The organism is Pseudomonas sp. FBCC-B545 (assembly GCF_059134095.1).
In genome coordinates this window covers 4954061-5011731 of record NZ_CP101441.1, presented here as the reverse complement: position 1 = coordinate 5011731, position 57671 = coordinate 4954061, and the positions used below count along the sequence as shown (strand labels likewise).

Genomic DNA, 57671 nt, shown 5'->3' with positions numbered 1-57671 from the left:
ACCCTCGAACCCATGGGGCGCTGGAGTACGCAGTTGGCGGCCAGCTGGACGGCGAGTGCGCTGCAACCGAGGATTCCACCAACGCTCCTGGCGATGCGCACCACGGTGCATTTGCTCGAAAATGTCGCTGCCGAAATCGAGCAGCAACGATCTTCGCGACCTTCGCTGGAACGCTCGGCCATTACTTATCTGAATACCAAACTGCACAGCCTCAAGCTTGCGCACCTGCAGGCTGCGTGCCTGTCGGTGCGGTATTACAGCCGTCCCTCGAGTGCCACCGAACGACCTCAGCTAGTGTCATCGAGCAGCATGGTCGAGCATTTCCTGGCGCGCTTATGTGGTGAAGCAGGCCCACTTACCGACTCGCCGGACACCCAGCTCTATTCAACCGCACCTGACAACGCGGCCACCAAAATCTCCGGCTTGGAGGTCAAGACCTTCAATCACCTGATCGAAACGGCCATGGGTGGTTTTACCCAGTATTTGCGTCGGACCCACAGCCTGTACCCCAACATGGAGCCGGTGCTGAGAAAAGCCATGGAGATGGGCCTGATCGCGCAAATGCAGCTCAGGCTCTGGAACAACGCTTTGTTACCGACCGACTACGAAGTGCTCTCGAGTGTGCTGGGGATCTACGCCCGGGACCTGCGCCTGAGTGTCAACGGGTTCCGTCCTGATGCGTTTTACATGAAGGTGAAGATCATTGGGCAAACGACCTCGCAGGCTCTCAATAACTGTTTCGTGTTGACCGAGCGCGGCGGGCTGGACCCGCGATATTCGGGGCGCATTCTGTTATGGACGCCTGCGTTGGGGCTGGAAGGTTTCCGTTCATTAAGCCAGTTTAAAGCCGCGGTGGATCAACGCCTGGCAGATCCGGCCGAACGTCAGGTTTTTCTGGAGAATCTGGCCCGAGCGGACTGGCAGTCCTATCCGACCTATGCACTCAGTTCCCTTGAGCTGATCGAAGACAACCTCGTTGAACATGTGCAACGAACCTATGCCGGGCAAAAAGACCTTGAACTGGCGCAAATTCTCTCGATGCAGCTGTCGGCCCAGCAGCTGCGTAAGCTGTGGCAGGTTCGAGTCACGCGAAACCTGGCGCCCACCAATGTGCGACGAGCCACGGACATGGTCCGGTCCATGATCGTGCAGCATGGCCTGCAGTGGTTGGGCCAAGCCAGTGCCGTCGATCAACAGCTCTATGCCGAACTGTTAGAGCAGTATCGAAATAATGTCAGCGACAACCGCGATTTCCTGCACGGGATTGACTCGCTGGCTCAGTTCACGCGCAACCGGCTCAGCGCATTGCTGGCGGCGTTGGATGACCGCAACAGCGTAACCCCGGATGAAATCGAAGTGGGCCTGCCGGCTCAGGGCAATACGCCTGCCCGTAACCAGTCGCTGCTGGAGTATGCACTGAGTCATCAATCATATTGGAACGATGAGGTGCCATTCTTTGCCGGTACCGGCGCAACGACGCTGCCCGCCACCCTGGACTCGCAGACACTGGGCAATCGCATCAAGGCGCTGAAGATCAACGAGGCCTATAGGACTTACATCGAGTTACGCCTGGGCGCCGCCAGTCCGGACTTCGTGCAACGCTCTACGCGGTTCGCCAAGCAATTGCCTTGGCAACTGATGCAATACGCTCACAGCCTGACATTGCAAGGCCAGCTGTCACCAACGACCTTCGGGCTTATCCAGCAGATCATGGATATGCCGGATGCGACTGCCCGAGCGAACGTAGTGGATGCCAGTGCCAGCATCTGTGCGCTGCAAGTGCTGATCGATGCCGGGAAAAACATCCTCAAGGTGCCTGGGGTGTACTTGATCAGTCGTGCCGGTGCTGACAAGACGCCTCTAGTTCTCTATGCGCCTTATAGCCCTGGCCACACCCTCAAGGAATATCCGGATGAGGCCGGGCTCGTTGCTGAACTGACATCGCCAGGCGCCTTGAAGAGTTGGGTGTTGCAGGTGGTCCCGGCAGTCGACCAGGCCACGCTGACAGACGCCCTCCAAGGCACAGGGGTAAAACTGGCCTACAACGCCATCAACGTGCCGCTGTTCAAACAGCTGTACTTCGATAATACCGAGCTGCTGACGCGCTTGCTGGGTTGCCAGAAAAAAGCCAATGCGCAGGCCTCCTGGGAGACGGTCAAGGCCGTGTTTTCAGCGGGTGTACAGGCTGCCAGCGCGTTCATTCCGGGTAAGTTGGCTTACCCCCTGATCGTCTGGCAGAGCTTCAAGCTGTTCAAAGACAGTGCCGATGACCTGCAAAGCCAAAACTGGCATGAGGCACTTGGGCATTTCATCGCAGGCGTTGCCCTGATGGCCAGCCTGCGCCGCTCCAGGCCCGCCGTGCCAGAAAGCGACAGCTCCCCGGCGTCTCCTGACTCTGCAACGGCTGTGGTGTCCTGGCCCGCACTGGATATAACCGCGGCGCAACGCACCCGGCTACAACGTTTCGAAGTCCTTGAGCCAACCTTGGCCAGCCTGGTTAAAGACACCGCCCTCAACCTTTACCGGTCCGCTTCCAATCACTACTACGCAGCCGTGGCAGGCAAAGTCTTCCGGGTTATCAAGCTCGGCCTGGGTTGGCACATTACCGGCGATGCAGAAATTGGCCCCTTGGTGCATAGCAACACGCGACAACAGTGGATGCTCAGTAGCAGTGACCCATTGCTGACCGGCCGCAGAGCGGTTGCACGATTGACCAATCGCTTCTACTCGGAGCCCTTTGCACGGCCCAATATGAATATATTGGCCATTGGCATGCGCGATATCCGCGCGCTTTACGCGCAAGAATCATTGATGATCACCGAGGCACTGGCAATGGCGACGTTCTATGCCAGGAACGCCCAGGAGAACGTACGCCTGCTCCTGCAAACACCCCATGCCGAGACTGAACTGGCCAAACAGATCAAACTGTTTTTTGGCTTGCAGGTTCTCGAGGTCCAGCAACTTGAAAAAATCCAGGAGGTCGTCGACAAGGTGTGCAACGCGTTACTGGAGCCCTCATTGACCTCGCCGAACTCAACACGATTTGTCATCGGCCGCTCACGAATGCCGGCGCTCACGGGCACTTATAAAGTGATGGCCTTCACGATCGTCCCTGACCCTCTTCAATTGCTGTACCTGACCGAGTCTTTTTTTAACCCAGGCTTGAAATACAGTCGTCTGTTGATCAAACCGTTTTATGTCAACGTTCATGCGCGTGCGACGACGCTCATTCACGAAATCTCTCATCACGAATGTGAGACCTTGGACTTGGCCTACGTGCATTCCACCCATCCCTTCCATGACTTGATTGACCCTCAGACCCATGACGGCATCAGCACTAAACGGGTGCTCGAAAACCGCCAGCTTTCGCGACTGTCGCTCAATACCCCGACCCCTGAATTGTTCCAGGTTGTGGACATCGCCACCGGTCTCAAAGCAGATCCAGCCCAGGGCACGTCAACGGCGCCTGTTCTCAACCGGCTGCTCGCCGCCACGGGCACGCAAACCCTCAGCGATGCCCGGCGAGCTTTCCGCAGTGATCCGTTGAAACGCATCATTGTAGTGCTCAACAACGCCGACTCCGTCGCCTACTTGATTACACTCTTGGGACGTCGAAAAGCCATGCCTATGAGTCCAACCAGCGATGCTCGTTGATGCGCAATCCTCATTGACATCACGTCGAGTGAAGTCGGGGGCTGCAGGTTATCCGACAGTCCGTTGAGCAGTAGATGGGTAGCCAAGTGCTGTTCCTTTCACCGTAAGGTGGAAGGCAGAAGGAAGCACTTGGTGGGTGCCGGCGGTTACCTATTTTGCGTCGTTTCGCGCGGCGCCTGATTGAGGCGTTTGTTGAACTCCAGCCAGGCTGCGAGGGCCGACATCAGCACCACGCCGACCAGGGCGGTGAGCAACTGCATGGCCATGGCGTCACCCGCCAGGGCATTGAGCATATCTGCCAGCGGCGCCAGCACCACACCCAGGCAAAATACCTCGAGTGAATAGCGGCCCATCTGGCAGACGCGCTCGGCCAGCGGGTTTTGCGTCCAGCCCCGTTCGGGCAGCAGCTTGGCGGTGACATAGGCCAGGGCAAGGAAATGCACAAGGCGCACCGGCGACAGGTCGGTCTTGCTGATGGGGTACAGCAGGTTGCTGAGCGCGGCCGGCATCACTGCGTCATGGACTTCAGGCCAGAGCCACGACAGCGTGATCACGCCAGCCACCAGCACGTACAGCGCCGCTGCGACAAACAGCGGCTGACGCTGCAAGGGGCGCTTCTCTGGCTCTCGGGTGCGCTGGCTGTAGATCGCCGCGGCGCCTCCCAGCACAAACAGCAATTGCCAGGTGACGGGATTGAAATACCACACGCCATCGGCGATCGCCCGCAGGTTCCAGCCCATCCACGGTGCCAGCAGGTACACCACCAGCGAAACGCCCACCACCGCCCAGGTAGCGCGCACCATCAGTGGCAGCACCACGGACAAACCGGCAAGCAAGACGATGTACAGCGGCAACGGGTCCATCAGGTTGGGCTTGAAGCGCAGCAGCAGCTCATCGGTCAGCGCCTGCTGCGGGTGGGTGACGAAGTGCGTCAGGCCCATCTCCGCCACCAGGTCACGGGTTTCCACATGGCTGTTGGCGAAGAACACAATGCCCATCAACAGTGCCAGCAGGAAGATATGCACCACGTACAGCACCCAGGTGCGCCGCAGGATCTTCAGGCAGGCCATCCAGTAGCCCTCGCGCTGCAGGACTTTTCCGTAGGCCAGTACCGAGGCGAAGCCGGCGAGAAATACGAAGACTTCCGCCGCGTCGCTGAAGCCGAAGTTACGCAAGGTGATCAAGCCGAGCGGGTTGTGGGGCACGTGATCCCAGAAAATGAAGATCAACGCCAGGCCCCGAAAAAAATCGATGCGCGGGTCGCGTCCGTTCAGCATGGCAGCGGGCTCTTGAACAAGTTGTTGAATGACGATAGGTGAGTGCGCGGGTTGTCGTACGCCGCACATCGGGCGGGCGCAGGTTGGCGGTATTTGTAAGCAAATGCAAAGGGTGGATATTACTGGATGTCTCTAGACATCAATGATGACCAGCGTGCCTTCGCTACCGGGCAGCACGGCATGAGCAGTACCCGCTTCGACAAGGTACATCTGGCCGGCACCCACTCGGATCTCCTTGTCGGCGATGCTCAAGCGCAACAGGCCGCTGACTACCAGCAGTCCTTCGTTGTAATCATGGGTTTCTTCTTCATACGCCTGCCCATCCATGCGTAACACCTTGATCCGCGCTGAGCCGACATGGCCCAGGCCGGTGGATTTCCAGCTTTCAGGCAATTGCTCGGCGATGGCGACGAAGTCCAATAACGGCATGTGAGTCTCCTTGTTTTCAACGATGCCGTCGGTGGTCCGGTTCAGCGGGCAAATGGGTATTTTCAGAAAGCGTCCATCAACAAGAACCTGCACGGCTCGGCCTGATAGGCGTTGATCTGCGGCACCAACCGTTTGAAGTGCTCGGTCTGGCAGTGCGCATCCAGCGCCGCCTGATCGGGCCATTGTTCGATAAAAATAAAGTGTCCCGGGTCTTTCTGGTCAACGAACAGATCGTAGGCGATGCACAGCGGTTCCTGGCGGGTTTTTTCCACCAGTTCTGCGTACCACGGGCGCACAGTCTCCAGGTGTTCAGGCCGGATGAAATCCTCGGCGATGACTTTCAACATGGCGGGCGTCCTCAGGCAGCGGCGACTTCATGGGGTTCAAAACTATCCGCTCGTGCCATTTGCCACATGCGTGAATAGAACTCACCGTTCACTTCGCCGGTGAGCAATTCACCGGGTTTCAAGAACACATGCAACTGCGAGAACAGCTTGATCTCGGTCGCCGACATGCGCCGCACCAGGTGCTTGGCCGACAACTGCGAGGGATGATCCAGGCCGGCAGCGGCGAGCATTTCCGCCAAGGCGTGCAGGGTGTTGCGGTGGAAGTTGAACACGCGCTGGGCTTTGTCTGGCACCACCAGGGCGCGTTGGCGCAGTGGGTCCTGGGTGGCGACGCCGGTCGGACATTTGTTGGTGTGGCAGCTTTGCGACTGGATGCAGCCGATGGCGAACATGAAGCCGCGCGCCGAGTTGGCCCAGTCGGCGCCGATGGCCAGGACGCTGGCGATATCGAAGGCGCTGACGATCTTGCCGCTGGCGCCAAGCTTGATCTTGTCGCGCAGGTTCAGCCCCACCAGGGTGTTGTGCACAAACAGCAGGCCCTCACGCAGCGGCACGCCGATATGGTCGGTGAACTCCACCGGCGCGGCGCCGGTGCCGCCTTCCTTGCCATCGACCACGATAAAGTCCGGGAGGATGCCGGTTTCGAGCATGGCCTTGGCGATGCCCATGAATTCCCATGGGTGGCCCAGGCAGAACTTGAAGCCTACCGGCTTGCCGCCGGACAGTTCACGCAACTGGGCGATGAACTGCATCAGCTCGATTGGCGTGGAAAACGCACTGTGCCGCGATGGCGAGATGCAGTCTTCGCCCATCATGATGCCGCGGGTATCAGCGATTTCCTGGGTGACCTTGTGCTTGGGCAGAATCCCGCCATGGCCGGGCTTCGCGCCCTGGCTCATCTTGATTTCAATCATGCGCACTTGCGGGTTCTGCGCCTGCACGGCGAAGCGTTCCGGGTCAAAACGACCGTCGCTGGTGCGGCAGCCGAAGTACCCGCTGCCCAGTTCCCAGGTCAGGTCGCCGCCGTTTTCGCGATGGTAGGGGCTGATGCTGCCTTCACCGGTGTCATGGGCAAAATTGCCGAGCTTGGCGCCCTGGTTGAGGGCGCGAATCGCGTTGGCACTCAACGAGCCAAAGCTCATCGCCGAGATATTGAACACCGACGCCGAGTACGGCTGCGTGCACTGTGGGCCGCCGACCATCACGCGAAAGGCACTGGGGTCACTCAACGGCGCCGGGCGCATGGAGTGGCCGATAAATTCGAAGCCCGACTGGTACACGTCAATCAAGGTGCCGAAGGGCTTGTCCGCCGTTTCGTTCTTGGCACGCGAGTACACCAGTGAACGCTGTGCCCGGGAGAAGGGCAGGGCGTCGCTGTCGGACTCCAGCAGGTACTGGCGGATTTCCGGGCGGATACCTTCCACCAGGTAACGGATATTGCCCAGGATCGGGTAGTTGCGGCGCACCGCGTGGGGGCTTTGCAGCAGGTCGAAAATACCGATCAGGCTGAGGATGCCGGTGACCAGGGTGATGGGCCACAGCCATTCATGTTCGATAAAAGGGAGGCTGGCGAGGGTGAAAATGACGCACACGGCAAAGAAGGCGTAACGGCTTAACAAAGACAGACTCATACGGTTTTCCTTGGTTTCAACTCTGAAGGTCGATTACCCATTCTGCGCCTGTCGATAAAGCACGGACAAGGTTGATCTTCCCGTCGCGTATTTGTGCGTGCGAATCTTTGTACAGTAAAAAATATCTATCAACGTCATAGAGGAACCGATGACTGCAGCGTTACCACTCTTTAGGCACCTGGTTCGGCATCTGGGTGTGACCAGATCGCGCTGGTAGGCCAAGGACGCATTTTTCAAGACGGAGTTTATAACGACTAGAACAAGTGATTTTTGTATGACTACATTGAGCAATGTTGGTGCTAGTGGAAGTATCTTTAACGCTTTGGATTACTTAGCCGATGATCATGAGGAAATGGCTGCTGCGCATATCGCCCAAGAGCGCAAACTGATGGAAGGTATCGAGAAGCCCGAACAGGATGTGCGGCGAAAACCGAATTTCGCCACGGGCCGCCCTTCGGGTGATAACCGTTCCGCGGAACAGATCATCGCCGACAATCCGATCCTCAAGAACCTTGGTCATCAGAAAGATATCAATCGTGAATGGGCCTACCGACGTTTGGGGGACTGGACGATTAACAACAAAGACCCGGAGGCACGAGCCGATGCCGCATTCAACGCCGCGCGGGTGCTCAACTACATTGATACATCCTTATCGGCTAACGGTGAACATCGTGGCAAAGCTCACGATAATGGCGAACTCGAAGGTATCACCAGCAGCGGCGATGCCAGGCGTGGTACGCCGGCAGGCATGTGGAAGGACTTTACGGAGCAGGGTTATACCGCACTGCGCGATGACCACCGCCTGGATTCGACCAAAGACAACTATGTCAAGAAGGACGGTACGGTCAAAAGTGACCTGCAGTGGTTCGCGGGTGAAGTTGGAAAGAAAACCTGGTTCATCCCGGGTCTCAGCAATGTTTTCAATGGGATCAGCAACTCGGAACCGGGGATAGGCGGGGCTATCGAGGGGGCCAAGGCCGGTTTTGACAAAACCCGAGCTGATGGTTTCGATAAGGCCCTTGCCAGCGCTGTGAGTGGTGACTTCAAGGGCATCGCCCAAGGCTATGCCGATACGGTGCGCAACAACGAGTCCACGCCGCAGGTGGTCAAGTCAGCATTGGATGCTGTGCGCAGTTAAGGCCGTCGGGTCAAGCGGCTGGGGGCTCCCATGAAATCGGCTTGGACCCCGGCGTTTGACGGGCAGAAACGGGCCTGCGGGTTTCGTGGGTCACAGGTTCCAGGGAGCCCTTAGAGCTTTGCGGTCTACCAATATTGCAATAGGTTCTCGTTTGGGTGTGTTTTCTTGTGTTACTGTATAACACTCAAATTACACCCAGACGCCCCGGAGGCCTTATGAAAGCTGGTATCCACCCTGACTATCGCACCGTGCTGTTCCACGACACTGCCGCCGATGTGTTCTTCCTGATCGGCTCCACCGCCGACAGCGACCGCACCCACAAACACAGCGATGGCAACACCTATCCCTACATCCCGTTGGACGTGTCCAGCGCGTCGCACCCGATTTACACCGGCCAGCAGCGCAAGACCCAGGCCGAAGGCCGGATTGCCGGGTTCAACAAGCGCTTTGCATCCTTTGGTTCGAGTCCAAAAAAGGCTGACGCTTGAGCACGATTCGGCGGCGTGCCCTACGCCGCCGTCTGCCGAATCGGCAGTACTACCCGAAAGGTCGTGCCCTTGCCCAGTTCACTGCTGACGCAAATATCGCCGCGGTGTTTCTTGACGATGCCATAGGACAGTGACAGCCCCAACCCCGTACCTTCGCCCACCGGCTTGGTGGTGAAAAACGGGTCGAAGATCTTCTGCACGGTTTCAGGCGCAATCCCACAGCCGTTGTCTGCCACTTCCAGCCAGACGTTCTCGCCTTCCACGCCGTTGCTGATGGTAATGGTGCCACGCTCCGGGCCCATGGCTTGGGCTGCGTTGATCACCAGGTTCATCACTACCTGGTTGAGCTGCGAGACCAGGCATTCGATGTCTGGCAAGGGCGCATAGTGCTTGATCACGTCGGCCTTGTACTTGAGTTCGCTGGCGACAATATTCAATGTTGAATCGATGCCGTGCTGCAAGTTGGCGAACTGCCAGGTCTGGTCGTTATCCACTCGTGAGAAATTCTTCAGGTCCTTGACGATCTGTACCACGCGGCCAATGCCCTCCTTGGATTCGCGTATCAGGATCGGAATGTCCTCCCTGAGAAAGTCCAACTCCAGCGTCGTGCGCAGTGCCAGGAGTTGATCGCGCTGGTCCTGCGCCGTAATGAACGCTTCGCTGTGCTGGTAGGCCTCGAGCATCTGCTGCAGTCGATTGAAGTAACTGTCGAGGGTACTGAGGTTGGAGGAAATGAAGCCTACCGGGTTGTTGATCTCATGGGCGACTCCGGCTGCGAGTTGCCCCAATGAGGCGAGTTTCTCCGATTGCACCAGTTGGCTTTCCAACAGCTTGCGCTCGTCGATTTCCAGTTGCAGCGCCTGGGTGCGCTGTGCCACCAGTTGCTCCAGCTGCTCGGTTTGCAGGGAGGCACGGCGGGCCATGTCCCATTTGTTGGCCAGGGTGTTGGCCATTTGCTGGACTTCAATGTTGTCGAAGGGTTTTTTCAGGATCAGCAAGCGCTCGTGGGCATGCAGGCGAAACAGCAGGTCTTCCCAGGAGTAATCGGAGTACGCGGTACACACCACCACTTGCAGGTCGGGGGCGACTTTCCACAATTCTTCAATCGTGCGGGCACCGTCCCAGCCCTGGGGCATGCGCATGTCGACAAAGGCCAAGGCATAGGGGCGTTTTTCGGCCATGGCGGTGGTCAGCAAGCCCAGGCCTTCTTCGCCGCCATAGGCCGAATGCAGCTCGAACGCCTGGGCCTGAGGTTTGGCGGTTTCACCAAACAGGGCTGACTCCATAGCGTCCAACGCTTGGTTGGATTCCACCGCCGGCATCAGGATCTTGCGAAAATCGTCATGGATGGACGGCGTGTCATCAATCAGCAGGACGCGCCGGTTGGGCGGTTTGTTCATGGGGTTGTTCCGGCGTGAGTGAGAGGGATGGTCAAGGTAAACACAGCACCACGGCCCGGCCCGTCGCTGTGGGCGCTGAGCTGGCCATTCATTTCCACGGCTGCCAGGGCGCAGCTGTGCAGGCCGAAGCCATGGCCTTCCTTGCGCGTGGTAAAGCCGTGGGTGAAGATCCGGATCATGTTTTCGGGCGGTATCCCTTCGCCGTCATCCTTCACGCTGATCTTCAAGGTGTCGTCAGCCCCCGGCAGCACCGTCAGGGTCATCTGGCGTGGCCGGTCGCTGAGGCCGGTCATGGCGTACTTGGCGTTGCTGATCAGGTTGACCATGATCAGCAGCAGCCGGTGCTTGTCGCCGAGAATCTGCGGCACCTGCGCGTACTCCTTGACCACGGTGACGTGATGACGGCTCAGGGCGCCGGCGTTCATGCGCAAGGCGTCGTCCATCAGGGCACCGATGTCGACGGGTTCGAGCAATGATGAAGCCCCCGCATAGGACTGTTGGGTCGAGACGATGTCCTTGATGTGGTCGACGCTCTTGCTCAATTGCGTCAGCTCGTCGGCCATGCCTTGCTGTTCAAGTGCAATCGCGTCCACCAGTTGGTTCAAATAGCCCGGCAGCAATTTGCCTTTGGCATCCTCTGTAAGAAAGGTAGCCAGGTCGTCGGGGTGCTCGTTGAGCAATTGCATGGCCTTGCCCAGGCCCTGGGCCTTGCTGTTGCGCAATGTGCGCGTGACCAGGTCGGCGGAGATATTCACGCTGTTGAGCACGTTGCCGACATTGTGCAGCACGTTGGTGGCGATCTCGGCCATGCCGGCCTGGCGGGCGCTGTCCATCAGTTCGCTCTGGGCATCCTTGAGCTGTTGGGTGCGGCGTTCCACCCGTTGCTCCAGGGTTTCGTTGGCCGCCTGCAAGGCGCGATTGACCCGGTTGATCTCGGCGAAACTGCGCAGCAGGCGCATCGCCAGGTAGAGCAGCAACACCACCAGCAAGGTCGAGAATACCAACAGGTAGCGATGGTATTGATGATCAACCAGATCGGCCATTTGCTGGTCCTGGTTGAGGTGGGTGGTCAGCTCGTCCAGGCGTTCGGCTACCGGAACTGCGGCAATCCGCTCAAGCAGGCTGTTGACCAGCGGTTGCTCGCGCAGGATCAGCGAGATGTGATTGCTGAGGATCTCCACCGGCGCCTGGAAGTCGCTGGGCAGGCTCTCCTTGTTGATCGCCAGCTTGCCCAGACCTACCAGGATATCGGCAGCGCGCTCGTCGCTGGTAACCTGGGCAAACTCCAGGCTGCTGAGCAGCAGGTCGTAGGTGTCGGTGGCCACGCCTTGCAGGCGCAGCCGGCCTTCATCGTCAATTTCATTGAATTGGGCCTGGATATCGTCTTCGGCCGTCGGCAGAAAGGCCAGGGAGTTGCGCAATACCGCGTTGTGGGATTTGAACTGGTCCACCAATCGCGCTTTTTCCTGGATGGCGGCCTGATAGGCTTCCTGACTGCTGCGCCAACGCGGCAGGTCGACCGGATTGTGATAGGTGTCGCGGCTCTGCAGGTCAGCCCATAGACGCGTCATTTCCGCCAGCGGCGTGACCAGAGGATCGTAGTTGTGGGTAATCGCAATTCGCGCCTTGAGCACTTCGCTGTCCCACTGGGCATTGAGCTGCTGGAGCTGGCGGATCAGGTCCCGTGACTGGGTATAACTGGCCGTCTGGTCGCGGGAGGACTTGAGGTACAGAAACACCAGCGTCGAAACCAGCAGCAGGGTTATCAAGCCCAAGAGCATCTGGCTGATGCGGCGTCGTGACACGCGTGACGAGCGGCTCATAGTGGCTTGCCCGCCCATTCGCCGGTCAAGGTCTTGAGGAACTGGATGATCAGGTCCTTGTCTTCCTGGCTCGGCGTGCGTCCCAGCTGGTATTTGAACATCACGTCGACGGCCTCCTCCAGGGTCTTGGCCGAGGCGTCGTGGAAGTACGGCGCGGTGACCGCCACATTGCGCAGGCTGGGTACCTTGAACACATGCCGGTCTTCTTCATCCTGGGTCACCAGATAGCGGCCCAGGTCCGATTCCAGCGGGTTGCCGCGGGCCTTGAAATAGTCGCCCATCACGCCGAATTTCTGGAACATGTTGCCGCCGATATTCACCCCCTGGTGGCAGGCGATGCACCCGTAGTCCTTGAAGCGCTGGTAGCCGTACTTTTCCTGGATCGTCAAAATCTCGGTATTACCCAGCAGGTACTGGTCAAACCGCGAGTTGGGGGTCAGCAGCGTACGCTCATAGGTGGCCAGGGCGTCTTGCACATTGGCGGCGGTGACGCCGTCGGCGTACGCCTGCTTGAACGCGTTCTGGTAGACGGGCAGGGCGGACAGGTTCTGCACCACGGTTTTCCAGTCACTGCCCATTTCCACCGGACTGATTACTACGTGTTCGACCTGCGCTTGCAGGGTATTGACCCGTCCATCCCAGAACTGCTTGAAATTAAGGCTGGCGTTGAACACGGTGGGCGTGTTGAGGGACACCGGCTTGCCGTCAAAGCCCAGGGAGAAGGCTTTGTCATCGGCACCACTGGTTTCCAGGTGGTGACAGCTGGCGCAGGACAGCGTGTTGTTGACCGACAGCCGTGGCTCATTGAACAGTTGGCGGCCCAGTTCGACTTTGGCCGGGTCAAGTACCGCAATGGCCGGCAGGGGCTTGAGCGCTTCGTCCAGCGGTGCGGCCATCAACGGCACCGCCAGGCCCGCCCCCAGCACCCACATCAGGCCGAGGCGGTAAATCGGGACATTGCTCAAGCAGGCACTCCTTGCAAGCATTGGGTTATTGATCGGGCATCAGTGTTGCGCCACCCGCTTGCAGCAACTGGGCGAAGTCGTCGGCCGGCAATGCCTTGCTGAAGAGAAAACCCTGGCCTTCCTCGCACTGCTGGGCTTGCAGGAATTTCAACTGTTCAACGGTTTCCACGCCTTCGGCGATGATGTTCAGCTCCAGGCTCTTGCCCATGCCGATGATAGCGCTGATCAGCTGTGCGTCCTGGCTATTTACACTCAGGCCGCGCACGAAGGACTGGTCGATTTTCAGCACGTCGATGGGAAAGCGCCGCAGGTAGCTGAGGCTGGAGTAGCCGGTGCCGAAATCATCCAGGGCCAGGCGTACGCCCATGGCCTTGATCCGGTGCAACCTATCCACAGTGGCGTCGACGTTTTGCATCAGTACGCTTTCGGTGATCTCCAGTTCCAGCAGGGTAGGTGGCAGGCCGGTGTGCTGGAGGATGGCGGCCAGGTTGTCAACAAAGTCGCGCTGGCGGAAGTCGATGGCCGAGATATTCACCGAGATCGGCAAGGGCGGCAGGCCCATGGCCCGCCATGCCTGGGCTTGTTCGCAAGCCTGGCGCAACACCCATTGGGTCAGGCGCACGATCAGCCCACTGTCTTCGGCAACCGGAATGAAGTCCGCCGGGCTGATCCAGCCTGCACGCGGCTGGAACCAGCGGGCCAGCGCTTCGGCACCGACGATGCGCCCGGTTTTCAGCGCCAGCTTGGGTTGGTAGTGCAGGGTGAATTCATCCCGCTCCAGGGCCTGGCGCAGCGCGCTTTCCAGGTGTTGCTGGTGCTGGGCGCGCCGGTTCATGTCTTCGGTGTAGAAACTGAAGTCGTTCGGGCCACGCTCCTTGCTGGTGTGCATGGCAGTTTCCGCATGCTTGATCAACGCCACCGCATGGGCGCTGTCATTGGGGCAGATACTGATCCCCAGGCTGGCGGTGATACTCAGGTCATGCCCCGCCACGTGGCGAGTCACGCTGACCGCCTTGAGCACCTTCTGCGCAATATGCTGGGTTTGCTGGGGATGCTGGATGTCGTTGAGCAGGATCACGAACTCATCGGAGCCATAGCGAAACACCGAGTCGGAGGCCCGCACCGTCGTCGCCAGGCTTTGGCTGACCTGCTGCAGCAGTTCGTCGCCCACCGGGTAACCCAGGGCGTTGTTGATGCGCTTGAAGCGGTCGAGCCCGAGGAACATCACCGCCAATTGTGTATCGTGCCGCCGGCCCAAGGCGATCGCCTGGGTCAGCCGGTCACCCAGCAATGTGCTGTTGGGCAAGGCTGTGAGCGCGTCGTATTGCAACAAATGCGAGACCTTGAGCAACTCCTGCACACGTTCCTCGATGGTGCGTTCCAGGCCGATCACCTTGAGGGCTACATCCTGGGCCAGCTGCCATTTCCAGGTCAGGGCGCTGGCCATCTGGCGGATTTCCAGGGGGTCGAAGGGCTTTTTCAGGATCAGCAACTGGTCGTCGTATTTCAACCGCGCTTCGATGGCTTCGAAGGAATAGTCCGAATAGGCGGTGCACAAGGCGATTTGCAGGTTGGGGTCGGCCTTCCACAGCTGTTCGATGGTTTGCAGGCCATCCCAGCCAGGGGGCATGCGCATATCGATAAATACCATGGCGTAGGGGGCATTGGCGGCCAGGGCTGTGTTCACCAGCGCCAGTGCTTCCTCGCCCTGGTAGGCGGAATCAAGCTCGAAGCCCAGGCGCACCGGCGCAGTTGTGCCAAAGAGGGTGGACTCCAGGCTGTCGAGGGTTTGCTCACCCTGTTGATCGGCACACAGGATCTTGCGAAAGTCCTGGTGGATCGAGGCGGTGTCATCCACGATCAGAATGCGGCGGTTGGCCCGCGCAGCCTTGGCGTTCATGATGTGCTCGGTAGTGGCAAACGGCTTGATAGCATAACGCTTCCTTCCCTGGTCCTCGCTCGAGCGGGGCGCGAACTGACTATGACAGCATAGTCGAGCTCCCTTGATATCGACGGCCAGTTGGCGTCAAATCAACAGCGATTGCTGTATGAGGCCCGTCAGCGACGGAGCACGGCACGATACAACGGCTCAATGTAGCCCAACTTGGTTTTATTAAAGGCAGAGTTACCATGGATGAACCACTCGCTACCAAGCCGGCTGTGCTGCTTGTGGACGATGAAGAGTCGATTCTCAACAGCCTGCGCCGCCTGCTGCGTAGCCAGCCCTACGACGTGGTGTTGGCGACCAGTGGTGCCCAGGCCCTCGAGATCATGGCCGCTCGGCCCATTGACCTGGTGATGAGCGATGCACGCATGCCCGGCATGGATGGGGCAACGCTGTTGGCCGAGGTGCATCGTCTGTATCCCGCCACCGGTCGTATCCTGCTGACCGGCTACGCTGACGTGACCACCATCATCAAGGCAATCAACGACGGGCAGATCCACCGCTACATCAGCAAACCCTGGAATGATGAGGAGCTGCCGCTGGTGTTGCAGCAAGTCCTCGAGCATCAACGCTTGCAACGCCTGGCCCACGGGCAGAACGAGCAGCTCAAGGTACTCAACGCTACGCTGGAAAAACGCGTGGTGGCGCGTACCGCTGAATTGCAGCAGACCGCCGACATGCTCGACCTGGCCTACGACGAGCTCAAGCGCAGCTACGTGACCGGCACCGAAGTGTTCTCGTTGCTGGCCAACCTGCGCTTACCCAAGGACAAGCAGACCAACCGCGCCCTGATCGAGCTGATCCGCGTGTACTGCGCCAGCCAGGCCATGGACGAAGCCAGTACCCGCGACCTGACCATGGCCGCCGCGTTGTACAACATCGGCAAGTTGAGCTGGACCGACAGCATGATGATCGCGCCATCGGACAGACTGCACAGTACCGACCGCGGGCTGTACCGCGAGTACCCGACGCAGAGCGAGTCGCTGTTGATGACCCTGGAACCGATGAAGGATGCCGCGCGTATCATTCGTCATCACCAGGAGCGCTGGGACGGCAGCGGCTTTCCCGATCACCTCAAGGGCGAGGCGATCCCCGCTGGTTCGCGCCTGCTGAAACTGGCGGTGGACTTCATCGAGCTGCAAAAAGGCCTGATCCTCGAGCGGCATTTGAACAGTGACGAAGCGCTGCTGTATATCCGCAAGTACGCCGGGCGCCTTTACGACCCGCAAATGGTCGAGTCTTTCGTGCTGGCCTGCGCCACGTTTCTCAGCGACGTGACCCTGGGCGACCCCAACGTCAAGGTCATGAGTACTCGCGAACTCGCCGAGGGCATGGTCCTGGCGCGCAACCTCAATGCCGACAATGGCATGTTGTTGCTTAATGCCGGCAAGGTACTGAACCTGCCACTGGTGGACAAGCTGATCGCATTCGAAGCCATGGAGGGCGCCAAGTACAGTGTGTTTATCCGGGTGCCCGATGAAGTGCCGCCGCTGCCCCTGCCGTAGCGGTTTCGTGGCTACACGCCCCAGGCCACGTGCTTGCTGCCGTGATAGTCGAAGACGCCCCTGATGATATAGACATCCTTGCCACCTTCCTTGCCGTTTTGCTCTATCGCCACCCGCCACAGACCACGCCCCGAGCCGGGCTGTACCTGGGGTAGATCAACATAGGTGTAGTTGTTGATCCGCTTGCGGCTCAGGCGTCCGGCCTGGATGTCCTGGATGATCTGTTCGAGCTTGGCAATGGCGCTGTCGGGCAGGAGTTTTTTCTGGGTTTGCGCCAGGTCATCCAGCTTCACGATATTGATGTCCGGGTCGCGGACGGGGATGGCTTCTGCGACCGTCGGCTGGGCCGGCTTCGGCCGTTGGGTCCTGTGGGTTTGAACGCGGGGTACTTCAAATTCCAGGGGCGTGGAGAATTTGGGCAACTCCCGTTCGAATTGCGTGACGGTGCGGCTGTCGACCATGGTGATGCCAGCGTCTGCGTCGTGTTTGCCCCGGGACATGGCGATATAGGGCACGCCGGATTGCTTGAAGTCTTCTGAATAGGAAGTGACCTGAAGCCGGGCAAGTTTGGTCTTGAAGGTATCCTTCATGAACTCTTCCAGGGTTTTGTTTACATCGGGCCGTAACAAGAACTGGTGCGCAGCCTGTTCGCGGGCAATGTTGCTGTTGGCGGCCAACTCGATGATCAGCGCGCGCCGTGCAGGTTCGTTGATGAACTCATTCATCGCCGTCTGTTGCCAGGTGTAGAGCTCATATTTGTGCGCAAACCGCTCCATCGCATTCTGATGTTTTTGCGTGATGGCGTAGCCGACGAATTGCGCCTCGGTATCAGGGTCGATGATGGAGATCGAGGTGCGGATCTCCTTGGCGAAATTATCGTTCTTGCCGATCAGCCGTTTGACCTGCTTGAACAGTTCATCCTTGTCTGCGGCGGACAGCGGTGGTGTCAGGCTGCGGGTCGACTTATGAATGTGTTCGAATGCGGCCAGGTCGAAGCGCAGGGTCAGTACGGACGTGCGTAGTTTTTGTTGATTGGCTGTGCTCAAGCTGTAGGGTCTGGACAGCCAGCGGCGAAACTCAGCCTCATCCACATTAGCACCCAGCTGCTGGCGTGCGCGGGTGATGAAATTAAGTTTTTGCGCGGCGCTGGTTTGCCTGATGACCTCTTCGAACACCCGCATCTCTGCTTCCGTGGCGTAGACTTGCATGGCCAGGATCAGGTCCGCGTCCACTTGCTGTTCAGGGGTGAGCGGGCGCAGGGCGCCGAGGATGGACCCGCCGCCCTGGGCGTTGCGTTCGAATCGCGGTTTCCAGCCCTTGGCATCGCCTGGCACGACCATGAAATTGGCCCTGGTGCCTGCCGGGTCGCTGACATAGCGTGCGCCGTCCTCGACATAGGATTGATACAGGTGATAGCGGCCCGTTTGATCGCGCATCGCGATCCGCTGGTTATTGTGCTTGTCAAAAAAATACGGTGCGCTGCCGGTCTGGCGTGACAGCGTGTAGCGGTTGGCTTGGGCAAACCCTGCGACATTGAAAAATGGCTCGATCTGCTCCGGTAACCGATACGGCACCACATCGACCCAGGCAGGTTCCAGCGGGCGCACGGAGGCAGCGGCCAGCGTGAGGCGGGTTTTGTAGCCCGCGCCGATTGTTTTCGCCAGCCCCGGTATTCGCCGCCCCAGTTGCCTGGCCAGGCCCAGCCCGCGTTGGATACCGCGGCGCAGCAGCGCCAGGGTGGCTTTGCCGGGGACCAGGCCGAGCAGGGTATCTGCCACCTCCACGCCCAGCATAAAGGCGTTCACTGCCGTCTCACGGGAGACCTCGGCGTTACTGCGTGAGCGGAAGTCGGCGTGAGCCAGTTGAAACCCCAGTTGCGCCGAATACAGGTACGCGTGGAGATTCCCGTGGATGGGCATCAAGGCATAGCGATGCACACCACGGGTATCGTTGAAGATCCGCTTGATTTCCTCGGCATCCTGGGTCGCCATGCGTGGCCTGAAGTAGGCCTGCCACTCGGCCCTGACCTTGAGCGTGTCGAGTTCCGCCAGGCCCTTGGCCAGTTCACGCAAGGGCATGCCATCCGGGGCGTCCGGCGTATATAGCAGGCTGACACCGTCAGGCCTGGTGCCCTTGCGATGGATCACCAGCACGCGATTGACCACCTGCCCGCCCTGGCCCCTGGCCTGCGCACCGCCCATGACCAGCAGGTTGACCTCTATCTCGTGATCGCTGATCCGGGGGCGGGTGGTCGACTCGGGGTGTTCGGCAACGGCCTTTATCCAGTCGCGCCCACTGCCGGGGGTCTGAAAGGTAAACAGTGCGTCGGCATCAGGGTTGAGCCGGCTCTCCAAGGCATCCTTGTTCAGTTGCGCCGCGCAGGCCGCCTGCCAGGCTGCCGCAAAGATGTTTCCCGCGCCATCCGGTGCGAACGCGTTACGCAGGTAGGTGGCGTAGCCCTGGCCAATGTCGGCCTCTTGGGCGAGCGCGCGCAAATCTTCATCGCCAAGCTTGCCTCGATGCACGCCGGCGGTGTCGACAATATCGGCGCTGGCGCTGATTCTCGTGAGCAAGCTTGCCACGGAGAACGACTCGACATTACGGCGGGCATAACTGGCCAGTGTGCGCAGGTCGACGAGGGTCGAGGTGCGCCAGGTGCCCCACCTCACCTGCTTGCCTTGCAGGGAGTGCGGGATGTTGATCCTGGGGTCTTCGCTGACGTAGACAATACCGCTGGCCGCATCACGATATCCGCGCACCTCGGCCGACCTCGACCCAAGTTCTGCGGATGCACGCAGATGCACCAGGCTTCTGTAGGGGTCGATCTCCACGTCGGCATAAATGGGTTTTTGTCTTTTCAACACCTTGTCGGTCTGCGCTTCGGAGAACGCTTGCAGGTTCGAGATCGCTTCCAGCAGCGGGAACAGCACCAGGTTGCTATCAAGCAGCGCCTTGTTTAATTGCCGGTACCGCGCCTGATCCTGCACGCTGGCGGTCTTCAACCAGGCGGGTTCGGCGTCTATCAGGCGCAGGTTGCGTGCGGCGAAGGCAGTGGCCACATCCAATTGCGGGGCCAGGTCGGCGGCCGCGTCGAGTTCGCCTGCCTGGGGCAACACCTCACTGCGCACCGCATGACGGGCAGCATGATATTGGCGTATGCGCAGTGAGTGGACACTGTCAGCAATCACGTCGGCACTGATTCGCATCGGTTGGCTGGCCAATACCGGCAGGCCGCCCAGGCCGTTGCGGGCGGCTGTGGGCAGGCTGGCTACCAGCAGCGTTGCGGCCGGCCCGCCGTCCTGGATGCGTGCTGCGACGGTGTCATTCAAGTGCTGCAGGTCGTCGAATTCCTCGTATTCCTCGCCCGGGCTGTACAGCACCACGCTGCCCGTTGGGCGTGCGCCCTGGGTGAGGCTGAGGATAAATGCCCCGGCAAACTCACCGCCATCTGCGAGCGTCAGCCTGAACGCCGCGGGCCTGCTGCCGACGGGTAGCGCCAGTTCCCGCGCCGCGTCACTGGGGTACTTGAGCACCGTTTCTGCCAGTGCCTGGGCGTTGGCCGACAACGTAGCGTCGAGGACGCGCAGGGCCAGTTGATGGGCCAGCACCTGCCGACGCAGGGCGACCAGTTGCGCTTGCGGGCTGGCCTGGGGTGGCTGGTCGCTGCGCCAGAAGGTGTTCAGGCTCAGGCTGATGGCGACTTCCAATCGGCCGGGCAGGGTGGCGGTCTGGGCGGTGGGAGTGAGGCGTTTGTCGGCGTCCAGGGTGTCGGGTTCGCGGTAGAAAGCGCCACTTTGGGTCGCCAGATACGCCTCTGCGTCCGGTGCGCGCAGCCTGTTGAGCAGCGTGCCCAACGTTTCGCACGACAGCAGCTGCATTTGCCCGTCCTGGCCTTCGCGATAGCGGCTGTAAAAGATCTGGTTGGGATCGATGGGCCGATGCAGCTCGGGGAATATCTCGGCCAATGTCTGCTGGTACACACCGCCCACACTCGGTTGTTGCTGTAACAGTTGCTGGGTCTGGGTATTGAGCGTGTCGAGGGCGCGGATGAGGTGGGCCAACTGTGCGTCTGTGGACAGCGAAGGCGGCGGAACCACGGGCAGCGTCACCGGCTCTGCGGTCGCGGCAGGCGTGCCATCGGCCTGAGGTTCGTCAGCCGAGGGTTCCTGGGTAGGCGGCAATGAAATATGCATGGGCAAACTCTTCAAAAGGGGCTCGGTGCGCCATCGGAGCGGCGCACCCGGGGCTATAGGAGTGTGCGAGTCTAGGGTGGCCGGTGATGGGGCCGGCGGTGCATGTATGTCGGCCACATCCGGGCAGAAGGTTGTGTGGGCAGCAAGCCCATGGGATCCTTGGCGACTTTCAGAACCTGGGGTGTTCCATGTCCAAGACTATCCGCATTGCTGCTGCCATCCTGATCGGCAGCGACGGCCAAACCCTGCTGGTGCGTAAACGCGGCACCCAAGCCTTCATGCAACCTGGCGGCAAGATCGATGCGGGCGAGCAGCCGGTGCAAGCCCTGGCCCGTGAGCTGCGCGAAGAACTGGACCTGCATATCGACCCAAGTAAAGCCACGTACATCGGCACATTCTCCGGGCCGGCCGCCAACGAGCCAGGGTTTATCGTCGAAGCCCAGATGTTCCAGTTACGGATCGACGTGGCAGTAAACCCAGCCGCGGAGATCGAAGAAGTGCGCTGGATCGACCCCGCCGGCGACGGCGGCTTGCAGTTGGCGCCGTTGACCCGTGACCATATCCTGCCGTTTTACCGCGCTTCACTGACAACGCCGGCCTGAAGCGAGCAATTGGGTCGATGTGAGGGCAGGCGGCATGTAGCGAGTATCCAGCTGATGCACCTCTATCCACATGTGGGAGCTGGCTTGCGATGCGCATGGGTATCTACACAACTCTGACGTAGCGACCGTCAGTAACCACGATGCGAAGCGAGCCGCTCTTGATCTTGACCTGCTCTTGATCTTGACCTGCTTTTGATCTTGATCTTAGGCGCCCCGTTAAACCACGCTGGCCGGAATTCGACAGGGATTTGGGGGGTAAACCGGCAGGGATGCCGGTTTAGCCGCCCCGCGCCATGGATGGCGCGTGGCGGCGGCCCCCCAAATCCCTGTCGGATTACGGGCACACCGAGCCTGGGCGAGGTGCCGAGTGGTGGGGCAAGAGCCTTTTTGGTTACTTTTGGGGCTCTTTTCCAAAAGTGACCCGCTGTAAAAGCGGAACCCTAAGTGGCCGTTACCGCAGCAATGGATATGTACCCGGTCTGATCCAACATCCTGGTCGGCTGTCAGGCCGCCATCGGGGGCAAGTCGAATCGTCGCACCGCCCCTCCCACATTTGGATCGCGGGGCGCCGTGAGCCCGTCATAGGGGTAAGGACATGCTCAACGCACCGCGCTGACCCCATCCAACGTAGAAAACGACGTGTCCTTGGCCGTCAGCAGGAAGTCGCGCATATACGGCGCGTCCAGCATGTCCGCTCGGATCCCGGCATACAGCGTCGCAAACAAGCCTTTCTCGCCCAGGCGCTTGGCCTTCACGTAGCCGCGTGAACTGTATTCATGCAGGGCCCAATGGGGCATGCCGCACACGCCGCGGCCGCTGGCCACCAGTTGCATCATCATCACCGTGAGTTCCGAGGTGCGCACCTGGGCCGGCTCGACGTCGGCGGGTTCCAGGAAGCGCGTGAAGATATCCAGGCGGTCGCGCTCCACCGGGTAGGTGATCAGGGTTTCGGTGAGCAGGTCTTCGGGCACGATGTAGGGTTTGTTCGCCAGCGGATGCTGGTTGGCCACCGCCAGCATGGCCTCATAGGTGAACAACGGCACGTAGGTGATACCGGCCAATTCCAGCGGGTCGGAGGTCACTACCAGGTCCAGGTCGCCGCGGGCCAGGGCCGGCAGTGGCGCGAAGGCAAAGCCGGAGGCCAGGTCCAACTCGACTTCCGGCCAGGCATCGCGGAACTGGTCGATGGTCGGCATCAGCCATTGGAAGCAGCTGTGGCATTCGATGGCCATATGCAGACGCCCGGCGGTGCCGCCGGCCAAACGCGCAATATCACGCTCGGCGCCACGCAGCAACGGCAGGGTAGCGTCGGCCAGTTGCAGCAGGCGCAAGCCGGCGCTGGTGAAGCGCAGCGGCTTGGTCTTGCGCACGAACAGCGGCATGCCCAGGCGCTCTTCCAGTTCCTTGAACTGATGAGACAGGGCGGACTGGGTCAAGTGCAGGCGTTCGGCGGCTTCCACCAGGCTGTCGGCCTCGCGCAAGGCGTGCAGGGTCTTGAGATGACGGATTTCCAGCACGATGGCCTCCATGAGCAGAATTTGCGTTCAATGTTAACCCATTGAGTTCTGCTCATGTTTGTTCACCGTTTACTATGCGGCTATTGGGCCACGCTGAAATGCTTGTTGGCGATCGGCTTACCGATGTTGCCGCGCCAGATCTTCAGGTCGGCAAAGGTTACACCGCGTCCTTCGGCGGCCATTTGCCAATGCAGACCCAGGTAACGTTGATCCGGTATTTTCAAATGCGCCTTGGCAAAACTGTCGAGCGCCGAGTCGGCCAGCGTGTAGTGAAAGTGCGCATACCATACCGGAGTGTCCGGGGCCTGGCGGTCGTGGATCGCGTACTCCTGCAGGTAATCGGTGGTGCCGTCGGGGCGTTTTTGCTTCAGCTCGCGTCGGGTCCCGACTTTACGAATTTCCACTCGGTTGTGCTCAATCAGGTAGTCCAGGTAGCCCTCGCTCGGCATCTTACTGGCCAACGTGCGTTCGATGCGTAAATCCCGACCGGCGTTCCTGAGTGCGGTGGCTCGGCTGCGCAGCGGTTCGATCAACGTATGGTTGGCGTCCAGGGCATGTACCTTGTTGGCGCGTGCTTCCAGGGCCTTGGCTTCACTGACCAGCATGTGTTCGACACTGACCGGTTCCATGGTTTTGTAGGACCGCACCGTATTTTCATAGACATCCACCCCGTTCAAGCGGGTACGGGCCTCAGCGGCGACCGTCGTGATGTTGCTGGACAGCGTCGGGGGCACTGGTGTCGGCTGACTCAGCGCAGTGTTCAGGCGGAACTGGTCGTTGTTGGCGAGTTGGTCCCATACCTCCACGGGGTTTCCGGCTTCGTCGCTGACGATGAACCGTCTGGGCGATTGCTGTTGTTTGGGCTGCTCGGTACCTATCAGCAGTTGCCCATCCTCGGTTTCAAAGGTGGTCTTGGTGGCCGAGGCCGGTGGCTGGGTGTGGGCCTTTTTGATGCCTTGACGGGCGGTTTTTACCAATTGGTTGAGGTTGTCCAGCATGGACTGCACCTGAGGCGCGTCAAAATGCCCCGGTGAGCTGACACTCCAGGCCGTCAGGTCACGATGAAATTGCTTATACACCTCAAGGATGTTCTGCAGTGCCAGATTGCGCTGGGCCCTGCTGATGTTGGCCTGGGGCAGTTGCAGGTGGGTGACCAGGGTGCGATCCAGCTTTTTCATGGCCTCATGCAGCACCAGTTCCTGGTACACCCACGTCAGATCTGCAGGGTTACGTGGGCCGTGCAGGTTTTGCAGTATGTGCCCGGCTTTCATCGTCAACAGGTTGAGTGGGGTGTGCTGTTTGCGCAGCTTTTCCAGAAGATCGGTGACTTGTGCCCTGTTGGACGGCACCGTGATGCGCGGGGTCCAGGTATCCAGCTCATCCAGGAGGCTGCTCATGCGGTTCAGGTCATCGATCATTGCGCTTCGCAGCCGTTTGATCGCCGCTTCAGCCGCCTGGTGTTCAGGGCCGAAAGCGCGCATCGCCTGCTTGCGTGCCGACAGGTCCAGGATCTGGTCCTGCGCGTTGAGCATTCGTCGATTGGCGTTGAGTGCCTGATTCAGCAAGCGATCACTCACAACATGGGCGTTGCGACTCTGATTCTGGGCGATGTCCTGGCGCAAGGTGCTGCCGTCGAACCCCGCGGCTGTTTCGTTCAGTGCGTACAGTCGCTTGCCTTTCTCGATGTCACTGGCCAACAGCGAGTCCAGCGCGCTGGTTTCCTCGAACCTTTGGACCGTGCCGGCGGCGTCGGTGGCAATGGCGAATTGGTCGTCAAGCCGCTTCACTGCCCGGCTGGTCTCCACCACCTGTGCGTCGAACTCTCGCGTCAGCCGGTTGATCTCCCCCAGCCTGGCCTGGCGCTGCTGGTTGACGTTGGCCACTGCGGGGGGAGTCTGGCGTTCCACAGCGGCCGGCACCGCAGAGCCTGGGCGACGTGACCCGCGCCCAGGTCGCCGGCTGCCCCCTGAATAACCGGTGAGGTGCCCACCGTGCAGGGCCGAATAAGTGTCCCATTGCAGGGCGTGGTCCAGGGCAATGGCCGGTGAATAGTATTTGCCGCCGGCGACCAGGCGCATTTCGTGGGTGGTGGCGTCGAACCTGACTTTGAAATGGCGCCCTTCACTGAAAATGAAATGCTCTCCCGAGGTGTGGCGCAAGGTGTGCCGGTAAGGCCCGCTGTGCACCGGTTGCAATAAGCCTGGGTCAAGGGGCTCAGGATGTTCATACCCGGCGAAGCGCTGGCGGGTGGTGGTGCCCTGGTGCGATTTCAGCGAGCGCCAGAAGCTTGCGCGGGAGACGGGTTGCAGTTGGCGAGCGTGGGTCAACTGGCTGGCCTTGCTGGCTCGTGCACCGGGCGCGGCGGCCAGGGTCAGGGCATCCAGGGCGGCATACACCAGGCAGTCGAATACCGAGGCCAATTGATCGATGCCATGGGCGGTTTCGCCGCGCTGGAATGCCGCTACCGCTTGATACAGGCTGGTGGTCGCGTCGACCAGGGACATGGCGGTGCCGATAAACGGCACAACGTTCAGGGCGATCTTGATGCCGTTGAACAATTTGCCGCGCTTGAGTGCGTATTTTTCATGGGCCAGGTCCGCGTTGGCGCGCGCGTCATTGCGATTGGCTTCGATCAGCCGGCCCATATGGGCATCAAGTTGATGGGCGGCCAGCGAGGTGCTGGCCGGCCAAGGCACGCCGGCCTGGATCATTGCGTCGTAGCCTTTGACGGTGGCCTGGTCAATGCGACTGATGTGTGCCCGCACGTCGCCCTTGATCGCGCGGCCTGCCACGTATTCCACCATGCTGTCGAGGCGGCACAGTTCAAACAGGGCAAGGCGCGCCTGGTTGAGGCTGGCGTAACTGCGCAGGCAACGCTGGTCGGGCGCCTCAGGCAAATAGAGCAATGTCTTGCCGCAATTCCTTTCCTCAATGAAGGTGATGCCCGACAGCGTGATCGGGCTTTGCTCCTGGGTGTCTTGGCCGCCTGCACTCAGGTGGGCCGGCAGCAGGCTGATACGTTGGCCGTCGACATTCCAGGCCGCGTGAGTATCGGCATCGATCGCAATGTTCAGCAGGCGCAACTCGTTGGAGTTGATGTGGTTCTGCATGCGTGCGAGCAGGCCCTGGGCCTTGAGCGTCAAGCGCCAGGGTTCGATCAGACATTCGCGACGGTATTTTTTCTGGTGCGCGGACTCTCGCGTGAACCCTCTGAATGTTTCGAGGATCAGGTCTTCATAGCGCTTGGCCAGGTTGAGATCGGGCACTGTGCTCGCCAGGTAGGCCGCGGTGACACCGGCCCTGAGGGTGGCCAGTTCAGTGGGGTCGTCGGCGGTCACCTTTGTACTCATGAAGCCCAGGCGCAGGCTGATGTCGCTGCCGATGTTGCGCAACGCCAGTTCTTCCACGGACATTCTGCTGCGCTTGGCGCTGGGTACATCAATAGTCTTTACCGGCGTCCCCGGCGCGGCACCGGCAACGATATCGCGCTTTTGCGCGACTGTATCGGGCAGCTCCAGTTGCACGGTAAAGCCTTTGTCGAGGGCGAAATCCTTGCGCAACCGTGCATCGACTTGCTGGCGCACAAACACGTCGCGCGATAACAAAGAGCGATCCATCAGCGCCTGGGCGCGTTTCAACGCGTAAATATAGGCGTCGAGCAGTGTCTTGAGCGCTTCCCGGTCATCGGGGGTTTGAGTGAGTAACCAGGTCGGCAATTGCTCGGTCAGCAAGCGACTGTTGTGTTGCTCAAGCAGCTGTAGAAACGCCGCTTCACGGGCTGAGTTATCGGGTATCAACAGGGTCGGCAAGGTCTGTTCGCACAGGTTTTCCAGCTCACCGGCCAGCCGTGCCGCGTGCTCGTGGGCGGACCAGGTCTGGCGCAACCGTGTGGCCTGTTCTTCAAAGGCGGTTTGCTGGCTACGCAGGCTGTAGTCGAACGGGTCTTCGGCCAGTGCGACGAAGTGCAGGGCCAGCACCTCATCCTCGGGCTGGATTCTGAACAGGCCTTCTTCCAGGGCTTGCCTTGAGGCAAAGCGCTGCAAGGCGCCGTCGCTGCCGGGCCAGTAAATGAAATGTGTGCCGGTGGGTGTCTGCCGGTCTGATGGCGGCAGGAAGACCAGGGGGCCTTTGAGTTCGGTACGGTTGGAGGTGCCGGACTGGGTGATGGAGAGCGCCAATGCTGCGACATTCGGCTTGGGTGTATCCAAGGCGCTTTCGAGTTGTTGCAGGTCTTCGTCGCTGATCTGCTCCAGGCTTCGCTGGATCCGGGCTTCGATCCGTATTCCCTGCATACGCGCCTGGTACAGTGCGGTGTAGTGGCGGTTGAGGGTGGTGAGGTCCAGCGGGCGCCGTTTCAACATGGCACGGGCCGCTTGCTCTGCGGCCTTGCGCTGCACTTTCAAGTCATCCATTTGTTCCTTTAGGGACAGCCAGCGTGTGCCGTTTGGGCCGGCGGCCATTTCGTCGGCCAGCACGCTTTCGAGGGCGTTGCGGTAATGCTGTATCAGGGCCATGCGCTGAGCAGCATCAACCGTATTATTCAGGTGGCCGAACTGCGGGAACTCCTGCTGCGCAAATGTGCCGGGGTCTGCCTCCGGCAGCGATGGCGCCTTGGAAAACAGCGGATGGTGCCGGGCATCGAGTTGATCGACGTGCAGGCGCGCCAGGAAGGCATTGTCGAGCGTGACGTCGGCCACGGGCTTGATCGCGTTCTGGTATTGCGCCTTGGCCAACTGGGTGAGCCAGAGACTGATGCCGGCCTCCAGCGGCTTGGTGTTGAGCTTGTACTCAATGGTCGCCAGGGGGTCGCCTGCGGTGATGGCAAACAACGCCTGTTGCCGATCGAGCAGCCAACGTTCCATGTCCGCGCGCTGGGTGAAGGTATGCCACACCGGTGCGAGGGTCGGCAGGTACAAAAGCTGGTTGACCGGTTGCTCGTCATCCACGCTCAGCACCCAGGCGCCGGGCAGGGCAATGGCGCGGTTATCGGCGGGCTTGAGCAGCACCTGTTCGACATAGAGGGGCGGGCCTTCGGCTGCCGTTGGGTGCAGCAGGAAAAACACCGGTGCGAGGACTTCGGCATTGACCTTGCCTTCGGCCAGCAATCGTTCAGCGCTGGCCTCGAAGTGAGCCCGGTACAGTTCGAATGCACGCTTGAGGCACGTCACCGGCGTATAGGGCGCGCGCTCCGTGCGCCAATACCGCAGCCAGTTGTCATCGATGGCCTGTTCCAGGTCCAGGCTTTTCAACTCGTCCAGCCACTGGGCGACACTGTACTGCGCCAGTGTGTGCTGCGCCGGCAAATAAAGGAGGCTGCCCTGGGGTGCCTGCGCGGTATCCATGCCGGGATGTTGCTGCATGTACAGGCAGGCTTCGGTCAGGGAGATCCGGCTGCGGCCGCGTTGCGCGGTGGCGGCAAACTCCAGTACCACCTGCTCACCGTCCAGTTGCAGCTGCTCCCTGAGGAGTCGGTTGATGGAGCTGCGCACGCTCGGGATGCCGGTCATCAGCGCGAGCATCTCGCGGTGGCAATCCTGCCAACGTAGCGTTGCATCCCACAGTAGGGTTTCGTCGATGTTGCGCTGCAGCAGCGGACGCGCCTGCGGGGCGAATGTGGGATCAGTCATGGTGTTGAGTCGCTCTATGATTTCAATCTCCCATTAGAGGGCGGCATGGGAGGCGGCTGGCGTCATATAGCTATCGACACGACCGCTGAGCGATCTTCATTAAACTGTCATGGAACTGTGGCAGCGCGCTTGAACAAACTTCATCAGACTCGCGCTCTACTGGGGTTCTGCGTTTTGGTGTTTTTCATGCGCGTGTTGTTTTTACTGGCCGCTCTCTTATTCGGCCTGCCGTCTTTTGCGGCGTCTCGATGTGATGTCAATGTCCCGACCCAAACGGTCGACCTGGAAAAGGTAAGCATCGCCTACCAGAGTATCGGCCGTGCCTCCGACCCGGCCCTGCTGCTGGTGATGGGCTTGGGCGGGCAGTTGATCCACTGGCCCGATGAAGTGGTGGTGGCCTTGTGCGAACAAGGTTTTCGGGTCATCCGTTATGACAATCGTGACGTGGGCCTGTCCACTTGGCGCCAGGCCCCCGCCAGTGCGAACCTGACGTTCGAAGTGCTGCGCTACAAGCTCGGCTTGCCGGTGGCTGCGCCTTACACCCTGACGGACATGGCCGATGATGCCCTGGGCTTGATGGATGCGTTGCAGGTCCGGCAATTCCATGTGCTGGGCGCGAGCATGGGCGGCATGATCGCCCAGCACCTGGCCGCGATGGCGCCGCAGCGGGTGGAAAGCCTCACGCTGATCATGACCAGTTCCGGTGCCGAGGGCCTGCCGGCGCCGAATGCGGCGCTGGTGAAATTACTGTCACGGCGCAGTGCGCCCAATCGTGAAGTGGCGCTGGAACAACAGGCGGATTTGCTCGCTGCCCTTGGCAGCCCGGATGTGCAGGATGATCGCCAGGCACTGTTGCAGCAGGCGGCGCTGTCCTACGACCGTGCCTTCAACCCCGAGGGCGTCAAGCGCCAGATCATGGCGATCCTCGCCGAGCCCAGCCGTGTGCCGTTGCTCAACCAACTGAGGGTGCCGACCCTGGTGGTGCATGGCACTGCTGACCCGTTGTTGCCGGTGATGCATGGCGTACACTTGGCCGCGCATATTCAAGGCAGCCAGTTGAAGTTGATTCCCGGCCTGGCCCATCGTTTCCAGGAAGCGTTCAAGGCGCCGTTGCTGGCTGCGGTATTGCCGTATTTGCAAGCCCATCGCGAAGATGCCGCGCACTGGGCGCAGATTGACCTGGGCGAGCCTGCGAAGCTGTTGTGAAGTTGGTGTATCGTGCAACCTTTATGGCGCACATTAATGCCAGCGAGGTTGTCTGCATGAGTACTCCCCTGAAAATCGATTTCGTCAGCGACGTGTCCTGCCCCTGGTGCATCATCGGCCTGCGTGGCCTGACCGAAGCCCTGGACCAGTTGGGCACCGAGGTGCAGGCCGAGATTCATTTCCAGCCGTTCGAACTGAACCCGGACATGCCCGCCATCGGTCAGAACATCGTTGAGCACATCACTGAGAAATACGGCTCCACGCCTGAACAATCCCAGGCCAACCGCGAGCGTATCCGTGACATGGGCGCAGCGTTGGGCTTTGCTTTTCGCACCGATGGCCAGAGCCGCATCTACAACACCTTCGATGCCCACCGCCTGCTGCATTGGGCCGGGCTGGAAGGTTTGCAGTACAACCTCAAGGAAGCGCTGTTCAAGGCTTATTTCACGGATGGACAGGACCCTTCAGACCACGCGACCCTGGCGATCATCGCCGAAAGCGTCGGCCTGGACCTCAAGCGCGCCGCCGAGATTCTTGCCTCTGATGAATACGCTGCCGAAGTCCGCGAACAGGAGCAACTGTGGGTCTCCCGTGGGGTGACCTCGGTGCCGACCATCGTGTTCAACGACCAATATGCGGTGAGCGGCGGCCAGCCGGCTGAAGCCTTCGTTGGGGCGATTCGCCAGATCATCGAAGACGCTAAAAACTAAAGCCAAAGCCGAGCACAGATCAAAATGTGGGAGTCCCCACCACATCTTCGATGTGACGCTGTCGCGCAGCAAACTAGAGAGCTTGCTTCCGTGGCGGCCTGACAGCCGAGCAGGATGTTGGTTTTCGTCCTGGGTACATATCCGTTATTTGGGCAACGGCCACTTATGGTTCCGCTTTTACAGCGGCTCACTTTTGAAAAAGCGCAAAAGTAAGCAAAACGCTCTTGCCCGGTATGACTCACCCACATGGGTTACAAATCAGTTCACGCACATAGGTAACAGTTATTAACTAGCACGGTTGACTTCGAGAGGATCTGACCGTGCCCTGGAATGAGCTGAAACCAATGGATCTTAAAGTGATGTTCATAGCCTCTTATCTGGAGGGGAAACACACCTTTAGCAAACTGTGCAGCGACTATGAGATCAGTCGAAAGACTGGTTACAAATGGGTCGAGCGATACGAATCTGAGGGGCCAGGCGGGCTAGAGGAGCGCAGTCGTCGTCGACACAATCAGAGTTATGTAGTGCCTGTTGCCGTCAGGCAGGCAATCATTGAGCTTCGCTCTATCGGAGAAACGACTCCAGGGCCGAAGAAAATCCAGAATGACTTGCTCAAGCGTTTTCCGGATCAGGATCCACCGTCAAAAACGACCATCTACAACATCCTCAAAGCAGCTGACCTGATTACGCCCCAACGCATTCGGCGGCGTGTAGCGGTCTACCCCAAACCCTTGAGCAAGGCGGAAACGCCTAATCAGCTATTCAGCGCTGATTATAAGGGCCAGTTTCTGACAGGCGCGGGGGTTTGGTGCTATCCGCTGACGATCATGGATCACGCCAGCCGTTTCCTACTGGCCTGTCAGAGCATGCCCAGCACTAACTTCAAGGAAACTCAACAGACCTTTGAACGGGTTTTTCGCGAGTACGGTTTACCGGAACGCATCAGGACAGACAACGGCGTGCCATTTGCTAGTACGGGCCAGGCCGGCTTATCGCAGCTGTCGATCTGGTGGCTGCGGTTAGGGATTATTCCTGAGCGAATTGAACCCGGCAGACCAGATCAGAATGGGCGTCACGAACGCATGCACCGAACGCTGAAAAGCACCCTGCCACAACCGCCAGCGACTCCTTGGGAAGCTCAGCAGAAACACTTTAACCGCTTTATGCAGCACTACAATTATGAGCGAGGGCACGAGGCGCTTGATCAAAAAACGCCTGCTTCCTGCTATTCGCCCTCGACCCGGCCTTACCCAGAAAAGCTACCTGAAATGAGTTATCCAAGCCACGTAGAGTGTTACCTGACTGACAGCAATGGAATTATCAATCGATCAGGTCTGCGAATTTACATCGCTAATGTGCTTAAGCATCAGACCATTGGAATGGAGATGATTGGTGATGATATATGGGAGGTGATCTTCGGTCCGGTGATCCTAGGCCGGGTCTATGCTAGAGAGGCAAAGAACGGGTACGTTTCGATAAAAGTGTCACCTATGTAGAGATACTTTTTTGTAACCCATGTGGTTGTCCCGTACATGCCCCACCACTCGGCACCTCGCCCAGGCTCGGTGTGCCCGTAATCCGACATTGATTTGGGGGGCCGCCGCCACGCGCCCTCCATGGCGCGGGGCGGCTAAACCGGCATCCCTGCCGGTTTACCCCCCAAATCCCTGTCGAATTCCGGCCAGCATGGTTTAACGGGGCGCCTAAGATCAAAAACACAGCGAGGCGGCCTTAGAGCCGACCTGATCGTCGAGGCGTGCGCGTACCCCCTGTGGGAGCGGGCTTGCCCGCGATGGTCGTTAACGATGGCGCAGGAAATCAGGATAAACGCGGCGCCCTCCAGTTTTTCGCGGGCAAGCCCGCTCCCACAGAAAAGCACAAGCGCCGCCAGCGTATCTGCGATGCGCAGCGAGTCGCTTTTGATCTTGATCTCAGGCGCCCCGTTAAACCACGCTGGCCGAACGCAGGCTTGAAACCGTGGGTAACCCGGCAGGACGCCGGGTTAGCCGTCCTGGGCCAAGGATGGCCCATGACGGCGGCCCACGGTTTCAAGCCGGAGAGAGGGCACACCGAGCCTGGGCGAGGTGCCGAGTGGTGGGGCAAGAGCGTTTTGCTTACTTTGCCGCTTTTGCAAAGTGAGCCGCCGTAAGGGCGGAACCTATAGTAGCCGTTACCTAAGCAACGGATATGTACTCGCCCCAACAACCCAACAACCCGGTCACATCGCCGACGTGGCGCCGTCGCGCAGCAACCTGGGCCGACTCCAAAATATCCGGCGTTAAGACTAAATTTTAACTCTTTAAAATCAGTAGATTACTTGAAGTTTGAGAAGAGGGCGCAAGCCCCCACATTTTGATCTATGCAGGTCTCATAGCCCTGGCCCGCCCCTTGCATTACCCCCCTGAAGCCCAGCCGGCCTGCGGTTGGGCGCTGCCATTAGGGGTGAAACATTACCTTGAATATCCTTGACCTCGACCACAGCCTCACCGGCCAGGCCCCGATTGCCCGGCGGTTGGCCAGCGGCCGGGCCACGCGCCTTGATCTGCTGGACCTGGGCCCGAAACTGCGTTTGTGGGCCACCGAAAAAACCTGGAAGCGCTTTGTTGCGCGCCTGGCCCAACGGCCCCGGCCCATGGACGCGCGCCCGGAGATCCTGTTTGTCGGCTCCGGCGACTATCACCATCTCACACCGGCCTTTTTGGCCGACCTGAAAGAACCCATCAGCCTGATCCACTTCGACAACCACCCCGACTGGGTGCGCTTTGCACCCAAACGCCACTGTGGTTCGTGGGTCAACCGTGCGCTGAAGATGCCGGCGATCAAACGCATCGTGACCCTCGGCCCGTGCAGTGATGACCTGCATAACCCGCAATTGCGCGGCGGCAACCTCGGTGCCCTCAAGCGCGGCCACTTGCAGTTGTTTCCCTGGCAGCATCCGCCGTCGAAAGTCTGGGGCCGGGTCGGCGACGGTGCCGGCCACCAGCAACAGGAAAACCACCTGCATTGGCGCAACCTGGCGGACCTGGACTGGGCAGCGTTCCTCGACCAGATGATCGCCAGCCTGCCCACCGAAGCGATCTGGATCACCATCGACAAAGATGTGCTGGCCAGCGAAGACGCTGCCACCAACTGGGACCAGGGCGGCATGCGCCTGACCCATTTGCTCCAGGCTCTGCGGGCGTTGGCGGTGCATAAACGCATCATTGGTATCGATGTGTGCGGTGAGTTCGCTGTGCCGGCGTTCAGCAACGCGTTCAAGCGCTGGGAAGCCAAGTCCGACCAGCCGCCACCGGAGCGCTGGAGTGCGCAGGATCTGCAGCGCAATGCCGCGACCAATGAAGCCTTGATCGACCTGTTTGAGGAGCTGTTCCCATGACCCTGACCGTGGTGTTGTTGCTGGCCTTTTCCATCGTTCTCGATGTGATTGGCCAGTTGTGTTTCAAGTTGGGCGTAGACCGTTTGCCCCAGCTCGATGGCGGCTTTCGCCTGCGCGCATTCTGGGGCCAGGTATTGAATGCGCCGCTGCTCTGGGCCGGGGTCGGGGCCTATGTCATCGAGTTTTTCGTCTGGCTTGAGGCGTTGTCCCGTGCGCCGTTGAGCCTGTTGTTTCCGCTGGCGGCATTGGCGTATTGCCTGGTGGTACTGGCGGGCAGGGTAGTGCTCAAGGAAACCGTCAGCCCGAGGCGTTGGGTGGGCACGCTGGTGATTACCTTGGGCGTGATGTTGGTGGCGATTGCGGGGAGCCAGGCATGACGACGCAGACTATCGATACGGGCTGGTTGCATGGACGCCTCGGCACCCTGGTGTTGTGGGCGCTGTTGATCGCGACCGAAAGCGCCGGGCAGTTGTTTACCAAGGTGGCCGGTGATCAGTTGGGCCAGATGGATTTCACCTGGCAGTGGCTGGCTGACGTGGCGCGCAACCCGGGGATCCTGGCGGCGATTGCCAGTTATCTCGGTGCGTTTTTTGTGTGGATGCTGATCCTGCGGCGCAGCAGTTTGTCCTTGGCGTTTCCCTTGAGTTCGCTGGTGTTCGTGGCAGTGTTGCTCGGGTCGTGGTTGGGGTTGGGGGAGCACATCAGCCTGTTGCATTGGGTGGGCGTGGTGGTGATTGTGGCGGGGATTGTGTTGTTGGCGGAGGGGGAGGAGAGCTGAGTGGGCCGGTATGTCGGACTCAGTTCAAAATGTGGGAGGGGCTTGCTCCCTCCCACATTTTGATTTTCTTACATCAGGCTGATCTATACCTGCTTTTTACTCTGGCTTTAATCGAAGGTGTAGCTGATCGCCGTCTGCACTTGCCCCTGATTCACGTCGCCAGCCTGCTTGACGATACTGCTCTTGGCTGCCGAGCCCACCAGGTGCACCCAGCTGGCACTGGTCAGCAGGGACCAGTGGGGCGCCAGGGGGAAGGCGAAGCTTTGGCTCAGCGTCACGTTCTGGAAACCGCCGCTGGCGTTGTAGGACCGAAAGCCGGTGGCGGCGGCTTCGTTGCTGTCGACGCCGAAGTAGGTGTTGGCCTGGCGTGCATCGGTAAAATGCGCCACCAGGCCACTGCTGCCGATAATCCCGCCACCCAGCGGGTAGCCCAATTCACCGCCGACTTTGCCCAGGGTGCCACTCTGGGAATGCCCGCCGCCCACGGCCTGGCCCAGTTGCGCGTATACGCGCCAGAAATCGGCCGGGGCGTACTGGATAAAACCGCCGGCCTCGGCCATGTCCGACACGTTGCGCAAACCCTGCAACTCGCCGTTGGAAGTACGCCCCGCCAGGTAGTTGATATAGGGGCCGGCGGTGATGCCGTGGCTGTTCAGCGCGCTCCAGGTCAGGCCGTCATCGGTACTCAGGCTGACGTCTCCCCAGTCCAGGTCCAGGTAGGGCACGGGCCGGGTTTCGTAGCGGCTGCCGCTGGGGTCATGGGGCTGATAGCTCAGGCCTGCGCCCACGTCGCCGCTGATGCCGTCCGCCCACGCGGCACTGGAAGCGCTGCACAGCCCAAGTAGACCGGTGAATACAGCAGATGTGAGCTTGGACATGGTGCGTTTTCCTAAGGTGGACAGGCGCGCATGAACGCGCAAACCCTCGCCTCCGCGCAAGCACTCATCTTGTTTGTAGCAAGCTACAAAAATTGTAGCTCCCAAGACACATTGTCTTTTGAAAATCCTGAAAACCCCCAGCCCCGCTGGGCTTTGGCCAGTTGGCACAGTCCCTGCTCTATCCCTTGGCAAGCGCACACAGCGCACTCTCCAAGGCCCTTTACCTAAAGGAAAGGCAGATGATCCACTGGCATATCGTGTGTGACTTCGATGGGACCATTACCCCCACGGATGTCATCGACAACGTCCTCCAACGCTTCGCCGGCCCCGAGTGGGAAACCATCGAACAGGAATGGCTGGATGGGCACATCGGTTCACGCGAATGCCTGAGCCGCCAACTGGCGCTGATCAAGGCGACCCCAAGTGAACTGCTGGCGTATTTCGACAGCGTCGAGATCGACCCGGACTTTCCGGATTTCGTCGATCACGTCATGGACCTGGGCGCGACCATTGAAGTGGTCAGCGACGGCATCGAACAAGGCATCGCCCGCATCCTGTCGCGCCATTACGTGACCCTGCTGCCGATCCTCGCCAACCGCCTGCGCCAGGTCGACCACAACAGCTGGCGCATCGACTTCCCCTATGCCAGCGATGCGTGCCGCGCCGCGTCCGGCAACTGCAAGTGCAAATCCACCCCGCGCAACAAGCGCGTGCTGGTGATCGGCGACGGCAAGTCGGACATGTGCGTGGCTTCCACCGCCGACTTCGTGTTCGCCAAAGGCAGCCTCGCCGAATATTGCGTCGCCAACCAGATACCTCACGCGCGCTTCGACACCTTCGCCGAAGTGCCTGCATTGCTGGCCAAGCTGCCACAGGGCATCGCCGCCAACGCCACCACCTTCAATACCTCTGCTGACAATCAGGAACTCTTCCATCATGTCTGATATCCGTATCGCTACCGCCGAAGACCAGGTTCTGCTGGATAAGGAAGCCAAGTACTGCTCCTACGGCGACACTGTTCACTACATCGAGCCGCCGCGCATTTTCAGCCGCTGCGAAGGCTCCTATGTGTGGGACACCGAAGACCAGGCCTACCTCGACCTGCAAATGTGGTACTCGGCGGTCAACTTCGGCTACGCCAACCCGCGGCTGAACAATGCGCTGAAAAAGCAGATCGACACCCTGCCGCAAATCGCCAGCCAGTACCTGCACAAAGGCAAGATCGAGCTGTCGGAAATGATTGCGGTCGACGCCAAGAACAAGTTCGGCCTCGACGGTCGCGTGCACTTCAACGTCGGCGGTTCGCAGTCCATCGAAGATTCCCTGAAAGTGGTACGTAACGCCACCAACGGCAAGAGCCTGATGTTCGCCTTCGAAGGCGGCTACCACGGGCGTACCCTCGGCGCCTCGTCGATCACCTCCAGCTACCGCTACCGTCGTCGCTACGGCCACTTCGGCGAGCGTGCGCAATTTATCCCGTTTCCATACCACTTCCGTGGTCCGAAAGGCATGACCAAGGAAGAGTACGGCAGCCACTGCGTGCAGCAATTCGCCCGCCTGTTCGAGACCGAATACAACGGCGTGTGGGACCCGAAAGTCGGCCAGAGCGAATACGCTGCGTTCTACGTCGAGCCGATCCAGGGCACCGGCGGCTACGTGATCCCGCCGATGAACTTCTATCGCGAACTCAAGCATGTGCTGGACCAGCACGGCATCCTGATGGTGTCCGACGAAATCCAGATGGGCTTCTATCGCACCGGTAAGCTGTGGTCGATCGAACATTTCGACGTACAACCGGACGTGATCGTGTTCGGCAAGGCATTGACCAATGGTCTCAACCCACTGGGGGGCATCTGGGCCCGTGAAGAGTTGATCAACCCGAAGATCTTCCCGCCAGGTTCGACCCACTCCACCTTCGCCTCCAACCCGTTGGGTACGGCGGTGGGCCTGGAGATGTTCAAGATGACCAGCGAAGTCGACTACGGCGCGATGGTCATGGCCAAGGGCAAATACTTCCTGGAAGGCTTGCAAGACCTGCAGAAACGCTTCCCGATCATCGGCGACGTCGATGGCCTGGGCCTGGCGCTGCGCTGCGAAATCTGCGGGCCGGACGGCTTCACTCCGGACAAGGCGACTCTGGACTACATGGTCGAGGAAGGCATGAAAGGCGACATGGTCGTAGACGGCCAGAAACTCGGGCTGATCCTCGATGTGGGCGGTTACTACAAGAACGTGATCACCCTGGCCCCGTCCCTGGAAATCAGCTACCCGGAAATCGACCTGGGCCTCAAGCTGCTCGAGCAACTGCTGGTGCGAGCGACCCAGCGGTGAGTGCGCACGGTATTGACCTCGGTGAAGGCGATGCCGGTTTCGTACTCGGTGAAGGTCCGGTCGGGATCCTGTTGATCCACGGCCTGACCGGCACCCCGACGGAGTTGCGCCAGGTCGCCAAGGGCCTGGCCAAGGCGGGTAACTGCACGGTGTATGTGCCGACGTTGGCCGGGCACTGCGGCGACAACAACGACCTGCAAGCCACCGGTTGGCTGGACTGGTACGAAGGGGTGCGCAAGACCTTCGTACAGGTCAGGCAACGCCACGAGCAGGTGTTCGTCGGTGGTTTGTCCATGGGGGCGGTGATGTCGATGTATGTCGCATCTGAACACCCAGGGCAAGTCGCCGGGCTGCTGATGTATTCCACCACCTTGAAGTACGACGGCTGGAGCATTAACAAGTTGGCGTTCCTCACGCCGTTGCTGATGAAGATTCCGTTCGGCGTGCACATCTGCCGCTTCGAAGAGAAGCCGCCCTACGGCATCAAGAACGAGCGCCTGCGAGCCATCGTCGAGCGGCAGATGAAGGAAGGGGAAAGCAGCGAGGCGGGGTTGCTGACCATGGAAGGCATCACCGTGCGCGAGTTGCACCGTATGAACGCCGTGGTCAAGAAACGCATGCCCCAGGTCAAGGTACCGGCGCTGGTGTTGCACTCCATTGAGGATGACATCACCAGCCGCTGGAACGCCGACTACGTGGAGCGCCACCTCGGCGGTCCGGTGACCAAGATCCTGCTGGATAACTGCTACCACATGATCACCGTCGACCTGCAATACCGACGGGTGATCGAGTTGAGTGCCGAGTTTATCGGGCAGCATGCGGTGTTCAAGCCAACGCAGGTCAATGTGGGAGCGGGCTTGTCGGATCGCCGCACCGCCGCGATGGCATCACTGCAGTCTGCCTGACGTACCGAGGCGCCTGCATCGCAGGCAAGCCAGCTCCCACATTGGATCGGCGTTCGCCATAGAAATAAGGGCAATCTGTGCTAACCACCCAAGCCTTCCCGACCATCCGCGCCATCCAGCGCGATGCCTGGAACGACTGTTTTCCCGGTGCCCTGGAGGATTGGGACTATTACCTGGCCGTGGAAAACGCCGCCATCGATGACTTTCAGTGGCGTTACCTGGCGGTCTACGAGGAACAAACCCTGGTGGCTGTGGCTGCCGCGTTCATCACCCGTTATCGCCTCGACACCACGGTGTCGGGGGCCGGCAAGCGCTTGACCGAGCGCCTGGACCGGCTGTGGCCGGGTGTTTTGCAACTGGCGTTATACGCCATCGGTTCGCCGGTGGCTGAGCGCTGTGACGCCGGGGTCGCCAGCCATGTGCCCGAGGCCCGGCGCCCGTTGTTGCTGCAACAGTTGCTGGCGGCTGCGCGTGGCGATGCCGATCAGTTCGGTATCGGGTTGGTGGCGGTCAAGGACGCGCCGAGCAACGACCCGGATTGGGTCGATAGCTGCCGCACCGCGGGCTTTCAAGCTATGCCGAGTCTGCCGACTGGTGTGTTGCCGCTGCCCTACGGTTCGGTGGACGCGTACCTGGGTTCGCTGGGCAAATCCACGCGCAAGGACCTGCGCCGCAAGCTGCGCGCACCGGGGCCGCGGGTCGAGTGGCGCCGTAATATCGATGACGTGCTGCCTGAGGTCATGCGCCTGTATGAAGCGACGCTGACGCGCGCGGACCTGCAGTTCGAGCGCCTGCCCGCCGGTTACTTCACCCAAGTGCTCGAACAACTCAACGAGCGGGCGATCTGTGTTCTTTACTGGGTGGGCGAACACCTGGTGGCGTTCAACCTGATCCTGCTGGACGAGCATCGGCTGGTGGACAAGTTCTTTGGACACGACATCCAGTTCAGCCGCGAATACAACCTCTACTTTCGCAGTTGGCTGACCAATGTCGACTATTGTATTCAACACAAAATCCCGCTGTACGAGTGCGGCCAGGCCGGGTATGCCAGTAAACTGCGCCTGGGGTGCGAGTTCCAGGGCAACAGCCTGTTCTTTCGCCACCGCAACCGGCTGGTCAACGGCTTGCTCAAGCTTGTAAAACTGTTTATTCGACCGGATCGTTCCGACCCTGCCATGGCTGCTGCGATAAGCGAAACCTGATGATCACCAAGACCCGCCAGAAAGCCCGCCCCTTTGCCATTTCGCGTTGGAGCGTCCAGCGCAAGCTGGTGCTGGCGTTCTGGCTGGTCAGCGTTATTCCGACCATGATCGCGGCCGAGCTGGCTGCCACCACGCTGTCGCAGATTTTCGACAGCAACGTACGCATCTGGCTGCAAGAGTCGACCAAGATCGTCAAGGACGAGATCGGCGACATCCTTCATGACAACGCGCGCATGGCCAAGCTGTTCCTGCGCTACACCAGCCCGCCGTCGTCCAAACAAGCCGCCAAGCATGACCGGCTGACCGCCGATATCGCCGAGGCTACCGATATCGACGTGGTAGCGCTGATTCGCACCAGTGACCATAAAGTGGTGTTCAGCACGGCCGCCGATGACATCGTCAGGCAGATCAGCCTGACCAGCAACGCGGTGCTGCAGACCGTGCAAGTCGCCGGGGTTAGCACCGGCCTGGTGGTGTCGACCTTCGAAACCAGCCGTGACGGCGTTGACTACCTGCTGTTGGTGGCGACCTACCTGGATAGCAGTTTCCTTACCAGCGTGGCCGATGTGCACTCCCTCGACCTGCGTCTTTACCTGGCCAACCCCGCAGGCTTTTCTGAAATTTTTTCCACCCAGCGCTTCGAGAACCACCCGTCGCGCATCCCGAAAAACGTCGAGGCTGCACTGCGCAGTACCAAACAACCCAGCGAGCAGTTCACCAACCAGTACAGCGGCTTGTATTGGCCGATCTTCAACGATGCGGGCGAGCTGCAAGGGGTGATCTTCAGCGGACTGCTGCGCCATACCAGCCTGGTGGGGCTGGTGAACCAGAGCAACCTGTTCGTGCTGATCTTCCTGCTCAGCTCGGCGCTGTCCCTGGCAGCCGGGTTGCTGGTGTCGCGGCGCCTGACCAAGCCGCTGCGGGACTTGTCCGAGGGCGTGGACGCGGTGATTTCGGGCAATTACACGCACCGCGTGATGGTCAGCGGCGGTGACGAACTGGCGCAGTTGAGCAGCACCTTCAACCATATGACCGAGCGCCTGGGTGAATTGCATCACCTCGAAGCCCAGCTGCGCCGACGTGATCGCCTGCATGCCCTGGGTGAAGTCGCCATGGGCCTGGCCCACGAAATCCGCAACCCGCTGGGCATCATCAAGACCGCCACCCAACTGTTACACCGGCGCGCCGACCTCGCGGATACCGACAAGCGCCATCTGGAATATGTTATCAGCGAGGTCAGCCGCATCAACGACCTGATCACCGAGTTCCTCGACTTCGCCAAGCCCAACCCACCGATCCGCGTGTTGCAGCCGGCCCGCACATTGGTGGAAGAGATCCTCGGTTTCTGCAGCCCGGAACTGAGCAGCCACAACATCGATGCCCAGATTGACGACCAGGCGCCCGACGCCACCATCTACGCCGACGCCAAGCAGCTCAAGCAGGCCTGCCTCAACCTGATTCTTAATGCTATCGATGCGATGCCCGAAGGCGGGCGCCTGACCCTGGGGATCCGCAGCGTCGGCGACAACACAGTGATCAGCATCGCCGACACCGGCCAGGGCATTGCCGCGGATATGGTCGAGCGCATCTTCACGCCATTCGTCACCACCAAGGCGTCGGGCACCGGGCTGGGCCTGGCCAAAGTCTATTCGATCATGGAAAGTCATGACGGCAGCATCGAATGCGCCAGCGAGAAAGATGCCGGCGCCACGTTCAGCCTGTACATTCCGGCTAACGGTGAAGACGACGGCGAAGATGAGGATGGGCATGACGCATAACGTATTAGTGGTGGACGACGAGCCCAAGCTGTGTGACCTGTTGTCGTCCGCCCTGAGCCAGAACGGCATCCAGGTGTTCAGCGCGGGCAATGGCCTGCATGCCCTCAAGGTGCTGGGGGATGAGGATATCGACCTGGTCATCAGCGACTGGCGCATGCCGGGCATGGACGGGCCGGCGCTGCTTGCCGAGATCAAGCTGCGCTACCCCCAGGTGCCGGTGATCGTTATGACCGCCTACAGCACGGTGAAAAATGCCGTGCAATCGATGCGCAACGGCGCCTATGACTACATCGCCAAGCCGTTCGATATCGACGAGCTGGACATCACCGTGGCCAAGGCCCTGCAATTTCGCGACATCATGCGCGACAACGCACGCATGCGCGCCGAACTGGACGAGCATGCACAGTTTGACAGCCTGGTCGGCGACAGCCCGGCGTTCCGAAAGGTATTGCAGGCGGTGGATTCGGTACGTGACAGCAGCGCGACCATCCTGCTGACCGGCGAAAGCGGCACCGGCAAGGAAATGGTCGCCCGCGCCATCCACAAGCATGGCAGCCGGGCCGACAAGCCCTTTGTGGCGGTCAACTGCGCGGCGATTCCCGAAGGTTTGCTGGAAAGCGAGATGTTCGGGCATCGCAAAGGCGCCTTCACCGGCGCCGTGGCCGACCGGGTCGGGCGCTTCATGCAGGCGGACAAAGGCACGCTGTTTCTCGACGAAGTCGGGGATATGCCCCTGGCGTTGCAGGCCAAGATTTTGCGTGCCTTGCAAGAGCGGGTGATCGAGCCGGTGGGCGACCCGCGGGAGCGCAAGGTGGATGTGCGGGTGATCGCCGCCACCAACAAGAACCTGCTGGATGCGGTGGCCAACAAAGAGTTTCGTGAAGACCTGTATTACCGCCTCAACGTGTTCCCGATTCCGCTGCCGGCCTTGCGCGAGCGCGTGGAAGACATCGCGCCCCTGGCCCGGCACTTCGCCCAGACGTTGAGCGCCACTGCCGGCAAACGCATTACCGGTTTCAGCCCCGAGGCGTTACAGGCCATGGCGGCATATCACTGGCCGGGCAATATCCGCGAGCTGCAGAACTGCGTGGAGCGCGCGACCATCGTGGCGGCGTCGCCGGTGATCGAAGATATTGATTTGCCCGGGTATCTGTTTGCTTCCAAGCCGAGCGAGGGCGGGGTGACAGCGATTCTCAGCGACGGGCCGGGGGTGCCACGGGACCTGGATGCGGCGTTGGCAGAGGTGGAGAAGGCCTACATCCTCGCGGCGTTGCAGGAGAGCAATGGCGTTCAGGCCGCGGCGGCGCAGCGCATCGGGATTTCCGAGCGCAGCTTCTGGTATCGCCTTAAAAAGCTCGGCATCCAAGTCGACAAGATCGTCCGCTGACACACTGTGGTCCAAAAATGTGGGAGGGGGCTTGCCCCCGATGGCAGTGGGTCAGTTGAAGACTAGGTGACTGACACACCGCTATCGGGGGCAAGCCCCCTCCCACATTTTGGACCGAGTTGAGTCAGGTATGGAGGCGTACCCACACGCTGACCAGCACCGTCGCGGCCATCAACCACGCTACGGCCGCCACAGCGAGTGACGCTTCCAGCCGCATCCGATCCACCATCACATACAAGGTCGCCAAATACACAAAGTAAGGAATGATCGACCACATCCCGAACACGATGGTGGTCTTCAAGTCCTCCACCGAACGGCCCTTGCCGACGATGTAATGGGCAATCAACGCAAAGGTCGGAAACAGCGGCACCAGCCCCGCGATGTAATAATTTTTGGTCTTGGCCAACGCCGCCAGGATCAACACCACCGCCGCGCCAAGGGCGGCCTTCAAAAACAGGTCCATCAGTGGCTCAACCCGTATTTCTTGACCTTGTCGAACAACGTGGTCTTGGCCATTCCCAGTTCCTGGCTGGCCTGGGTCAGGTTGCCGCCGCTGCGTTGCAGGGCGTCGCTGAGCAGGTTGCGCTCAAAGGCTTCCACTGCCTCGGTAAAGGCCAGCCCCTGGTTACCGCTGCCGGCGCCGCTTTTCTTGAAGGCGGGCAGGCCGAGGGCGAAGCGTTCGGCGACGTTGCGTAGCTCCCGCACGTTGCCCGGCCAGTCGTGGCTCATCAGGCTGGACAAGGTCTGGTTGTCGAGGTCCGGGACGCTGCGGTCGAAGCGCAGTGACGATTGCTGCAGGAAGTGTTCGAACAGCTGCAGGATGTCTTCGCGCCGCTCGCGCAGGGGCGGCAGTTCCAGGGTCACCACATTGAGGCGGTAGTACAGGTCGCTGCGGAACTGGCTGGCGCGGCTCAGTTCGTCGAGGTCGGACTTGGTGGCGGCGATAACCCGGCAATCCACCGCCACGCTCTGGTTCGAACCCAGGCGTTCCAGGGTGCGTTCCTGTAGGACACGCAGCAGTTTGATCTGCAGGTTGATCGGCATGCTTTCCACTTCATCGAGGAAGAGTGTGCCTTGGTGGGCGTGCTCGATCTTGCCGATGCGGCGCTTGCCGGCGCCGGTAAAGGCGTTGGCTTCGTGGCCGAAAATTTCGCTTTCGAACAGGTTCTCCGGCAGGCCTCCGCAGTTCAAGGCGACGAACTGGTGGGAATGGCGCCGGCTGAAATCATGCAGGCAGCGCGCGACCAACTCCTTGCCGGTGCCGGTCTCGCCTTCGATCAGCACGTTGGCCGAGGTGTCGGCGACGTTGGCGATCAGTTCGCGCAGGTTTTGCATCGCCGGCGAGCGGCCAATGATGCGGCCTTCCAACGAGTCGCGCTCGGCCAGTTGGCGACGCAACGACCAGACTTCCCGCGCCAGCCCGCGCTGCTCCAGGGCGCGGCGGGCGACTTCCACCAGGCGTTCGGGGGAGAAGGGCTTTTCCATGAAGTCGTAGGCGCCATTGCGCATGGCACCCACCGCCATGGAGATGTCGCCGTGCCCGGTGATCAGTACCACCGGCAGGCTTTTATCCAGGGCCTTGAGTCGGGTCAGCAGTTCCAGACCGTCGATACCCGGCAGGCGGATATCGCTGATGACGACGCCGGCGAAGTTTTCGCCGATGCGATGCAGCGCCTCTTCGGCACTGCCCACACCGATGCTGGGAATGTCTTCCAGCGCCAGGGCTTGCTGGCAGCCCAGCAGCACATGGGGGTCGTCCTCGACGATCAGCACGGTGAGGTCGTCGGTCGCAGTTGTAGTGTCTGTATTCATGTCGACTCGGCTTGTTGAGTGCCCACCAGCGGCAGGCTCAGGACAAAGGCAGTACCACCACCGGCAGGGTGCTCCACGGCGAGATTGCCGCCGGTGGCCGCCGCGAGGCTGGCCGATAGCGTCAGGCCCAGGCCCAGGCCCTGCTCGCCAGGCTTGGTGGTGAAGAACGGTTCGAACAAATGCTTGCGCGTCTCGGGGTCGATGCCATGGCCGTTGTCACGCACCCGCAGGCGGTATTTGCCATCGACGACCTGGCCTTCCAGCCATAGCTGCGGTGCCGGTTGCGCTTGCATCGCATCAAGGGCATTGCCGATCAGGTTGACCAGGATCTGCTCCAGGCGCGTCTGGTCGATCTGCAATTGGACGTTGATGAAGTCACGGTGCAAGGTCAACGGCAGGCCGTCCAGGCGTGCGCCCAGTACCTGGAACGCGGCGTCCACGGCCTTGCCGAGGTTGGCTTCGCCCTGGTCGTCACCGCGTCGGGCAAAGGAGCGCAGGCTGGCGGTGATGCGGCCCATGCGGTCGATCAATTCGTTGATGGCCTTGAGGTTGGTACTGGCGGTGTCCAGGGCGCCGCGCTCGAGGAAACGCACCGTGTTGCCCGACAGCGTGCGCAGGGCCGCCAGCGGTTGGTTCAATTCGTGGGCGATGCTGGTGGACATCTGGCCGATGGCCGCGAGTTTGCCGGCCTGCACCAGTTCGTCCTGGGCGTGGCGCAGGGTCTCTTCGGCCTGGCGCCGTTCGCGGATCTGGCCCTTGAGCCGTTCGTTGCTGGCGCGCAGGTCGGCGGTGCGTTCGGCAATCCGCCGTTCCAGCTGGCTGTTGGCCTCCTGCAGGGCTTCCCGGGCGGCGAGGCGGGTGGCAATGACTTTGCGCCGTTCATTCCACGCAATCAGCAAAAAGGCCACCAGGCCAAAGGCCACGGCTACCAGGATGCCCTGGTTGATCGCGGCGCGGCGCAGGTCGTTGAGCGGGGTGAGCAGGGTGAAATGCCACGGTGTGTCGTTGAGCGGACGGGTTTGCGCCAGGTAGCTGACGGCGTGCTCGTCGTTGACCACTTCGCTGTTGGCCGGGAAGGTCAGTTTCTCGGTGCCTTCGTTCAGGCGCTCACGGGCCAGGGGCTGCAGTTCGTTGAGCGTTGCCCAGTAATATTGCAGGCTGTGGGCCAGGCGTTCCTTGGTGTCTTCGCTCAGTGGGCGTACGGCCTTGAGGCGGCGGGCCGGGTCGCTGGAGAGGATGATGATGCCGTTCTCGTCGCTTACGAAAGCTTCGAGGCGGGCGCGTTGCCAGCGTTCTTCCAAGGCTTCGAGGCGGACCTTGACCACCGCGACGCCGATAATCTTGCCATGCTCTTCCAAGCCATGGGCCAGGTAATAGCCGGGTTCGCCGTTGGTGCTGCCGATGCCATAGAAGCGGCCGGGCTGGCCGCGTACGGCATTCTGGAAATAGGCGCGGAAGGACAGGTCTTCGCCCTGGTAACTGTCGGCATCGCGCCAGTTACTGGTGGCCAGCACGCGGCCGGTGGTGTCCATCACGTAGATGGCCCGGCTGCGACTGCGGCGATTCAGGCCCTCGAGGTAAGCATTGACCGTGGTGCGGGTTTCCTGGTTCGGGTCGGCCAGCAACCGCGAAACGCTCGACTCGAGCTCCAACAGGCTGGGCAGGTAGGTGTATTTGCTCAGTTCGCTTTCGACGGTGCGGGCGTGCAGCTCCAACTGGCGTTCGCCGTTATCGCTGAGGGTGCGGATGCCATAGTACTCACTGACCCAGAAGCCGATATAGCCCAAGCCGACCATCAGGGCGATGATCAACGGCGGCAGGAAGAGTTGGCGTATCAGACGAGGCTTCACGGCAAGTGATGGCGGCGCGGCGCGATATTGATTGGGGTCGCATTTCATCACAGATGCCTTGGGTCAACCAGAGCTGCCAGCCTGTGTGGTCCAGTGTGGGAGGGAGCTTGCCCCCCCTCCCACATTGGCCCGGTTTCTACAGTAGGAGCTGTGTACTTAGCTAAGTAGTACTTAGTGCTGCAGAATTTTCTCAAGGAAGTGCTGCGCACGTTCGGAGCGGGCGCTGATGTCGCCGAAGAACTCTTCCTTCGGGCAGTCCTCGATGATCTTGCCGGCGTCCATGAAGATCACGCGGTCGGCCACTTTGCGTGCAAAGCCCATTTCGTGGGTCACGCACATCATGGTCATGCCTTCCTGGGCCAGTTGCACCATCACGTCGAGTACTTCGTTGACCATTTCCGGGTCCAGTGCCGAGGTCGGTTCGTCGAACAGCATGACGATCGGGTCCATGGCCAGTGCGCGGGCGATTGCCACACGTTGCTGCTGGCCCCCGGAGAGCTGGCCAGGATGCTTGTGGGCGTGTGCCGACAAGCCCACGCGGTCAAGCAGCTGCAGGCCTTTCTTGGTGGCTTCTTCCTTGCTGCGGCCCAGCACCTTGATCTGCGCGATGGTCAGGTTTTCGGTAATGGTCAGGTGCGGGAACAGCTCGAAGTGCTGGAATACCATGCCCACCCGCGAACGCAGTTTCGGCAGGTTGGTCTTCGGGTCGGCGATGGAGGTGCCATCGACCACTACGTCGCCTTTCTGGAACGGTTCCAAAGCGTTGACGCACTTGATCAGGGTGGATTTGCCCGAGCCGGACGGCCCGCACACCACGATCACTTCGCCTTTTTTAACCTCGGTGCTGCAATCGGTCAGCACCTGGAAGTCGCCATACCACTTGTTGATGTTCTTGATAGAGATCATACGGCAAACCTTTTTTGCAGACGCTTGACCAGCAGCGAGGCGGAAAAGCTGATGATGAAGTAGACGACACCGGCAAAGATCAGGAACTCATTGGAGCGGCCGATGATGTCGCCGTTGGAGCGGGCGGAGTTGAGGAAGTCCACCAGGCCCACGGTGTAGACCAGCGAAGTGTCCTGGAACAGGATGATCGATTGTTGCAGCAACAGTGGCGTCATCTTGCGGAACGCCTGGGGCAGGATGATCAGGCGCATGGTCTGCCCGTAGGTCATGCCCATGGCTTGTGCCGCCGCCATCTGGCCCTTGGGAATCGACTGCACGCCGGCTCGCACGATTTCGCAGAAATACGCGGCTTCGAACATCATGAACGCCACGACGCAGGAGGTGAACGCACCGATGGGAGTGTCTTCGCCGGTGATCCAGCGCAGCACGAACGGCACCGCCAGGTAGAACCAGGTAATCACCAGCAGCAGCGGGATCGAGCGGAAGTAGTTCACATAGGCGCCGGCCACACGCGACAGCAGTTTGCTGGACGACAGGCGCATCAACGCAAGGATCGTACCCAGGATGATGCCGCCGACCACGCCCATGACCATCAACTGCAGGGTCATGACCATGCCGTTCCACAGGCCCGGGATGGCGGGGATGATGCCGCTGAAATCAAATTCCATTATTTACCCCCCACGGAGATCAGGCCGGGCACTGCGACTTTCTTCTCGACCATGCGCATCAGCAACATCAGGCTCATGTTCAGGGTGAAATAGATCAGCGTGGCCAAGGTGAAGGCTTCGAACAGGTTGGCCGAGAACTCGGCGGTCTGCTTGGTTTGCGCCAACAGTTCCATCAAGCCGATCAAGGACGCCACCGAGGAGTTCTTGAAAACGTTGAGGAATTCCGAGGTAAGCGGCGGAATGATGATGCGATAGGCCTGGGGCAGCAGCACGTTCCAGTAGATCTGCGGCAGCTTGAAGCCCATGGCGCGTGCGGCGGACTCCTGGCCACGGGGCAGCGCCTGGATGCCGGTACGCACTTGTTCACACACGCGGGCGGCGGTGAACAGGCCCAGGCACACGACAACGCTCAGGTAGGCCGAGGTAGTCGGGTTCAGGTCTTGCTTGTACCAGTCCTGCAGGTTCTGTGGCAGCAGGTCGGGCACCAGGAAGTACCAGATGAACAGCTGAACCAGCAACGGCACGTTACGAAACAGTTCCACGTAGCAGGTCGCAATGCCCGATACGATGCGGTTTGGCACGGTGCGCATGACCCCCAGAATGGAGCCCAGCAGCAAGGCGATGATCCATGCCACGACAGCGATGGCGATGGTCCAGCCCAGGCCGGCGATGTACCAGTCGAGATACGTCTCGCTGCCAACGCCAGTGGACTTGAAGAACACGCCCCAGTCCCAGTTGTAATTCATTAGGGTCTCCCCTCGAGATCGATCAATGTACTAGCACCCGCTTGGGGAAGATCCTTTCCCGCCTGGCAATGAATGCCAGGCACACACGATCGGCTCGGAAACCGCCAGGTCGAGTGTTCCAAATTAAAGCTAGCAGGTAGTAACAGATGCCTGGGGGGAGTGAGCCCCCCAGGCGATAAGGTTAGTCAGGTTTTCAGATCTTTACTTCCGGTGCCGGCTTGTCGGTCGGATTCGCGATCAGTTCCTTGACCTTTTCGCTCATCGGGAAGTTGAGGTTCAGGCCTTTTGGTGGAATAGGGCTCTCGAACCATTTGGCGTAGATCTTGTTGATTTCGCCGGATTTGAACAGCCCGACGATGGCGTCATCCACGGCTTTCTTGAAGGCCGGGTCGCCTTTGCGCACCATGCAGGCATAGGCTTCAAAGGACTGCGGAGTACCGGTGATGACCCAGTCGTCCGGCTTCTTGGCCTTGGCTTCTTCGCCGGCGAGCAGGGCGTCATCCATCATGAACGCAACGGCACGGCCGCTTTCGAGCATCTGGAAGGATTCGCCATGGTCCTTGGCGGAGATGACGTTCATGCCCATCTGCTTGTCGGCGTTCATCGCCTTGATGATGCGCTCGGACGTGGTGCCAGCGGTGGTCACGACGTTCTTGCCCTTAAGATCGGCAAAGTCGCTGTAGGAGGGCTTGCCTTCCTTGTCTTTCTTGACCAGCAGGCGGGTGCCGATTTCGAAGATGTTAGTCGAAAAATCGACTTGCTGGGCGCGTTCGGCGTTGTTGGTGGTGGAGCCGCACTCGAGGTCCGCGGTGCCGTTCTGGATCAGCGGAATACGGGTTTGCGAAGTCACCAGGTTGTACTTGACCTTCAGGTCGGGCTTGTTCAGGTCTTTTTTCAGGGCTTCAACGACGGCCAGCTGAATGTCGTGGGAGTAGCCCACGGGTTTGCCCGAACCATCCGCGATGTAGGAAAACGGAATGGAGCTGTCGCGGTGAGCGAGAGTGATGGTGCCGGAGTCGTTGATTTTCTTCAGTGTGCCGGTGAGTTCGGCGGCGAAAACTGGAGTGCTGATCAGAGCAGCAGCAATAGCTGCGCCCAGGATATGGGGAACGATGCGCATCAATACTTCCTCGACATTTGTTTTTTTTATGAAGCCAGCTAAACGGCTCTTTTGTACAGCGAATGCCCGTGACGGCTCCTAAGGCGCCTCAGGTAATCGTCAAAGAGTGTAGAGCATGAGTCGTGCCATACCGAAAATAAAAGGTTAACTTCATGATTTATATCGGGATTAACTTTATGTTGCGACGCGGTTTTCGACGCCGGGTCCGGCAAACCGAATAGGGCGCGAGCTTGCGTTCGGAAAACCGAATGCCGCCCAGGTCATCTGCGGGAGCGAGCTTGCTCGCGAAAACGCAAAAGCGCCGCGTTTACTCTAAATAAACGCGGCGCTCTCAGGTTTCTCGCGAGCAAGCTCGCTCCGACAGTTTGGGGATGGCTATCAGGCCGCTTCGATCTTGCTACGGCTCTGTTCGACCTTCGCCAGGTAGCGTTGCACGTTGTCCTGCTCTTGCGGGGTGGTGAACAGGCCAAGCTTGGTACGGCGCCACAGTACGTCCTGCGGTTGCGTCACCCATTCTTCGGCGCACAGGTAATCAACTTCACGGGTGTACAGGCCGCCACCCAGGTGGTCACCCAGGTCGGCCAGCGATTGCACGCCCTCCAGCAGGCGCCAGGTGCGGCTGCCGTAGGTGGTGGACCAGCGGCGGGCGATTTCGCTCGGGATCCAGTCGAACTTGGCGCGGATCGCATCGGCCAGGGCTTCGGGCGTGGTCATGTTTTCACCGCCGGGCAGGCTGGCCGTGGCTGTCCAGCTTGGGCGCATCTGGGTGAAGTACGGCGCCAGCTGGGCCATGGCCGACTCGGCCAGCTTGCGATAGGTGGTGAGCTTGCCGCCGAACACCGACAGGATCGGCGCTTCGCCATTGCCGCCGGACAGCGCCAGGGTGTAGTCGCGGGTGATGGCCGACGGGTTGTCCGACTCGTCGTTGCACAGTGGGCGCACGCCGGAGTAGGTGTGGACGATATCGTCACGGCTCAGCTGTTTCTTGAAGTGCGCGTTGACCACCTTGAGCATGTAGTCGGTTTCACCTTCTGTAATCGCTACTTTCGCCGGATCGCCGGTGTATTCGCGATCAGTGGTGCCGATGATGGTCAGGTGGTTCAGGTACGGAATAGTGAAGACGATGCGTTGGTCTTCGTTCTGCAGGATGTGCGCGTGGGCGCCTTCGTACAGTCTTGGCACGATCAGGTGGCTGCCCTGGATCAGGCGGATGCCGTAGGGCGAATCCAGCTTGAGGTCGTCCCTGATGAACTTGGCGACCCACGGGCCGGCAGCATTCACCAGTGCGCGGGCGCGGATCGAGAACAGGCTGCCATCGGCACGTTCCATGTTCATCTCCCACATGCCGTTGCTGCGATGGGCGCTGATGCAACGGGTCTGGGTATGGATGTGCGCGCCTTTTTCACGGGCAGCCATGGCGTTGAGTACCACCAGGCGGGCGTCATCCACCCAGCAGTCGGAGTATTCGAAGCCCTTGGTGATTTCGCTTTTCAGCGGGCTGTCGGCGCCGAACTTGAGGCTTTTGGAACCCGCCAGTTTCTCCCGCTTGCCCAAGTGGTCATAAAGGAACAAGCCGGCACGAATCATCCAGGCTGGACGCAAGTGCGGACGGTGGGGCAGTACGAAGCGCATCTGCTTGACGATATGCGGTGCCTTGGCCAGCAGCACTTCACGTTCGGCCAGGGCTTCACGCACCAGGCGGAATTCGTAATGTTCCAGGTAGCGCAAGCCGCCGTGGATCAGCTTGCTGCTGGCCGATGAGGTGTGGCTGGCCAGGTCGTCCTTTTCGCAAAGGAATACCGACAAACCGCGACCGGCTGCGTCTGCTGCAATGCCGACGCCATTGATCCCGCCACCGATTACGGCAACGTCATAGACTTCGGCAAGCGGTGGAGCAGGCAAGGTGGAAGGGTTCATCGGCTAGCCTCGCGATCTTTTCGTCTTGGAATTCGAACATTAATGTTCATTTGCGAAAATGGTAGCTGATAAATGCGCGCACAGCCACCCGACTTCGATTAAAAAAACTCATCGAAGGATGGGGAAAGGAAAATTTGTGAACATGAGCCTGGGGAAGGCTCAGGAAATGCAGTGCTGGACAGATCGCCATCGGGGGCATGCCCCCTCCCACATTTGAATGGGTTCACACATTAAAGTGTGGGAGGGGGCTTGCCCCCGATGGCGTCAGTACAGACGCTACACGACTTCCAGTCGCACCTTGTGCTCATTCAACACTTGCACCAACGCCGGCACCGGCTGTTGATCAGTCACCAGACAATCCACCAGGCTGATCGGCCCCAGGCGAATCATGGCATTGCGCCCGAACTTGCTGGAGTCCGCCGCCAGGATCACCTGGCGCGCATTGGCAATGATTGCCTGGGAAACCCGCACTTCCTGATAATCAAAGTCCAGCAGGCTGCCGTCCTCGTCGATGCCACTGATGCCCACCAAGGCAAAGTCGACCTTGAACTGGTTGATGAAATCGACACTGGCCTGGCCCACCACACCGCCATCGCGGCGTACGTTGCCGCCGGTGAGCAACACATCGAAGTCGTCCTTGGCACTGAGCATCGTGGCGACGTTGAGGTTGTTGGTGATGATTTTCAGGTGGTTGTGATTGAGCAGTGCACGAGCGATGGATTCGGTGGTGGTGCCGATATTGATGAACAGCGAGGCGTGGTCGGGAATTTGCGCCGCGATGGCTTCACCGATGCGCTGTTTCTCGTCGCGCATCTGGTCTGCACGCATGGCATACGCGGTGTTCTCGACACTGGAGTCATAGGCCGCGCCGCCGTGGTAGCGGCGCAACAGATTGGCGTCCGCCAACTGGTTGATATCACGGCGGATGGTTTGCGGGGTAACAACGAATAGCTGCGCCATTTCCTCGATACTGACATAACCGCGTTCGCGGACCAGTTCGAGGATTTGTTGTTGGCGGGGAGGCAGATTCATGGGGCGTCCTTTGGGCTGCCATACAAAAGTGGCCCATGATGACGCAGGAATCCGCTCCCTGCCAGTTACAACCCTATATGGAGCTCGCGATCGGCCTATTCAGCGCCTTCGTGAGGTTCCCAATCACGGGTGCGACTCACCGCTTTTTGCCAGCCGGCGTAGAGCTTCTCTTTGGCGGCTTCGTCCAGTTGGGGGTCGAATTCGCGCTCGATCACCGCCTTGCCACGCAGTTCGTCCAGGCTGCCCCAGAAGCCACACGCCAGGCCGGCCAGGTAGGCAGCGCCGAGGGCAGTGGTTTCGCGCATTTGCGGGCGTTCGACCTGGGTACCGAGGATGTCGGCCTGGAATTGCATCAGGAAGTTGTTGGCAACCGCACCGCCATCCACACGCAGGGCCTTGAGGCGTTCGCCAGAATCTTGTTGCATTGCGTCGAGTACATCGCGGGTCTGGAAGGCAATCGACTCCAGGGCTGCACGAATAATGTGGTCCACGCGTACGCCGCGAGTCAGGCCGAACAGCGCACCACGGGCATACGGGTCCCAATAAGGCGCGCCCAGCCCGGTGAAAGCCGGGACCAGATACACGCCGTTGCTGTCCTTGACCTTGCCGGCAAAGTATTCGGTGTCGTGGGCGTCATTGATGATTTTCAGCTCGTCACGCAGCCATTGCACGGTGGAACCGCCGTTGAAGACCGCGCCTTCAAGGGCGTAGGCCACTTCACCGCGTGGGCCGCAGGCGATGGTGGTGAGCATGCCGTGCTTGGATTTCACTGCCTTGTCGCCGGTGTTCATCAGCAGGAAGCAGCCGGTGCCGTAGGTGTTCTTGGCCTGGCCGGCTTCCACGCACATTTGGCCGAACAGCGCGGCTTGTTGGTCACCGGCGATGCCGCCGATGGCGATGCCGCTCTTGGTGCGGCCATAGATTTCGGAGGAAGACTTTACTTGCGGCAGCATTTCCCGCGGCACCTCCAGAATCTCCAGCATCTTCGCATCCCACTCCAGGGTGTGGATGTTGAAGAGCATGGTGCGCGAGGCGTTGGTGTAGTCGGTGACGTGGGTCTTGCCGCCGGTAAACTTCCAGATCAGCCAGCTATCGATGGTGCCGAACAGCAGTTCGCCATTGCGTGCACGCTCGCGGCTGCCTTCAACGTTATCGAGGATCCACTTGAGTTTGGTGCCGGAAAAGTAGGGGTCGGTGACCAGCCCGGTGGTGTCGTTGATGTACTGCTCGTGGCCGTCGCGCTTGAGCTGCTGGCAGATTTCGGTACTGCGGCGGCACTGCCAGACGATCGCGTTGTAGATCGGGCGGCCGGTGATCTTGTCCCAGACTACGGTGGTCTCGCGCTGGTTGGTGATGCCAATGGCGGCGACCTGGTCATGGTGCAGGCCGGCTTGCGCCAGCGCTTCGACCATCACCGCGCTCTGGGTGGCAAAGATTTCCATCGGGTCATGTTCGACCCAGCCGGCTTGCGGGTAATGCTGGGTGAATTCACGCTGGGCGGTGCACACCACGTTGGCGTCACGATCGAAGATGATCGCCCGGGAACTGGTAGTGCCCTGGTCAAGGGCAATGATGTAGTTCTTATTCTGAATGTCGGTCATGTCAGGTGCCTTACGAAATAAGGAAGTCAGAAATCAGCCTGGGCCGCGAAGGGCAGGGGACCAGGCTGGCGCTTTCAGGAAATACGGGTCTTGCCGTTGACAGCCGTGTCAGGTGTTTCAGCTATAACAGGTGCGGCGCTTGGCAGGTGGCGGGCAATCAGCCCGCGATAGGCTGCGGCGCCGAGGCATGCGCCGACAATCGGGGCGAAAATCGGCACCAGGAAATAAGGAATGTCGCGGCCACCAGTGAAGGCCATTTCACCCCAACCGGCGAAAAAGGTCATCAGCTTGGGTCCGAAATCCCGTGCCGGATTCATCGCAAAGCCGGTCAGCGGGCCCATGGCGCTACCAATCACGGCGATCAGCAAGCCGATCAGCAGCGGGGCCAGCGGGCCGCGTGGCAGGCCGTTGTTGTCATCGGTAAGGGCCATGATCACGCCCATCAGGATCGCGGTGATGACCATTTCCACCAGGAATGCCTGGGCGGTGCTCAGGAGTGCATGGGGATAGGTGGAGAACACGGATGCCAGTTCCAGGCTGGCCTGGGAGCCGCGGACCATATGGTGGGTTTGTTCGTAATCGAAAAACAGGTTGCTATAAAGCGTATATACCAAGGCGGCGGAGCAGAAGGCGCCGGCGATCTGGGCAAGAATATAGAAGGGCAGTTTGCGCTTTTCAAAATCGGCAAAAATGCACAGGGCGATACTGACCGCCGGGTTGAGGTGAGCCCCGGAAATACCGGCACTCAGGTAGATCGCCATGCTCACGCCGATCCCCCAGATAATACTGATTTCCCAGAGGCCGAAGCTCGCACCCGCGACCTTGAGCGCGGCGACACATCCTGTACCGAAGAAGATCAGCAGCGCGGTCCCCAGGAATTCGGCCATGCATTGGCTCGAAAGTGAAGGCTGTTGAAGAGCAGTTGTCATGGAAAACCTCGATTGTTGTTCTTGTCTGGCGCACTGCCTCAGCGGGCGGTTGCGCGATTTTCACCGTGACAAGGATCCCCATCCTGGGTCGCGGCTTACTGCTGGAGTACTGAGGAGTATTCCTACAGTATTCGGAAACGAAAAAATATAGACAAGAATGACCGCTGTCAAAGGTCGAAAGTGAACCGCCAGTCACTTTCTAACTATTGGTCTGATGAATGATCATGCGGGTTAGGTTTGGCCTGTGCGCCAGCAGCGCTTGAACTAGAGCGTTTTGCCTGCGCTTGGCCTAGAATTGGACACCTGTTTTCCCTGCCCGGAGACTCCATGACGCCCGCATTGGATTTGTTGAAAAAAGTTCGCGCCGAACATCGCATCCATAGTTATGAACATGACCCGAAGGCAGCTTCGTATGGCCTGGAGGCCGCGGAAAAATTGGGCCTGGACCCCGCGCAGGTGTTCAAGACGCTGCTGGCGAGCAGTGAAAAAGGCGAATTGTTGGTAGCGGTGGTGCCGGTCGTCGGAAGTCTTGATTTGAAAGCGCTGGCTCATGCGGCGGGCGTGAAAAAAGTCGAAATGGCCGATCCGGCGGCGGCTCAGCGTTCCACCGGTTACCTGTTGGGCGGCATCAGCCCACTGGGGCAAAAGAAGCGCCTGCGTACGTTTATCGACGAAACGGCGCAACCCTTTGCAACGATTTTTGTGAGTGCGGGGCGGCGGGGGCTGGAGGTGGAGTTACCCGCAGCAGTGCTGGCTGAACATACCCAGGCCAAATTCGCGCCGATTGGCCGGGCCTGACTTTCAGCCCTGTTACAATCCAAATGTGGGAGGGGGCTTGCCCCCTCCCACATGTTTAACCCGGCTTCCTCAGGAAGCTGCTTACGCCTGGAACAGCACCAGATGCTCGGCAGCCACTCGAATCCCCACATCCGTCCCCATCTGTTGATCAACATGGCTGGGGAAAATCGATTCCAGCTGTGCACCCGTTGGCAGTTGCAACCGGTACAAGGTCGAGGCTCCCTGGAACGTCTTGCCGACGATCCGAGCTTTCAATGCGCTGTCCGGCGCGTAGACGATATCATCCGGGCGCAGCAAAACATCCACCGCGCCGCCGATGGCCCAGGTATAGGCGCGATTACCACGCAGGTCACCCAGCTCGGTGCTCACTGACTCGGGCGAGTTCAATTGACCCCGGATGAAATAGCCCTGGCCGATAAAACTGGCGACATAGGGCGTCTGCGGTTCGTGATAAAGGTTGTAGGGCGTATCCCACTGTTCAAGGCGACCTTCCTTGAACACGCCGACATGGTCACTGACGGCGAACGCTTCTTCCTGGTCATGGGTGACGAGGATCGCACTGGTGCCCCGCGCCTTGAGGATATCGCGCACTTCGTGGCTGAGCTTGCGGCGCAGTTCGCCATCCAGGTTGGAAAAAGGTTCGTCCAGCAGCAACAATTGTGGCTCCGGCGCCAAAGCGCGGGCGAGGGCGACACGTTGCTGCTGGCCGCCGGAAAGCTCGTGGGGGAACCGCTTTCCCAGATCCTTCAGATTCACCAGTTCCAGCAACTCGGCAACTACGCGATCCTTTTGCGGATGTTTGCGAATACCGAAGCCGATGTTATCGGCCACGCTCAGGTGCGGGAACAGAGCGTAGTCCTGGAACACCATGCCGATACGACGTTTCTCGGGTGCCAGGGTGAAACCGGCGCTGGAGATGACTTCACCCGCCAGGCTGATTTCGCCTTCGTGTATCGGCTCAAAGCCGGCAATGGCGCGCAAGGTGGTGGTCTTGCCGCACCCCGAGGAACCGAGCAGGCAACCGATGTCGCCGGCATTGAGGTGCAGGTTGAGGTTCTGCACCACCCGTTGATCTTGATAGCCGCATGCCAGATTGCGCAGGTTCAGCAGGAGTGGCTGGCTCATGCGTGGTGGTACGACGGTTCGACGAGAAATTCCAGCAGGGCTTTTTGCGCATGCAGGCGGTTCTCGGCCTGGTCC

43 protein-coding genes (2 of these 43 running past the window's edge) are annotated in these 57671 nt (G+C 60.1%); 18 read left to right on the top strand and 25 right to left on the bottom strand.

Annotated features, from left to right (window positions below):
• A protein-coding gene (locus tag NMB39_RS23230; RefSeq protein WP_494340014.1) for a dermonecrotic toxin domain-containing protein crosses the window boundary here: on the top strand, positions 1 to 3654 show its 3' portion. The gene continues 1506 nt to the left of window position 1, outside the view; the window shows 3654 of its 5160 coding nt (coding positions 1507-5160); the start codon falls outside the window, past its left edge; its stop codon occupies positions 3652 to 3654.
• A 146-nt stretch (positions 3655 to 3800) separates the two neighbouring features.
• Here NMB39_RS23230 and NMB39_RS23225 read toward each other — a convergent pair whose 3' ends face one another.
• From NMB39_RS23225 to NMB39_RS23210, 4 genes are all read right to left on the bottom strand, one after another.
• Complete coding sequence (locus NMB39_RS23225) at positions 3801 to 4931, bottom strand: OpgC family protein (protein ID WP_306957200.1); 1131 nt, start codon at positions 4929 to 4931, stop codon at positions 3801 to 3803.
• Positions 4932 to 5063: 132 nt separating this feature from the next.
• Positions 5064 to 5360 carry a cupin domain-containing protein gene (locus NMB39_RS23220; protein WP_494340015.1) on the bottom strand — a complete coding sequence of 99 codons (297 nt, stop codon included), beginning with the start codon at positions 5358 to 5360 and terminating at the stop codon, positions 5064 to 5066.
• 62 nt (positions 5361 to 5422) lie between these two features.
• The gene (locus tag NMB39_RS23215; RefSeq protein WP_198720513.1) at positions 5423 to 5707 is read right to left on the bottom strand and encodes a putative quinol monooxygenase; all 285 of its coding nucleotides are present in this window, start codon (positions 5705 to 5707) and stop codon (positions 5423 to 5425) included.
• Between the two features lie 11 nt (positions 5708 to 5718).
• Positions 5719 to 7338, bottom strand: coding sequence for an FMN-binding glutamate synthase family protein (locus NMB39_RS23210; protein ID WP_043050135.1), 1620 nt, complete (start codon positions 7336 to 7338; stop codon positions 5719 to 5721).
• Between the two features lie 274 nt (positions 7339 to 7612).
• Between NMB39_RS23210 and NMB39_RS23205 the strand changes: the two genes are divergently transcribed.
• Together NMB39_RS23205 and NMB39_RS23200 are read left to right on the top strand one after the other, a co-directional pair.
• A complete protein-coding gene (locus NMB39_RS23205) occupies positions 7613 to 8476 on the top strand; it encodes a hypothetical protein (RefSeq protein WP_494340016.1) in 864 nt (287 codons plus the stop codon).
• Between the two features lie 215 nt (positions 8477 to 8691).
• The gene (locus NMB39_RS23200) at positions 8692 to 8964 is read left to right on the top strand and encodes a type B 50S ribosomal protein L31 (RefSeq protein ID WP_016970719.1); all 273 of its coding nucleotides are present in this window, start codon (positions 8692 to 8694) and stop codon (positions 8962 to 8964) included.
• Between the two features lie 20 nt (positions 8965 to 8984).
• On the opposite strand, the gene NMB39_RS23195 is transcribed toward NMB39_RS23200, so the two are convergent.
• Genes NMB39_RS23195 through NMB39_RS23180 form a run of 4 tightly spaced genes read right to left on the bottom strand, consistent with a single transcriptional unit; the run spans position 8985 to position 15052 of the window.
• Positions 8985 to 10364: an ATP-binding protein gene (locus NMB39_RS23195; protein WP_057021423.1), complete on the bottom strand. Its 1380-nt coding sequence runs from the start codon at positions 10362 to 10364 to the stop codon at positions 8985 to 8987.
• Positions 10361 to 12187 carry a DAHL domain-containing protein gene (locus NMB39_RS23190; protein WP_464005741.1) on the bottom strand — a complete coding sequence of 609 codons (1827 nt, stop codon included), beginning with the start codon at positions 12185 to 12187 and terminating at the stop codon, positions 10361 to 10363. Before NMB39_RS23190 ends, NMB39_RS23195 begins: the two co-directional genes overlap by 4 nt.
• Positions 12184 to 13152, bottom strand: coding sequence for a cytochrome-c peroxidase (locus NMB39_RS23185; protein WP_494340017.1), 969 nt, complete (start codon positions 13150 to 13152; stop codon positions 12184 to 12186). The genes NMB39_RS23190 and NMB39_RS23185 overlap by 4 nt, the downstream gene beginning before the upstream one ends.
• 25 nt (positions 13153 to 13177) lie before the next feature.
• Complete coding sequence (locus tag NMB39_RS23180; protein WP_494340018.1) at positions 13178 to 15052, bottom strand: putative bifunctional diguanylate cyclase/phosphodiesterase; 1875 nt, start codon at positions 15050 to 15052, stop codon at positions 13178 to 13180.
• A gap of 230 nt (positions 15053 to 15282) precedes the next feature.
• On the opposite strand from NMB39_RS23180, the gene nosR reads away from it, so the two are divergent.
• A complete protein-coding gene (gene nosR, locus NMB39_RS23175; RefSeq protein WP_306957204.1) occupies positions 15283 to 16602 on the top strand; it encodes a response regulator c-di-GMP phosphodiesterase, NosR family in 1320 nt (439 codons plus the stop codon).
• Positions 16603 to 16613: 11 nt separating this feature from the next.
• On the opposite strand, the gene NMB39_RS23170 is transcribed toward nosR, so the two are convergent.
• Complete coding sequence (locus tag NMB39_RS23170; protein ID WP_494340019.1) at positions 16614 to 20795, bottom strand: hypothetical protein; 4182 nt, start codon at positions 20793 to 20795, stop codon at positions 16614 to 16616.
• 188 nt (positions 20796 to 20983) lie between these two features.
• Between NMB39_RS23170 and NMB39_RS23165 the strand changes: the two genes are divergently transcribed.
• Entirely contained in the window at positions 20984 to 21397 is a 414-nt protein-coding gene (locus NMB39_RS23165; RefSeq protein WP_057021417.1) for an NUDIX hydrolase, read from the top strand.
• Between the two features lie 599 nt (positions 21398 to 21996).
• Here the strand turns inward: NMB39_RS23165 and metR are convergent.
• Together metR and NMB39_RS23155 are read right to left on the bottom strand one after the other, a co-directional pair.
• Positions 21997 to 22914: a transcriptional regulator MetR gene (gene metR / locus NMB39_RS23160; protein ID WP_043051677.1), complete on the bottom strand. Its 918-nt coding sequence runs from the start codon at positions 22912 to 22914 to the stop codon at positions 21997 to 21999.
• A gap of 80 nt (positions 22915 to 22994) precedes the next feature.
• On the bottom strand, positions 22995 to 28541 hold the full coding sequence (locus NMB39_RS23155; RefSeq protein ID WP_494340020.1) for a dermonecrotic toxin domain-containing protein: 5547 nt from the start codon (positions 28539 to 28541) through the stop codon (positions 22995 to 22997).
• Between the two features lie 186 nt (positions 28542 to 28727).
• Between NMB39_RS23155 and NMB39_RS23150 the strand changes: the two genes are divergently transcribed.
• The 6 genes from NMB39_RS23150 (at position 28728) to NMB39_RS23125 (ending at position 34611) form a co-directional block, all read left to right on the top strand.
• Positions 28728 to 29747 (top strand): alpha/beta fold hydrolase, encoded by a 1020-nt coding sequence (locus NMB39_RS23150; RefSeq protein ID WP_057021416.1) that lies wholly within the window; start codon positions 28728 to 28730, stop codon positions 29745 to 29747.
• Between the two features lie 56 nt (positions 29748 to 29803).
• A complete protein-coding gene (locus tag NMB39_RS23145; protein ID WP_057021779.1) occupies positions 29804 to 30457 on the top strand; it encodes a DsbA family oxidoreductase in 654 nt (217 codons plus the stop codon).
• Between the two features lie 320 nt (positions 30458 to 30777).
• Complete coding sequence (locus NMB39_RS23140; RefSeq protein WP_494339235.1) at positions 30778 to 31953, top strand: integrase core domain-containing protein; 1176 nt, start codon at positions 30778 to 30780, stop codon at positions 31951 to 31953.
• A 959-nt stretch (positions 31954 to 32912) separates the two neighbouring features.
• The gene (locus NMB39_RS23135) at positions 32913 to 33833 is read left to right on the top strand and encodes an arginase family protein (RefSeq protein WP_494340021.1); all 921 of its coding nucleotides are present in this window, start codon (positions 32913 to 32915) and stop codon (positions 33831 to 33833) included.
• A complete protein-coding gene (locus NMB39_RS23130; protein WP_198721541.1) occupies positions 33830 to 34210 on the top strand; it encodes a DMT family transporter in 381 nt (126 codons plus the stop codon). Before NMB39_RS23135 ends, NMB39_RS23130 begins: the two co-directional genes overlap by 4 nt.
• Entirely contained in the window at positions 34207 to 34611 is a 405-nt protein-coding gene (locus NMB39_RS23125) for a transporter (RefSeq protein ID WP_494340022.1), read from the top strand. Before NMB39_RS23130 ends, NMB39_RS23125 begins: the two co-directional genes overlap by 4 nt.
• Positions 34612 to 34718: 107 nt before the next feature.
• Here the strand turns inward: NMB39_RS23125 and NMB39_RS23120 are convergent, their stop codons facing one another.
• A complete protein-coding gene (locus tag NMB39_RS23120) occupies positions 34719 to 35489 on the bottom strand; it encodes a MipA/OmpV family protein (RefSeq protein ID WP_057021803.1) in 771 nt (256 codons plus the stop codon).
• A gap of 239 nt (positions 35490 to 35728) precedes the next feature.
• Between NMB39_RS23120 and NMB39_RS23115 the strand changes: the two genes are divergently transcribed.
• From NMB39_RS23115 to NMB39_RS23090, 6 genes are all read left to right on the top strand, one after another.
• On the top strand, positions 35729 to 36433 hold the full coding sequence (locus NMB39_RS23115; protein ID WP_057021804.1) for an MtnX-like HAD-IB family phosphatase: 705 nt from the start codon (positions 35729 to 35731) through the stop codon (positions 36431 to 36433).
• On the top strand, positions 36426 to 37820 hold the full coding sequence (locus tag NMB39_RS23110; RefSeq protein ID WP_046071135.1) for an aspartate aminotransferase family protein: 1395 nt from the start codon (positions 36426 to 36428) through the stop codon (positions 37818 to 37820). The genes NMB39_RS23115 and NMB39_RS23110 overlap by 8 nt, the downstream gene beginning before the upstream one ends.
• Entirely contained in the window at positions 37817 to 38725 is a 909-nt protein-coding gene (locus tag NMB39_RS23105; RefSeq protein ID WP_198719132.1) for an alpha/beta hydrolase, read from the top strand. The genes NMB39_RS23110 and NMB39_RS23105 overlap by 4 nt, the downstream gene beginning before the upstream one ends.
• A gap of 77 nt (positions 38726 to 38802) precedes the next feature.
• Positions 38803 to 39927, top strand: a complete 1125-nt coding sequence (locus NMB39_RS23100) for a GNAT family N-acetyltransferase (protein WP_494340023.1) — start codon at positions 38803 to 38805, stop codon at positions 39925 to 39927.
• The gene (locus NMB39_RS23095) at positions 39927 to 41705 is read left to right on the top strand and encodes a sensor histidine kinase (protein WP_057021807.1); all 1779 of its coding nucleotides are present in this window, start codon (positions 39927 to 39929) and stop codon (positions 41703 to 41705) included. Before NMB39_RS23100 ends, NMB39_RS23095 begins: the two co-directional genes overlap by 1 nt.
• The gene (locus tag NMB39_RS23090) at positions 41695 to 43092 is read left to right on the top strand and encodes a sigma-54-dependent transcriptional regulator (protein WP_057021808.1); all 1398 of its coding nucleotides are present in this window, start codon (positions 41695 to 41697) and stop codon (positions 43090 to 43092) included. The genes NMB39_RS23095 and NMB39_RS23090 overlap by 11 nt, the downstream gene beginning before the upstream one ends.
• A 124-nt stretch (positions 43093 to 43216) precedes the next feature.
• Here the strand turns inward: NMB39_RS23090 and NMB39_RS23085 are convergent, their stop codons facing one another.
• The 11 genes from NMB39_RS23085 to NMB39_RS23035 form a co-directional block, all read right to left on the bottom strand.
• The gene (locus tag NMB39_RS23085; RefSeq protein ID WP_124361500.1) at positions 43217 to 43555 is read right to left on the bottom strand and encodes a GlpM family protein; all 339 of its coding nucleotides are present in this window, start codon (positions 43553 to 43555) and stop codon (positions 43217 to 43219) included.
• A complete protein-coding gene (aauR, locus tag NMB39_RS23080) occupies positions 43555 to 44835 on the bottom strand; it encodes a two-component response regulator AauR (protein WP_231989063.1) in 1281 nt (426 codons plus the stop codon). Before aauR ends, NMB39_RS23085 begins: the two co-directional genes overlap by 1 nt.
• Before the next feature lie 65 nt (positions 44836 to 44900).
• Positions 44901 to 46802 carry a two-component sensor histidine kinase AauS gene (aauS, locus tag NMB39_RS23075; RefSeq protein ID WP_057021811.1) on the bottom strand — a complete coding sequence of 634 codons (1902 nt, stop codon included), beginning with the start codon at positions 46800 to 46802 and terminating at the stop codon, positions 44901 to 44903.
• 123 nt (positions 46803 to 46925) lie between these two features.
• A complete protein-coding gene (locus NMB39_RS23070; RefSeq protein WP_046071143.1) occupies positions 46926 to 47660 on the bottom strand; it encodes an amino acid ABC transporter ATP-binding protein in 735 nt (244 codons plus the stop codon).
• The gene (locus NMB39_RS23065; protein WP_057021812.1) at positions 47657 to 48328 is read right to left on the bottom strand and encodes an amino acid ABC transporter permease; all 672 of its coding nucleotides are present in this window, start codon (positions 48326 to 48328) and stop codon (positions 47657 to 47659) included. The genes NMB39_RS23070 and NMB39_RS23065 overlap by 4 nt, the downstream gene beginning before the upstream one ends.
• On the bottom strand, positions 48328 to 49074 hold the full coding sequence (locus tag NMB39_RS23060; protein WP_057012160.1) for an amino acid ABC transporter permease: 747 nt from the start codon (positions 49072 to 49074) through the stop codon (positions 48328 to 48330). Before NMB39_RS23060 ends, NMB39_RS23065 begins: the two co-directional genes overlap by 1 nt.
• A gap of 193 nt (positions 49075 to 49267) precedes the next feature.
• Positions 49268 to 50194, bottom strand: a complete 927-nt coding sequence (locus NMB39_RS23055; RefSeq protein WP_043048814.1) for a glutamate/aspartate ABC transporter substrate-binding protein — start codon at positions 50192 to 50194, stop codon at positions 49268 to 49270.
• A gap of 378 nt (positions 50195 to 50572) precedes the next feature.
• Positions 50573 to 52111: a glycerol-3-phosphate dehydrogenase gene (gene glpD, locus NMB39_RS23050; RefSeq protein WP_306957216.1), complete on the bottom strand. Its 1539-nt coding sequence runs from the start codon at positions 52109 to 52111 to the stop codon at positions 50573 to 50575.
• A gap of 276 nt (positions 52112 to 52387) precedes the next feature.
• Positions 52388 to 53143, bottom strand: a complete 756-nt coding sequence (locus NMB39_RS23045) for a DeoR/GlpR family transcriptional regulator (protein ID WP_014717134.1) — start codon at positions 53141 to 53143, stop codon at positions 52388 to 52390.
• A 95-nt stretch (positions 53144 to 53238) separates the two neighbouring features.
• A complete protein-coding gene (glpK, locus tag NMB39_RS23040) occupies positions 53239 to 54744 on the bottom strand; it encodes a glycerol kinase GlpK (RefSeq protein ID WP_057021814.1) in 1506 nt (501 codons plus the stop codon).
• A gap of 74 nt (positions 54745 to 54818) precedes the next feature.
• Positions 54819 to 55673, bottom strand: a complete 855-nt coding sequence (locus tag NMB39_RS23035) for an MIP/aquaporin family protein (protein ID WP_057021815.1) — start codon at positions 55671 to 55673, stop codon at positions 54819 to 54821.
• A gap of 327 nt (positions 55674 to 56000) precedes the next feature.
• Here NMB39_RS23035 and ybaK point away from each other — a divergent pair, with 327 nt between their 5' ends.
• On the top strand, positions 56001 to 56471 hold the full coding sequence (gene ybaK / locus NMB39_RS23030; protein WP_057021816.1) for a Cys-tRNA(Pro) deacylase: 471 nt from the start codon (positions 56001 to 56003) through the stop codon (positions 56469 to 56471).
• A gap of 81 nt (positions 56472 to 56552) precedes the next feature.
• Here the strand turns inward: ybaK and NMB39_RS23025 are convergent, their stop codons facing one another.
• A complete protein-coding gene (locus NMB39_RS23025; RefSeq protein WP_057021817.1) occupies positions 56553 to 57596 on the bottom strand; it encodes an ABC transporter ATP-binding protein in 1044 nt (347 codons plus the stop codon).
• Positions 57593 to 57671, bottom strand: the 3' end of a protein-coding gene (argF, locus tag NMB39_RS23020; protein ID WP_057021818.1) for an ornithine carbamoyltransferase. It continues 842 nt past the right edge of the window; the window shows 79 of its 921 coding nt (coding positions 843-921); its start codon lies beyond the right edge, outside the window; it ends in the stop codon at positions 57593 to 57595. The genes NMB39_RS23025 and argF overlap by 4 nt, the downstream gene beginning before the upstream one ends.

Coding starts and splice junctions, on each gene's coding strand:
- NMB39_RS23225 (WP_306957200.1), bottom strand. CDS start 4,931: ATGCTGAACGGACGCGACCCGCGCATCGATTTTTTTCGGGGCCTGGCG.
- NMB39_RS23220 (WP_494340015.1), bottom strand. CDS start 5,360: ATGCCGTTATTGGACTTCGTCGCCATCGCCGAGCAATTGCCTGAAAGC.
- NMB39_RS23215 (WP_198720513.1), bottom strand. CDS start 5,707: ATGTTGAAAGTCATCGCCGAGGATTTCATCCGGCCTGAACACCTGGAG.
- NMB39_RS23210 (WP_043050135.1), bottom strand. CDS start 7,338: ATGAGTCTGTCTTTGTTAAGCCGTTACGCCTTCTTTGCCGTGTGCGTC.
- NMB39_RS23205 (WP_494340016.1), top strand. CDS start 7,613: ATGACTACATTGAGCAATGTTGGTGCTAGTGGAAGTATCTTTAACGCT.
- NMB39_RS23200 (WP_016970719.1), top strand. CDS start 8,692: ATGAAAGCTGGTATCCACCCTGACTATCGCACCGTGCTGTTCCACGAC.
- NMB39_RS23195 (WP_057021423.1), bottom strand. CDS start 10,364: ATGAACAAACCGCCCAACCGGCGCGTCCTGCTGATTGATGACACGCCG.
- NMB39_RS23190 (WP_464005741.1), bottom strand. CDS start 12,187: ATGAGCCGCTCGTCACGCGTGTCACGACGCCGCATCAGCCAGATGCTC.
- NMB39_RS23180 (WP_494340018.1), bottom strand. CDS start 15,052: ATGAACGCCAAGGCTGCGCGGGCCAACCGCCGCATTCTGATCGTGGAT.
- nosR (WP_306957204.1), top strand. CDS start 15,283: ATGGATGAACCACTCGCTACCAAGCCGGCTGTGCTGCTTGTGGACGAT.
- NMB39_RS23170 (WP_494340019.1), bottom strand. CDS start 20,795: ATGCATATTTCATTGCCGCCTACCCAGGAACCCTCGGCTGACGAACCT.
- NMB39_RS23165 (WP_057021417.1), top strand. CDS start 20,984: ATGTCCAAGACTATCCGCATTGCTGCTGCCATCCTGATCGGCAGCGAC.
- NMB39_RS23155 (WP_494340020.1), bottom strand. CDS start 28,541: ATGACTGATCCCACATTCGCCCCGCAGGCGCGTCCGCTGCTGCAGCGC.
- NMB39_RS23150 (WP_057021416.1), top strand. CDS start 28,728: ATGCGCGTGTTGTTTTTACTGGCCGCTCTCTTATTCGGCCTGCCGTCT.
- NMB39_RS23145 (WP_057021779.1), top strand. CDS start 29,804: ATGAGTACTCCCCTGAAAATCGATTTCGTCAGCGACGTGTCCTGCCCC.
- NMB39_RS23130 (WP_198721541.1), top strand. CDS start 33,830: ATGACCCTGACCGTGGTGTTGTTGCTGGCCTTTTCCATCGTTCTCGAT.
- NMB39_RS23125 (WP_494340022.1), top strand. CDS start 34,207: ATGACGACGCAGACTATCGATACGGGCTGGTTGCATGGACGCCTCGGC.
- NMB39_RS23120 (WP_057021803.1), bottom strand. CDS start 35,489: ATGTCCAAGCTCACATCTGCTGTATTCACCGGTCTACTTGGGCTGTGC.
- NMB39_RS23115 (WP_057021804.1), top strand. CDS start 35,729: ATGATCCACTGGCATATCGTGTGTGACTTCGATGGGACCATTACCCCC.
- NMB39_RS23110 (WP_046071135.1), top strand. CDS start 36,426: ATGTCTGATATCCGTATCGCTACCGCCGAAGACCAGGTTCTGCTGGAT.
- NMB39_RS23095 (WP_057021807.1), top strand. CDS start 39,927: ATGATCACCAAGACCCGCCAGAAAGCCCGCCCCTTTGCCATTTCGCGT.
- NMB39_RS23090 (WP_057021808.1), top strand. CDS start 41,695: ATGACGCATAACGTATTAGTGGTGGACGACGAGCCCAAGCTGTGTGAC.
- NMB39_RS23085 (WP_124361500.1), bottom strand. CDS start 43,555: ATGGACCTGTTTTTGAAGGCCGCCCTTGGCGCGGCGGTGGTGTTGATC.
- aauS (WP_057021811.1), bottom strand. CDS start 46,802: ATGAAATGCGACCCCAATCAATATCGCGCCGCGCCGCCATCACTTGCC.
- NMB39_RS23070 (WP_046071143.1), bottom strand. CDS start 47,660: ATGATCTCTATCAAGAACATCAACAAGTGGTATGGCGACTTCCAGGTG.
- NMB39_RS23065 (WP_057021812.1), bottom strand. CDS start 48,328: ATGGAATTTGATTTCAGCGGCATCATCCCCGCCATCCCGGGCCTGTGG.
- NMB39_RS23060 (WP_057012160.1), bottom strand. CDS start 49,074: ATGAATTACAACTGGGACTGGGGCGTGTTCTTCAAGTCCACTGGCGTT.
- NMB39_RS23055 (WP_043048814.1), bottom strand. CDS start 50,194: ATGCGCATCGTTCCCCATATCCTGGGCGCAGCTATTGCTGCTGCTCTG.
- glpD (WP_306957216.1), bottom strand. CDS start 52,111: ATGAACCCTTCCACCTTGCCTGCTCCACCGCTTGCCGAAGTCTATGAC.
- NMB39_RS23045 (WP_014717134.1), bottom strand. CDS start 53,143: ATGAATCTGCCTCCCCGCCAACAACAAATCCTCGAACTGGTCCGCGAA.
- glpK (WP_057021814.1), bottom strand. CDS start 54,744: ATGACCGACATTCAGAATAAGAACTACATCATTGCCCTTGACCAGGGC.
- NMB39_RS23035 (WP_057021815.1), bottom strand. CDS start 55,673: ATGACAACTGCTCTTCAACAGCCTTCACTTTCGAGCCAATGCATGGCC.
- ybaK (WP_057021816.1), top strand. CDS start 56,001: ATGACGCCCGCATTGGATTTGTTGAAAAAAGTTCGCGCCGAACATCGC.
- NMB39_RS23025 (WP_057021817.1), bottom strand. CDS start 57,596: ATGAGCCAGCCACTCCTGCTGAACCTGCGCAATCTGGCATGCGGCTAT.